This window comes from Methylobacterium sp. Leaf91 (genome assembly GCF_001422815.1).
In the GTDB taxonomy this organism is placed as follows: Bacteria; Pseudomonadota; Alphaproteobacteria; order Rhizobiales; family Beijerinckiaceae; genus Methylobacterium.
The window spans coordinates 1-56737 of the sequence record NZ_LMMP01000012.1 but is presented as its reverse complement, the minus strand read 5'-3'; the positions used below and the strand labels follow the sequence as shown (position 1 = coordinate 56737).

The 56737-nt window shown below is 67.7% G+C and carries 50 protein-coding genes and 1 pseudogene (1 of these 51 cut by a window edge); 21 read left to right on the top strand and 30 right to left on the bottom strand.

All coding sequences use genetic code 11. The features are described from left to right. The 3 genes from ASF32_RS11155 to ASF32_RS11145 form a co-directional block, all read right to left on the bottom strand. Window positions 1-257, bottom strand: the 5' portion of a protein-coding gene (locus ASF32_RS11155; RefSeq protein ID WP_018041828.1) for a Na+/H+ antiporter subunit C. The gene continues 112 nt to the left of window position 1, outside the view; 257 of the gene's 369 nt are visible here — the first part of the coding sequence; its start codon is at window positions 255-257; its stop codon lies off the left edge, out of view. Next, window positions 257-3187 (bottom strand): monovalent cation/H+ antiporter subunit A, encoded by a 2931-nt coding sequence (locus ASF32_RS11150; protein ID WP_056427885.1) that lies wholly within the window; start codon window positions 3185-3187, stop codon window positions 257-259. The genes ASF32_RS11155 and ASF32_RS11150 overlap by 1 nt, the downstream gene beginning before the upstream one ends. 241 nt (window positions 3188-3428) lie before the next feature. Further along, window positions 3429-4382 carry a LysR substrate-binding domain-containing protein gene (locus ASF32_RS11145; protein WP_200919096.1) on the bottom strand — a complete coding sequence of 318 codons (954 nt, stop codon included), beginning with the start codon at window positions 4380-4382 and terminating at the stop codon, window positions 3429-3431. 120 nt (window positions 4383-4502) lie between these two features. Between ASF32_RS11145 and ASF32_RS11140 the strand changes: the two genes are divergently transcribed. Then, window positions 4503-4895 carry a RidA family protein gene (locus ASF32_RS11140; protein WP_056427882.1) on the top strand — a complete coding sequence of 131 codons (393 nt, stop codon included), beginning with the start codon at window positions 4503-4505 and terminating at the stop codon, window positions 4893-4895. 1 nt (window position 4896) lies between these two features. Further along, window positions 4897-6042: an NADH:flavin oxidoreductase gene (locus ASF32_RS11135; protein WP_244478111.1), complete on the top strand. Its 1146-nt coding sequence runs from the start codon at window positions 4897-4899 to the stop codon at window positions 6040-6042. A gap of 42 nt (window positions 6043-6084) precedes the next feature. Here ASF32_RS11135 and ASF32_RS11130 read toward each other — a convergent pair whose 3' ends face one another. The 5 genes from ASF32_RS11130 to ASF32_RS11110 form a co-directional block, all read right to left on the bottom strand. After that, a complete protein-coding gene (locus ASF32_RS11130; protein ID WP_082470441.1) occupies window positions 6085-6648 on the bottom strand; it encodes a DNA-3-methyladenine glycosylase in 564 nt (187 codons plus the stop codon). Window positions 6649-6662: 14 nt separating this feature from the next. Continuing rightward, entirely contained in the window at window positions 6663-7379 is a 717-nt protein-coding gene (rnhA, locus tag ASF32_RS11125; RefSeq protein WP_056427876.1) for a ribonuclease HI, read from the bottom strand. A 51-nt stretch (window positions 7380-7430) separates the two neighbouring features. Next, complete coding sequence (locus ASF32_RS11120; protein ID WP_200919094.1) at window positions 7431-8078, bottom strand: urea carboxylase-associated family protein; 648 nt, start codon at window positions 8076-8078, stop codon at window positions 7431-7433. Next, on the bottom strand, window positions 8059-8787 hold the full coding sequence (gene gntA / locus ASF32_RS11115) for a guanitoxin biosynthesis heme-dependent pre-guanitoxin N-hydroxylase GntA (protein ID WP_056427872.1): 729 nt from the start codon (window positions 8785-8787) through the stop codon (window positions 8059-8061). Before gntA ends, ASF32_RS11120 begins: the two co-directional genes overlap by 20 nt. A 287-nt stretch (window positions 8788-9074) precedes the next feature. Next, complete coding sequence (locus ASF32_RS11110) at window positions 9075-10526, bottom strand: PLP-dependent aminotransferase family protein (RefSeq protein ID WP_082470443.1); 1452 nt, start codon at window positions 10524-10526, stop codon at window positions 9075-9077. A 354-nt stretch (window positions 10527-10880) separates the two neighbouring features. On the opposite strand from ASF32_RS11110, the gene ASF32_RS11105 reads away from it, so the two are divergent. From ASF32_RS11105 to ASF32_RS11070, 8 genes are all read left to right on the top strand, one after another. Continuing rightward, window positions 10881-11363 carry an MSMEG_0572/Sll0783 family nitrogen starvation response protein gene (locus tag ASF32_RS11105; RefSeq protein WP_056427869.1) on the top strand — a complete coding sequence of 161 codons (483 nt, stop codon included), beginning with the start codon at window positions 10881-10883 and terminating at the stop codon, window positions 11361-11363. Between the two features lie 154 nt (window positions 11364-11517). Continuing rightward, entirely contained in the window at window positions 11518-12609 is a 1092-nt protein-coding gene (locus ASF32_RS11100) for a Nit6803 family nitrilase (protein WP_056427865.1), read from the top strand. Further along, on the top strand, window positions 12554-13642 hold the full coding sequence (locus ASF32_RS11095; RefSeq protein ID WP_056427861.1) for an MSMEG_0568 family radical SAM protein: 1089 nt from the start codon (window positions 12554-12556) through the stop codon (window positions 13640-13642). Before ASF32_RS11100 ends, ASF32_RS11095 begins: the two co-directional genes overlap by 56 nt. Window positions 13643-13651: 9 nt before the next feature. Beyond that, window positions 13652-14197, top strand: a complete 546-nt coding sequence (locus ASF32_RS11090; protein WP_056427857.1) for an MSMEG_0567/Sll0786 family nitrogen starvation N-acetyltransferase — start codon at window positions 13652-13654, stop codon at window positions 14195-14197. 2 nt (window positions 14198-14199) lie between these two features. Next, window positions 14200-15174, top strand: coding sequence for a sll0787 family AIR synthase-like protein (locus tag ASF32_RS11085; RefSeq protein ID WP_056427854.1), 975 nt, complete (start codon window positions 14200-14202; stop codon window positions 15172-15174). 5 nt (window positions 15175-15179) lie between these two features. After that, window positions 15180-16358 (top strand): MSMEG_0565 family glycosyltransferase, encoded by a 1179-nt coding sequence (locus tag ASF32_RS11080; RefSeq protein ID WP_056427850.1) that lies wholly within the window; start codon window positions 15180-15182, stop codon window positions 16356-16358. Further along, window positions 16351-16638: an MSMEG_0570 family nitrogen starvation response protein gene (locus tag ASF32_RS11075; protein WP_056427847.1), complete on the top strand. Its 288-nt coding sequence runs from the start codon at window positions 16351-16353 to the stop codon at window positions 16636-16638. The genes ASF32_RS11080 and ASF32_RS11075 overlap by 8 nt, the downstream gene beginning before the upstream one ends. Window positions 16639-16662: 24 nt before the next feature. Further along, on the top strand, window positions 16663-17946 hold the full coding sequence (locus ASF32_RS11070; protein ID WP_056427844.1) for an MSMEG_0569 family flavin-dependent oxidoreductase: 1284 nt from the start codon (window positions 16663-16665) through the stop codon (window positions 17944-17946). 87 nt (window positions 17947-18033) lie between these two features. Here the strand turns inward: ASF32_RS11070 and ASF32_RS11065 are convergent, their stop codons facing one another. The 4 genes from ASF32_RS11065 to ASF32_RS11050 all read right to left on the bottom strand — a co-directional run bounded on the left by ASF32_RS11065 (window position 18034) and on the right by ASF32_RS11050 (window position 23064). Then, entirely contained in the window at window positions 18034-20289 is a 2256-nt protein-coding gene (locus tag ASF32_RS11065; protein ID WP_056427841.1) for a xanthine dehydrogenase family protein molybdopterin-binding subunit, read from the bottom strand. A gap of 14 nt (window positions 20290-20303) precedes the next feature. Beyond that, on the bottom strand, window positions 20304-21317 hold the full coding sequence (locus ASF32_RS11060) for a xanthine dehydrogenase family protein subunit M (protein WP_056427837.1): 1014 nt from the start codon (window positions 21315-21317) through the stop codon (window positions 20304-20306). Next, entirely contained in the window at window positions 21314-21832 is a 519-nt protein-coding gene (locus tag ASF32_RS11055; protein ID WP_056428587.1) for a (2Fe-2S)-binding protein, read from the bottom strand. Before ASF32_RS11055 ends, ASF32_RS11060 begins: the two co-directional genes overlap by 4 nt. A 266-nt stretch (window positions 21833-22098) precedes the next feature. Continuing rightward, the gene (locus ASF32_RS11050) at window positions 22099-23064 is read right to left on the bottom strand and encodes a helix-turn-helix domain-containing protein (protein WP_056427834.1); all 966 of its coding nucleotides are present in this window, start codon (window positions 23062-23064) and stop codon (window positions 22099-22101) included. Window positions 23065-23182: 118 nt separating this feature from the next. On the opposite strand from ASF32_RS11050, the gene ASF32_RS11045 reads away from it, so the two are divergent. Together ASF32_RS11045 and ASF32_RS11040 are read left to right on the top strand one after the other, a co-directional pair. Next, the gene (locus ASF32_RS11045; RefSeq protein WP_056427831.1) at window positions 23183-23860 is read left to right on the top strand and encodes an HD domain-containing protein; all 678 of its coding nucleotides are present in this window, start codon (window positions 23183-23185) and stop codon (window positions 23858-23860) included. 337 nt (window positions 23861-24197) lie between these two features. Then, entirely contained in the window at window positions 24198-25589 is a 1392-nt protein-coding gene (locus tag ASF32_RS11040; protein WP_056427828.1) for a M20/M25/M40 family metallo-hydrolase, read from the top strand. 71 nt (window positions 25590-25660) lie between these two features. Here the strand turns inward: ASF32_RS11040 and ASF32_RS11035 are convergent, their stop codons facing one another. The 6 genes from ASF32_RS11035 to ASF32_RS11010 form a co-directional block, all read right to left on the bottom strand. Beyond that, window positions 25661-26293, bottom strand: coding sequence for an AAA family ATPase (locus tag ASF32_RS11035; protein ID WP_056427825.1), 633 nt, complete (start codon window positions 26291-26293; stop codon window positions 25661-25663). Between the two features lie 151 nt (window positions 26294-26444). Then, on the bottom strand, window positions 26445-26852 hold the full coding sequence (locus ASF32_RS11030) for a DoxX family protein (protein ID WP_056427822.1): 408 nt from the start codon (window positions 26850-26852) through the stop codon (window positions 26445-26447). 156 nt (window positions 26853-27008) lie between these two features. Then, window positions 27009-27497 carry a cyanase gene (cynS, locus tag ASF32_RS11025; RefSeq protein WP_056427819.1) on the bottom strand — a complete coding sequence of 163 codons (489 nt, stop codon included), beginning with the start codon at window positions 27495-27497 and terminating at the stop codon, window positions 27009-27011. 65 nt (window positions 27498-27562) lie between these two features. Beyond that, window positions 27563-28525, bottom strand: a complete 963-nt coding sequence (locus ASF32_RS11020; RefSeq protein ID WP_056427816.1) for an ABC transporter ATP-binding protein — start codon at window positions 28523-28525, stop codon at window positions 27563-27565. A 10-nt stretch (window positions 28526-28535) separates the two neighbouring features. Then, complete coding sequence (gene ntrB / locus ASF32_RS11015) at window positions 28536-29375, bottom strand: nitrate ABC transporter permease (RefSeq protein WP_056147646.1); 840 nt, start codon at window positions 29373-29375, stop codon at window positions 28536-28538. Window positions 29376-29378: 3 nt separating this feature from the next. Then, window positions 29379-30740: a CmpA/NrtA family ABC transporter substrate-binding protein gene (locus ASF32_RS11010; protein ID WP_056427813.1), complete on the bottom strand. Its 1362-nt coding sequence runs from the start codon at window positions 30738-30740 to the stop codon at window positions 29379-29381. A 160-nt stretch (window positions 30741-30900) separates the two neighbouring features. Here ASF32_RS11010 and ASF32_RS11005 point away from each other — a divergent pair, with 160 nt between their 5' ends. Together ASF32_RS11005 and ASF32_RS11000 are read left to right on the top strand one after the other, a co-directional pair. Then, a complete protein-coding gene (locus tag ASF32_RS11005) occupies window positions 30901-32823 on the top strand; it encodes a sigma 54-interacting transcriptional regulator (protein WP_056427809.1) in 1923 nt (640 codons plus the stop codon). A 135-nt stretch (window positions 32824-32958) separates the two neighbouring features. Then, window positions 32959-33534 (top strand): PilZ domain-containing protein, encoded by a 576-nt coding sequence (locus ASF32_RS11000; protein ID WP_056427806.1) that lies wholly within the window; start codon window positions 32959-32961, stop codon window positions 33532-33534. An 8-nt stretch (window positions 33535-33542) separates the two neighbouring features. Here the strand turns inward: ASF32_RS11000 and ASF32_RS10995 are convergent, their stop codons facing one another. Continuing rightward, window positions 33543-34469: a LysR family transcriptional regulator gene (locus tag ASF32_RS10995; RefSeq protein ID WP_056427803.1), complete on the bottom strand. Its 927-nt coding sequence runs from the start codon at window positions 34467-34469 to the stop codon at window positions 33543-33545. Window positions 34470-34598: 129 nt separating this feature from the next. On the opposite strand from ASF32_RS10995, the gene ASF32_RS10990 reads away from it, so the two are divergent. Together ASF32_RS10990 and ASF32_RS10985 are read left to right on the top strand one after the other, a co-directional pair. Continuing rightward, complete coding sequence (locus ASF32_RS10990; RefSeq protein ID WP_056427800.1) at window positions 34599-35531, top strand: ring-cleaving dioxygenase; 933 nt, start codon at window positions 34599-34601, stop codon at window positions 35529-35531. Between the two features lie 56 nt (window positions 35532-35587). Further along, a complete protein-coding gene (locus tag ASF32_RS10985; RefSeq protein ID WP_056427796.1) occupies window positions 35588-36235 on the top strand; it encodes an alpha/beta hydrolase in 648 nt (215 codons plus the stop codon). Here ASF32_RS10985 and ASF32_RS10980 read toward each other — a convergent pair. Continuing rightward, window positions 36175-37422, bottom strand: a complete 1248-nt coding sequence (locus ASF32_RS10980) for a glycosyltransferase family 4 protein (protein WP_056428584.1) — start codon at window positions 37420-37422, stop codon at window positions 36175-36177. The genes ASF32_RS10985 and ASF32_RS10980 overlap by 61 nt on opposite strands. A gap of 23 nt (window positions 37423-37445) precedes the next feature. After that, window positions 37446-38261 carry a methyltransferase domain-containing protein gene (locus ASF32_RS10975; RefSeq protein WP_056427794.1) on the bottom strand — a complete coding sequence of 272 codons (816 nt, stop codon included), beginning with the start codon at window positions 38259-38261 and terminating at the stop codon, window positions 37446-37448. 312 nt (window positions 38262-38573) lie between these two features. On the opposite strand from ASF32_RS10975, the gene ASF32_RS10970 reads away from it, so the two are divergent. Together ASF32_RS10970 and ASF32_RS10965 are read left to right on the top strand one after the other, a co-directional pair. Beyond that, on the top strand, window positions 38574-39665 hold the full coding sequence (locus ASF32_RS10970) for an adenylate/guanylate cyclase domain-containing protein (RefSeq protein ID WP_056427791.1): 1092 nt from the start codon (window positions 38574-38576) through the stop codon (window positions 39663-39665). Next, entirely contained in the window at window positions 39662-40144 is a 483-nt protein-coding gene (locus ASF32_RS10965; RefSeq protein WP_056427788.1) for a YaiI/YqxD family protein, read from the top strand. The genes ASF32_RS10970 and ASF32_RS10965 overlap by 4 nt, the downstream gene beginning before the upstream one ends. Window positions 40145-40189: 45 nt before the next feature. On the opposite strand, the gene ASF32_RS10960 is transcribed toward ASF32_RS10965, so the two are convergent. Both ASF32_RS10960 and ASF32_RS10955 read right to left on the bottom strand, forming a co-directional pair. Beyond that, entirely contained in the window at window positions 40190-41194 is a 1005-nt protein-coding gene (locus ASF32_RS10960; RefSeq protein WP_244483624.1) for an HD domain-containing phosphohydrolase, read from the bottom strand. Between the two features lie 179 nt (window positions 41195-41373). Then, window positions 41374-42705, bottom strand: a complete 1332-nt coding sequence (locus tag ASF32_RS10955; RefSeq protein WP_056427783.1) for an NAD(P)/FAD-dependent oxidoreductase — start codon at window positions 42703-42705, stop codon at window positions 41374-41376. Between the two features lie 266 nt (window positions 42706-42971). On the opposite strand from ASF32_RS10955, the gene ASF32_RS10950 reads away from it, so the two are divergent. Continuing rightward, entirely contained in the window at window positions 42972-43688 is a 717-nt protein-coding gene (locus ASF32_RS10950; RefSeq protein WP_056427781.1) for a sulfate transporter family protein, read from the top strand. A gap of 399 nt (window positions 43689-44087) precedes the next feature. Here ASF32_RS10950 and ASF32_RS26460 read toward each other — a convergent pair. From ASF32_RS26460 to ASF32_RS10920, 7 genes and pseudogenes are all read right to left on the bottom strand, one after another. Next, window positions 44088-44362 (bottom strand): annotated as a pseudogene (locus tag ASF32_RS26460) (transposase); the annotation flags it as partial. A 1-nt stretch (window position 44363) separates the two neighbouring features. After that, window positions 44364-45164: an amino acid ABC transporter ATP-binding protein gene (locus tag ASF32_RS10945; RefSeq protein ID WP_056427772.1), complete on the bottom strand. Its 801-nt coding sequence runs from the start codon at window positions 45162-45164 to the stop codon at window positions 44364-44366. Next, window positions 45161-45802: an amino acid ABC transporter permease gene (locus ASF32_RS10940; protein WP_056427769.1), complete on the bottom strand. Its 642-nt coding sequence runs from the start codon at window positions 45800-45802 to the stop codon at window positions 45161-45163. Before ASF32_RS10940 ends, ASF32_RS10945 begins: the two co-directional genes overlap by 4 nt. 10 nt (window positions 45803-45812) lie before the next feature. Then, window positions 45813-46475, bottom strand: a complete 663-nt coding sequence (locus ASF32_RS10935) for an amino acid ABC transporter permease (RefSeq protein WP_056427766.1) — start codon at window positions 46473-46475, stop codon at window positions 45813-45815. 105 nt (window positions 46476-46580) lie between these two features. Further along, entirely contained in the window at window positions 46581-47375 is a 795-nt protein-coding gene (locus ASF32_RS10930) for a transporter substrate-binding domain-containing protein (protein ID WP_056427763.1), read from the bottom strand. A gap of 161 nt (window positions 47376-47536) precedes the next feature. Continuing rightward, window positions 47537-48811, bottom strand: a complete 1275-nt coding sequence (locus tag ASF32_RS10925) for a hydantoinase/carbamoylase family amidase (RefSeq protein ID WP_056427760.1) — start codon at window positions 48809-48811, stop codon at window positions 47537-47539. Next, window positions 48808-49488 carry a phosphoribosyltransferase family protein gene (locus ASF32_RS10920; protein ID WP_056427757.1) on the bottom strand — a complete coding sequence of 227 codons (681 nt, stop codon included), beginning with the start codon at window positions 49486-49488 and terminating at the stop codon, window positions 48808-48810. The genes ASF32_RS10925 and ASF32_RS10920 overlap by 4 nt, the downstream gene beginning before the upstream one ends. Window positions 49489-49617: 129 nt before the next feature. On the opposite strand from ASF32_RS10920, the gene ASF32_RS10915 reads away from it, so the two are divergent. Then, window positions 49618-50607, top strand: a complete 990-nt coding sequence (locus ASF32_RS10915) for a LysR substrate-binding domain-containing protein (RefSeq protein WP_056427754.1) — start codon at window positions 49618-49620, stop codon at window positions 50605-50607. 447 nt (window positions 50608-51054) lie between these two features. Then, the coding region (locus tag ASF32_RS10910) for an FG-GAP-like repeat-containing protein (protein WP_056427751.1) at window positions 51055-56737 on the top strand (5683 nt) is incomplete at its 3' end.

The window sequence follows — 56737 nt, the reverse complement described above, 5'->3', positions numbered from 1 at the left end:
GTGAGCGCGAAGCCGATCACCAGGGCGGTGAGGACCAGGGCCTGCGGCACCGGGTCGTCCACGGAGACGATGTCGGCCCCAGCCCCGAGCACCGGCGGCGCGCCCACCGTCAGCCGGCCCATGGCGAAGATGAACAGGTTGACGGCGTAGCTCAGCAGCGAGATGCCCAGCACGACCTGGAAGGTGCGGGGACGCAGCATCAGCCAGATGCCCGAGGCGGCGAAGACGCCGATCCCCAGGGACAGCACGATCTCCATCAGGCGGGCTCCTTCTCGACGACCCGCTCCACCCCCGCCTCGGCGGGGCGGGTGCGCCGCAGGGATTGGTGAGCCAGGGCGACGAGCATCAGCGCGCTCGCGCCCACCACCAGCACCATGATCCCGAGATCGAACAGCAGCGCGCTCGCCATCGGGACCTTGCCGAGCAGAGGCGGCTTCCAATAGGCGAAATAGGCGGTGAGGAACGGACGCCCGAACAGCCAGGAACCGGCGCCGACCGAGACGGAGACCAGCAGGCCGATGCCGATCCACGAGATCGGCTGGATCCGCAGCCGTTCCTCCACCCACTGCGCGCCCTGAGCCATGTATTGCAGCATGAAGGCGATGGTGAGCGCGATGCCCGCCGCGAAGCCGCCGCCCGGCAGGTCGTGGCCGCGCAGGAACAGATGCAGCGCGAGGAGGACGATGAAGGGGAACAGCCACGTCATCACCACGCGGGGGACGAGGAGCGCATCGGCGGTGGTGTCGCCGAGCTCGCGGCCCTCGCGGGCATCGTCATAGGCGTCGTGGTTCACCTGCTGCTTGGGAGGCCCCAGACTGTCGGAGGCGGGGCGGAAGCGGCGAAGGAGCGCGAACACCGTCAGGCCGACGATGCCCAGCACGCAGATTTCGCCCAACGTGTCGAAGGCCCGGAAATCCACCAGCAATACGTTGACGACGTTGCGTCCGCCCGCCTGCGGGTAGGCCTCCTCGATGAACCAGCGGGCGATCCCGTCGACGGCGGGCCGGGTCATCACCGCGTAGGCCAACCCGGCGAGCCCGAGGCCGGCAAAGGCGGCGATGCCGAGATCGATCATCCGTCGACGGCGGGACCGCGTCTTCTCCCAAGCCGGCGCCGGAATTGCCGCGTCGCGCTTGGGCAGCCAGCGCAGGCCCAGCAGCAGCAGCACGGTGGTGACGATCTCCACCAGGATCTGCGTCACCGCGAGATCCGGGGCGGAGAGCCAGAGGAAGGTGAGGCTGCTCACGAGGCCCGCCCCGCCGACGAAGATGGCGGCGGAGAGCCGGTGGTACTTCGCCCGCTCCGCCGCGCCGATGGCGCAGGCCGCACCCACGAGCCACATCAGCGCGAAGGCCGGGTCGAATTCCGTGGTCTTGCCCGGCGCGAACAGGTCGAGCCCCCGTGCGGCTCCCGTCACCAATGCGGCCAGGAGCACGGTGAGGAAAAGAATGCGCAACTGCGCCTGGAGGCGCTCGGCACCGAGCCCGGCTTCCAGGCGGCGCGCGCCGTTCACGAGGCCGGTCATGGTCCGCTCGAACAGCCAGCCGCCGTCGATCCGGTCCATCAGCCAGGGGCCGCCGCGGGGATTGGTGTTGATTCGCCGCCCGAACGCAACATAGAGCGCGATGCCGCCCAGCAGCGCCACCATGCTGAGTGCAAGCGGCGCGTTGAAGCCGTGCCAGATGGCGAGGTCGTAATCGGGGGTCCGCTCGCCGAGGACCGCCCGGACGGCGCCTGCGAGGAGGGGACCGATCGTCAGGTTCGGCACGAGGCCGATGGCGACGCAGACGAGGACGAGCAGCTCGATCGGGATGCGCATCCAGCGGACCGGCTCGTGGGGCGCGTGCGGCAGGTCGTGCGGGGCGGGTCCGAAGAAGGCCTGCCGGATGAAGCGCACGGAATACAGCATGGTGAAGGCGCTCGCCAACGTCGCCAGCACCGGCAAGGCGAAATTGAGCAGGTGGCCGTCCGCGTTGTCGACCGCCTCAGCCAGGAACATCTCCTTCGACAGGAAGCCGTTGAGGAGCGGCACACCCGCCATCGCGGCGGCGGCGACCATCGCCAGCGTCGCCGTATAGGGCATGGCCTGCCACAGGCCGCTGAGGCGGCGCATGTCGCGCGTCCCGGTCTCGTGGTCGATGATGCCCACCGCCATGAACAGCGAGGCCTTGAACGTTGCGTGGTTCACCGTGTGGAAGATCGCCGCCACGACGGCCAGCGGCGAATCGAGGCCGAGGAGCAGGGTGATCAGCCCGAGATGGCTGATGGTGGAATAGGCGAGCAGACCCTTGAGGTCGTGCTGGAAGATCGCGCTCCACGCGCCCACCAGCATCGTGATCATGCCGGCGGTGCCGACGATCCAGTACCAGGCCTCGGTGTTCGCCAGCACCGGCCAGAACCGGATCATCAGGAAGATGCCGGCCTTCACCATGGTGGCTGAATGCAGGTAGGCGCTGATCGGCGTCGGTGCCGCCATGGCGCGCGGCAGCCAGATGTGGAACGGGAACTGCGCCGACTTGGTGAGCGCGCCGGCCAGCACCAGAACCAGGGCCGGCACGTAGAGCGGATTGTTGCGGATCGCGTCGCCCGAGGCGAGCACCGCCGAGAGGTCGTAGCTGCCGACGATCTGCCCGATGAGCACCAGACCGACGAACAGGCAGAGGCCGCCGGCCGCCGTGATGGTCAGCGCCATCCGCGCGCCGTCCCGTGCGGAGGCGTTGTCGGACCAGTAGCCGATGAGCAGGAACGAGACGATGCTCGTCAATTCCCAGAAGACGAAGAGTTGGATCAGGTTGCCCGAGAGCACGATGCCCAGCATCGCACCGACGAAGGCGAGGAAATACGAGAACAGACGCGGCACCGGGTCCGCTTCCGCCATGTAGTAGCGCGCATAGAGGACCACGAGCGCGCCGATCCCGAGCACCAGGACGGCGAACAGCCAGGATAGCCCGTCGAGCCGCAGCACGAGGCGGACGCCCAACGTCGGCAGCCAGTCGACCGCCCAGATGACGGGGTCCGGGCCTGCGATGGCGGGGTAAAGGAGCCCGATGCAGGCGAGGCAGGTCACCATCACGACACCCGCAACGATCGCGGCGGCGTTGCGTGCGTGGCCCGGCAGGCAGATCGCCACGACGCTGCCGAGGAAGGGCAGGATGGCGGCGATGGCGAGGAGCAGGTGGGGCGGCATCGGCTCGGGCAATACCCTCGTTGGGCGGGAGCGCCCTCCATGGGGTGCGGGGGCGTCCGGCGAAACCAGGAGCGGGGCGCTCGCGCGGGTCGAGTGCGGTATAGGACGCAACATCAGACGTGGCGAGGGCGGAGAGCGCCAAGATTCCGTAGAATCCCCGCGACATCTCTCCGGTCATGGTCTGGCCCTGCCGAGATAGAGCCTTGCTCGTTCAATGCCCGATATCGCGAGGACAGGTATGTCAGGTCGAAGGATGGCCTTCCATCCGCGCCCGGAACGTGGCGGCCTCCGCGCGCAGCCATTCGGTCGTGGCTTGTACGCTGGGTTTCGAGAGGCCTGCCTCGCTGGTGATGAGATGGTAGATATGGCCGTCCAGAACCGGCCCGAACGGCTGGACGAGTTGGCCCGCCGCCAGTTCCGCTTCCACGAGGGCGAGGCTCATCAGGGCGACCCCCTGGCCCGCGACCGCGGCCTGGATCGCGTGCCCCTCGTCGGAGAAGCGGATCTGGCCGGGCCGGGATGGACAAGGCAATCCCGCGCGATCGAACCAGGTTTCCCAGGTCGGGTTCAGCGGATGCTTCCTTCGCCAACGGAAATGGATGAGCGGCGCGGCTTCAGGATCGTCGCCCGTTAGGTCGTCGAAGGCGATCTTGCGGAGGAGAGGGTTGACCACAGGCGCGAAACGATCGGCGAACATCGCCTCGGCGGAGAGGCCCGGATAGGGGCCGCGCCCGTAGCGAATGGCGAGGTCCGAGCCGGCGGCATCGAGATCGATGGCGTCATCCGAGGCCAGCAGATGCAGGTCGATATCCGGATGGAGAGCCCGGAAGCCGGACACCCTCGGGACCAGCCATTTCGCCGTGAACGCGCTCGTGGCGGTGATGGTGATCTGTACGCGGCTCCGCACTCGCGTCAGGCGGGCAATGGCGGCTTCGAAGGCATCGAACCCCTCGCGCAGGACAGGGTATAGCTGGAGACCGGCCTCGGTCAGCATCACCTGGCGGACCCGTCTCTCGAAGAGGCTCAGTCCGATATTCTCTTCGAGGCCGCGGATCTGGTGACTGATCGCGGTTGGCGTCACCGCGAGCTCGGCCGCCGCAAGCTTGAAACTCCCGTGTCGTGCCGCGGCTTCGAAAGCACGCAGAGCGCCGAGCGGCGGTAGGCGGCGTCGCAGACCGAGATGAGATCCGCTCATCCATCACCCGAGGATTTGGAGTTTGTCGCGCTCCGGATTCGAGCCCACCTCTCCGCCATCGGAGCGGCTGGGGCAAGATGGGTTCATGCCGCTTTCCCGTCCATCGAAAGCGAGACGACCATGCTGGAACGCATCATCACGCAGCCCGACAATTATGAGCCTTTCCTGCTGTCGCAGGGCATTCGGTATGGCGGCCTTCTCTTCGTCTCCGGCCAGGCCGGGGCGGATGATGACGGGCGGATCGTCGACGGTGGCTTCATGGCGCAGGGCGAGCAGGCCTTCTCCAACCTCCGCAGGGTGTTGGAGGCTGGCGGATCGAGCCTGAAGGACGTGGTGAAGGTGACGATCTTCGTCACCGACATGGACCACTTCCGGGACGTCGTGGCATTGCGCGGCCGGTACTTCACCGCGCCCTATCCCGCCGACACCATCGCCGAGGTCAAGGCGCTCTACGATCCCCGGGCCATGATCGAGATCGAGGCCATCGCGGCCGTCAGCGTCAGGAGTGCTTGAGGTGGATGCGCTGGCGACGATGCCGGATCCCGACGCCCTGCGCCGTCTCCTGACGCCGTCGGCCATCGGACCGATGGCGCTTCGGAACAGAATGGCGGTCGCCCCGATGACGCGGGTCAGCGCCGGGTCGGATGGCCGTGCGACGCAACGCATGGCGGATTACTATGCCGCCTTCGCGACCGGTGGCTTCGGCCTCGTCATCACCGAGGGCCTCTACACCGACACGGCGCATTCTCAGGGTTACCTGTTCCAGCCGGGTCTTACCGACACCGGACAGTGCGATGCCTGGAAGCCGATCGTCGAGGGCGTGCATGGGCACGGTGCGAGGATCATCGCACAGCTGATGCATGCCGGGGCCCTCTCACAGGGGAACGCGTTCCGGACCGGGACCAGGGGACCTTCGGCGGTGAGGCCCAAGGGCCGGCAGATGATCTTCTATCGCGGAAGCGGTGAGTATCCGATCCCCGATGCCATGTCGGAACCGGACGTCAGGGCCGTCGTGATCGGCTTTGCCGAGGCGGCGGTTCGGGCACGGGATACGGGCTTCGACGGTGTCGAGATCCACGCGGCGAACGGCTACCTCCTGGACCAGTTCCTCAGCGAGGGAACCAACCTGCGCCAGGATCGCTACGGCGGCGACGTCGTCCGGCGGATGCGCCTCATCGTCGAAGTCGTGGATGCCGTCCGGAAGGCTGTCGGGCTCGATTTCGTGGTGGGCCTCCGCATCTCCCAGGGCAAGGTCAACGACCTCACGCATAAATGGAGCGGGGGCGAGGACGAGGCCGCTGCCATCTTCGGTACGCTCGGCGGCCTGGCCATCGATTATCTGCACACGACAGAGCATGAGGCGTGGCAGCCCGCCTTCGAGGCGACGGCAAGTCTGGCGGCTCTGGCCAAGCGCCACGGCCGTCGACCCGTGATTGCCAATGGTGGTCTTCATCGGCCATCGCGGGCGGCCGGTCTCATGGCTGCTGGCGAAGCGGACTTCGTGTCTCTCGGACGCGGAGCTCTCGCCAATCCGGACTGGCCGCGCCGCGTAGCGGGAGGACTTTCCCTCGATGAGTTCGACGGCGCGCTCCTATCCCCCATCGCCGATCTCGAGAATGCCGAGGCCTATCGGCGGCGCTCCGCCGCCACCCCCGACTGAGACCGAAACGACCCTGGGCACCGGTGTCCCTCGATGGTCGGCCTATTCCCGTCGGCGCGATACCGGCTTGCTGAGATAGGCGGAGCCCGCGAGGAGGAAGCGCCACGGGGTATCCGCCCCGCGCGTGATGCCGATGCGACGGTCGGCCAGGATCTCCGGCGTCGCGTCCCGTCGCTCCAGCTCGAAGGGCGGCCGGTCGAGGGGAAGGCCGTCCTGCAGGTTCGTCACCGCCAGGGCCTGACACAGGCGGCCCGGTCCCGCGCAGAGAAGGCGGAGGGCGTCGAGCCCGCGCCGCTCCCGCATGGTCTCGATCCCCTCCTTCGGCTCGATTGCGCGGATCAGTACCGCGCTCCCCGGTTCGCAGACGAGGTTGAGGCACCAATGCATGCCGTAGGAGCGGTAGACATAGGCATGGCCCGGCGGCCCGAACATGCTGGCATTGCGCCGGGTCGGCCCGTTGAAACTATGGGAGGCGGGGTCGCTCCGGTCATAGGCCTCGGTCTCGACGACGAGCCCGCCGATCCCGGAGACGAGGAGACGGCATCCGATCAGGTCGGAGGCCACCGCCGCCGCCGGCCTCGCATAGAAATCCGCCCCGAAGCTCACGGCTTGCCCGAGGCTCACGGTTTGGCGGAACCGCCATCCAGCACGCGGGCGATGCCGTCCGGCCCGAGTTTCAGGGCCACGCGGATTGCGCGTTCGACGAAGGCCTGAGGCGTCAGCCCGCCGAGTTTGGCCGCTCGCGACACGTCGAGGCCGAGGCCGAGATCGATCGCCACCGGCGTCGTGCGGGGGGCAGGGGCCGGCGCTTCCGCCGCCACGCCCGGAGGAGGCACCACCGCCGGGACGGCGGGGGACGGAACCGGTTCGCCGGCCGGAGCGAGACCGAGGGCCTGCCGCCGGCCCTGCGCCGCCAGCCTGTCGGCGCGCTCGTTGCCGACATTGCCGGTATGGCCCCGCACCCAGGTCCATTTCACGTCGCGGGCGGCGTTGAGGGCGTCGAGCTCCTGCATCAACTCGACGTTCTTCACCGGCCCGGTGCTGGTGCGCCAGCCCTTCGCCTTCCAGCCGCGCATCCATTCGGTCACCGACTTGATGACGTACTGGCTGTCGCAGCGCATCTCGATCGCCGACCCGGCGGGGAAATGCGACAGGGCCTTGATCGCCGCTGTCAGTTCCATCCGGTTGTTGGTGGTAGCGCGGTCGCCGCCGCAGAGCTCGATCTTGCCCTCCGGCCCCTCGATCACGACGCCCCAGCCCCCCGGGCCCGGGTTCGGATCACAGCCGCCATCGGCATAGGCGACGGCGCGGGCGAGGGCGGGCTTCGTGGTCGTCATGACGCTGATCTCATGTCCGGGGCAGCGGGGCCCCTAGCACGAGGCGCAGGGTCAGGGCGATTGCGGGGGCGCACCTGCGGGCCGGATCTCGTAATGGATCGGCTTGAAAGCATTGTTGTTCGATTGCAGAGCCGAGCAGGCGGTGAGCCCGATAATGAGGTCGGTCTCGGCCTCGAAGGTCACACGGTCGCCGGCCCGGCTCAGGGGCGGCTCGACCTTTAATTCCCCGGTCTCGCCGTTCACCACGACGTTCATGAACACGTTGAAGGCCACCGGGATCCGGTCCGGCTCGATGCCATAGGGCGCGAGCGCGGCGGCGAGGTTGCCGAAACAGCCGCGGTGCGGATGCGTGTCGCCGTAAATGATGCGGAAGGTGTCCGCAGAGCAGGGGGTCAGCAGGAAATCGTGCCGCCCCACCGTATCCTCGACAATGCGCAGCAGAACGTTGGAGCGGTTCGAGTAGATCGGGTCGCCCGTCGTCAGGTAGATGCGGCTGGCGTAATCGAGGGTCCGGCCCGACGAGATCACCTCCTCGCGGTCGGCCGCGGAGAAGGCCAGAAGATCGGCGACCTGCTCGCCGTTCGGGTCGATCACGGTGAGGCGGTCGCCCTTGGCGAGCACGAAGGCGACGCCACTGCGGGGCGCGATCTCGTGGCGTCGGACCGGGGGGAGGGCGATGTCAGGCGGCATCGCGGCCATCCCGAAGAGCGGAGTCGCCGGCCCTGGTCCCAGTCTCGCGCCCCCTGAACGGGCAGACCCAATCTCCTTCGACGGCGCGGCCGCTGTATTGGCGCGCTTCCGATGTCTCGCCATGCCGCGCCAGCATCGGGTTGATCGAGCCGGCAAGGGCTTCATCGCGGGCGAGAATGGCCGAGCGCAGACCCTCGTAACGGCCCTCCGCCCGCAACTGCTCGAACTGAGCGCGGACGTTGAAGACGAGGACGGGGTGGGAAAAGCGGCGGGCCGGACGGCTCGCGCCCGGATGCATGCCGACGAGGAAGAACGCCTCCCCGCCGAAGGACAGGGAGAAATGCGGGTCGTCCGGGTCGGCCTGCACCCGCTTGTCGTAGCGCTGGCCGAGAAAGACGTCCTTGTCGGAGAGGGATTGCACACGCGCCCACAGGTGCCGCTCGAACTCCTCTTCGCTCTGGCGCTGAGACGCTTCGAAGACGACGGCGAAGCTCTGGAACAGTTTCGGGTCGGCCCGGTAGCGGCAGATGAAGGCCAGAAGCGCCGGATAGATCCGCGTATCGTCCCAGCCGGAGGCGATGTCGCGGGCCACGAGAACCTTCAGTTGCCCCTTGGCGAGAGCCGATTTCGCACCGACGCAGGGGAAAGGCTGACTCTTGATGAAGGCGTGAAATTCCTGAGCGAGCGGATGCCCGGCATCGTCGGTGGGAAACAGCATGGTGCTCCGGATCGTCTCTGGTCTGAGCTCCGCAAGCGGACCCGGAGGCCCGCGCTGCGAGGACATGGCCAACCAATCGCGGCAGGGGAGGTTCCGACTCTCGTTAAGCTAGAACGTCGCTGTCCACAGAGTTTCCGGAATCACCAACAGATGAGACCCAGGATCTCGATAAATTAGGATAATCTAGGTCGGTCTTCTTTCGTACATTGTCATGGAGATAAAGGGGGCGTTGTCATGGGACACCTTGACGCTCTCTTGCTACCGCTCCGGCCGTTTGTCGCGCGCTGCTAAATATAGGCGGAAGCCAGCTCCGGTGAATGCGACAGGGCATGGGCAAGCACCTCCAGCGATTGCGTGATCTCGGCGCGGCCGGCGAGTCCTCCAAGGCAGATCCGCACCGCTTCAGGCGCTTCTCCTGCGGCGAGGAAGGCGTCGCTCGCCACAGCGCCGATTCCGGCTGCGCGCGCCTGGCTCGCGAAGGCCGAACGGGTCCAGCCTTCGGGCAGGGACAGCCAGAGGTGGAAGCCGGCGGGGTCGGCGGTCACGCCGTGCCGCCCCAGCATCCCGGCGGCGATGCCCTGGCGAACCCGGGATTCCGAGCGGACGAAGGCCAGGATCGCCTCTGCGGTGCCGTCATTGATCCAGCGCGTCGCGAGAGCCGTGGTGATGGGGGAGGCCATCACCGTCGATGCGCGCAGGGCGGACGTCAGTTGGAGTGCCGCGCGGGCACTGGGGGCCAGCATGTAGGCGAGCCGCAGGCCGGCACCGAGGCACTTGGCGAGGCCGGCCACGTGATAGGTGATCTCCGGCGCAAGGCGGTAGAAACTCGCCAGCGGAATCATCGGCACGAAACCGTAGGCGTCGTCTTCGATGATCGCCACGTTGTAGCGTCGCGCCACGGTGACGATGGCCTCGCGTCGCTCCGGCGAGATCGTGATCGTGGTCGGGTTCTGCAGGGTCGGGTTGAGGTAGAGCGCCTTCGGCGCATGACGGGTGCAGGTGGCCGCGAAGGCCGCGGCGTCGATCCCTTCGCCATCCATGGGCAGGCCGACGAGGCGCAGGTTGAGATGAGCGGCGAGCGCCCGCGCGCCGGGATAGGTCAGCGCCTCGCAGCAGATCGTGTCGCCGGGTTGCGCCACGAGACTCATCACGGCGCCGATGGCAGCATGGGCGCCGGGGCAGATCAGGAGTCGGTCGCGGGGCGCGTCGAGGCCGCGGCGGCGCAGCCATTCCACCGCCGCGTCCTTGTCGTCGGGCGTCCCGCCGAAACCCTGGTAGCGCAGCAGATTGGCGAGATTCTCCGAGACCGAGGCGAGGCCGCCCCTCATCCGCTCGAGCAAAGCGGGGTCGTCGGGTTCCGGCGGCAGGTTCATGGTGAAATCGACGGGGCCGTGCCGGCGCTCCGGTGCCGCCCTCGGCTGCGTGACGCGGAGCGCCGGTTCGGCGACGAAGGTCCCCTGGCCGACCCTCGCCTCAACGAGCCCCCGGCGCTGCGCCTCCACATAGCCGCGCGCCACGGTGGTGAAGTTCAGGTCCAGCCGCTCGGCGAGGACGCGCTGGGGCGGGAGACGCTCCGCGACGGCGAGACGCCCGGTCCGAATATCGTCGGCAATGGCCTCGACGATGGCGAGGTAATGCGGCTTGCCCCAGCGCCGGAGGTCCGGCGTCCATCCCTCCGGCGAGACGAGGAGAGGCAAGGTTGGCCGGGCGGACTTGGCCGATCGCTGGCTGTTGGTCATCGCGAAACCGATCAATATCCATTCAATTCGACATTGTATGGAAAGCAACCGCCATGCCGTGATATACCGCGAGGTCCTGGGTTTGAATTTCCGGTCAATGCATTCAAATAGATCGTGAGTATAGTGTCCATTGTGTCGAGTATGTATGCATCCAATGCTCGCTTTTTAAGCGATCGGCACGCTGGTCGGAGCCTTCGCATTCGGCGGATATTGACCGCATGATTGACTGTATCCGTCAGCGCGGATTTGGCTGGATCGAACTCCACCGGGCGCTGGCATGCGGTTTGCCATCTCCTCATCAGCCGTCGCTGCTCGTGATCGCGGCGGATATCGAGATGACGGGGAGTATTTGCGATGCCAGCCGTGACCGCCGAGCACCATAAGAAGGGCGATTACTTCGTGGATTACGAAGAGAAGGTCTTCGAGGACGTGAAGGCCGAGCCGGGCCAGAAGGCCCTCGTCACCTTCCACACCGTGGCCTTCGAGGGCTCCATCGGCTTCGTGAACCTGCTCCAGGCGACGCGGTTGCTGCGCAAGGGCTTCGAGACCTCCGTCCTGCTCTACGGGCCGGGCGTGACGCTCGGCGTCCAGCGCGGCTTCCCGACGCTCGGCGACGAGGCCTTTCCCGGCCACATGAACATGAACAACCAGATCGTGAAGTTCCTCTCCGAGGGCGGTAAGGTCTATGCCTGCCGGTTCGCGCTGCAGGCGCTCTACGGCCATGGCGAGCCCTCGCTGATCGAGGGCATCCGCCCCATCGCCCCCACCGACGTCCTCGACCTGGTGCTGCTGCACAAGCGCGACAACGCTGTGGTCATCGACACCTGGACGGTCTGAGGCCGTTCTGACCCTCCCCCTCTGTGGTGGAGGCGGGAGAGGGGCGACCTCTCCAGAGATGGCGCTCCCCTCTCCCGACCCACTTCGTGGGCCACCCTCTCCCGCAGAGGGGAGAGGGAATGCTCGCGGACCATGGCGAACAGGGAACAGGCCGATGTCCGAGTCACGCATCGTGCGCGCCGCCGCCGTCCAGGTTTCCCCGGATCTGGAGCGGCCGGGCGGGACGCTGGAGAAAGTGCTCGCCGCGACAGACGAAGCGGCGGGCAGGGGCGCGCGGTTCATCGTATTCCCCGAGACCTTCGTGCCGTACTACCCGTACTTCTCCTTCATCGCCCCGCCGGCGGCGCAGGGGCCCGAACATTTGCGCCTCTACGAGGGCGCGGTGACCGTGCCGGGGCCGGTGACGCAGGCGGTCTCGGCCGCCGCGCGCCGGCATGGCGCGGTGATCGTGCTCGGCATCAACGAGCGCGACCACGGCTCGCTCTACAACGCGCAGCTCATCTTCGACGCCGATGGGACGCTGCTGCTCAAGCGCCGCAAGATCACGCCGACCTACCACGAGCGCATGATCTGGGGTCAGGGGGACGGTGCCGGCCTCACCGTGGTCGAGACGGCGGTGGGCCGGGTCGGGGCGCTCGCCTGCTGGGAGCATTACAACCCGCTCGCCCGCTACGCCCTGATGGCGCAGCACGAGGAGATCCACGCGGCCCAGTTCCCGGGCTCCATGGTCGGGCAGATCTTCGCCGACCAGATGGAGGTGACGATCCGGCACCACGCCCTGGAGGCGGCCGCCTTCGTCGTCAACGCCACCGGCTGGCTCACCGAGGCGCAGATCGTCAAGATCTCTCCCGACGAGCGGATGCGCGGGGCCCTGCGCGGCGGCAATTGCACCGCCATCGTCTCGCCGGAAGGCAAGCACCTCGTTCCGCCGATGACGGAGGGCGAGGGCATCCTCGTCGCCGACATGGACATGGCGCTGGTCACCAAGCGCAAGCGGATGATGGATTCGGTCGGCCATTACGCCCGCCCCGAACTCCTCAGCCTCAACCATGACGCGCGTCCCGCCCGCACGGTGGTGACCAAACCCGCATCGGACATCCCGCATCCCCGGAGCACCGACCATGAGCGACTCTCCGCTGCTGACCTCCCAGGCCGCTTCCTCGCCGGTGCCGTCCCCGGTCTACCAGGGGATGCCGACGGAGCACCTGATCAACGCCCTCCAATCCTACGGAGTCAGGTTGGCTGACACCCGCGCCGGGGTCGCCAGCCGCCGGGGCGGGGCCGGGCCCTCCGACCACAAGGCGATGACCATCGCCGGCCGCACCGTGATGGTGCCGGTCCATACGGCGGGCGCCTTCGATTCGCCCTATCTTGTGCGCCGCCCCGATGCCGACGGGTCGAGCCTCATCGAGCATGACGGCACGGTGATCGGTCGGGTGACGTTTCCGGGCAAGCCCCGGTTCTACGGGCTCCAGACCCTCGACGGGGTGCCCTATTCGAAGATCGCCGTGCTGCACGGGCGCGACGTGCTCGCCACCACGGTGCTGCAGACCTGCATCCGCTACCAGAGCCGCACCAAGACCTGCCGGTTCTGCTCCATCGGACAGTCGCTCGCGGCCGGGCGAACCGTCGCCCACAAGACGCCGCAGCAACTCGCGGAGGTCGCCCGCGCCGCCGTGCTCCTCGACGGCGTCAAGCACATGGTGATGACCACGGGCACGCCCAACGCCACCGACCGGGGGGCGGCGGTGCTCTGCGAGAGCGCCTTCGCGGTGAAAGCGGCGGTGGACCTGCCGATCCAGGCCCAATGCGAGCCTCCCGATGACGACCGCTGGTTCGCCCGGCTGAAGGCGTCGGGCGTCGATGCGCTCGGCCTGCATCTCGAGGCGGTGACCCCGGAGGTCCGGGCGCGAATCATGCCCGGCAAGGCGAGCGTGTCGCTGGACCGCTATTTCGACGCTTTCGCCGCCGCCGTTCCGGTCTTCGGCAAGGGCCAGGTCTCGACCTATATCCTCGCCGGGCTCGGAGACACGGCGGAGGCGATCCTCGCCATGTCCGAGCGCCTGATCGGCATGGGAGTCTACCCGTTCGTGGTGCCGTTCGTACCGATTTCCGGCACGCCGCTGGAGGACCATCCCGCCCCCTCGCCGGATTTCATGCATTCCGTGCTCAAGCCGCTCGCGGCGATGCTGGCGGGGGCGGGGTTGCGTTCCACCGACATCAAGGCCGGGTGCGGCCGCTGCGGCGCCTGCTCGGCGCTGTCCACCTACGAGCGGTGAGGCGGGGCGATGTTCGAGCCCGTCCCCGCCTACCGGTCCAGCCATTTCCGGATCAAGTTCGCCACCGCGCCCTGGGAGCGGGACGGAACGGCCGCCCTGCGTCGCCAGGTCTTCTGCGTCGAGCAGAGGATCTTCGAGGGCGACGACCGCGATGCCGTCGACGCGGCGGCGATCCCGATCTGTGCCCTCTCGACCCTGGGCGGCACTCCGGACGCGGTGGTCGGCACCGTGCGCATCCACGAGACTCCCGACCGGCCCGGCGAATGGTGGGGCTCGCGCCTCGCGGTGGCGCGGGATCACCGCCGAATCGGTGCCCTCGGCGCCGGCCTGATCCACGTGGCGGTGGCCTCCGCCCATGCGCGCGGATGCACGCGCTTTCTCGCCCATGTGCAGAGTGCCAACGCGATCCTGTTCGAGGCTTTGCACTGGACGAGTCTCGCCGAGATCGAGCTTCATGGACGGCCGCATCACCTGATGCAGGCCGATCTTGCCCATTACCCAGCCATGGCGGACCCGGAGCGCGGCCTCGTCACGCTCCTGAAACAGGCGGCGTGAGCATGGGCCAGATACAGTCCCTTGCCGAGATCGCGCGACATCTCCGAGACGGGCGCGGCCTCGCCCATAAACGCGACATCGACGCGGTGATCGGGCGGCTCGGCCTAGGCGACCGTGCGCTCGCCGTGCCCCTGGGCGACGATTGCGCCGCGATTCCCGATGGCGACGGCTACCTCCTCCTCGCCATCGAAGGGTTCATGGACGGGTTCGTGGCCGCCGATCCGTATTTCGCCGGCTTCTGCGGGGTGATGGTCAATGTCAGCGACATCGCGGCCATGGGCGGACGCCCGATCGCCGTGGTCGACGCCCTGTGGAGCCGCGACCAGGCCCATGCAGACCCCATGCTCAGGGGCTTGCGGGCGGGGGCGGAGACCTTCGGCGTGCCCATCGTCGGCGGCCACAGCAACACCCGCAACGCGGGCGAGCATCTCGCCGTGGCCATCCTGGGCCGTGCGAAGACATTGCTCACCAGCTTCGACGCCCGGCCCGGCGACAGCCTCGTGGCGGCGATCGACCTGCGCGGCGCCTTTCGCGGTCCGCACCCCTATTGGGACGCGGCCAGTGCCGCGCCGGCCCTTCGCCTGCGCGGCGATCTCGAACTGTTGAGTAGCATCGCCCAGGACGGGCTCGCCAAGGCTGCCAAGGACATCAGCATGGCCGGCCTCGTCGGCACGGCGCTGATGCTGCTCGAATGCTCCCGCGTCGGCGCGTCGATCTGCCTGGACCGCATCCCGCGCCCCGAGGGGATCGACCTCGTTCGCTGGCTCACCGCCTTCCCGAGCTTCGGCTACCTGCTCAGCGTTCCGCCCGGGAATATCGAGGCGGTGCTGGAGCGCTTTACGCAGCGGGGGATCGCGGCCGCCGCCATCGGCGGCATCGATTCGAGCCGTGTCGCCACCCTTGCCGACGGTGAGGACGAGGCCGTCATCTGGGATTTCGCGGCCGGTCCCCTCATCGGCTGCGGGCAAGGGGAGTGACGCGAATGGGTGAGCCGCTTCGCATCGCCATCCTGGCGCATTCCACCAATCCGCGCGGCGGGGTGGTCCATGCCCTGGCCCTCGGCGAGGCGCTCGTCGCCCTCGGCCACGAGGCCGTGGTCCATGCGCCGGACCCTTCGGGCAGCGGCTTCTTCCGCCGGGCCGCCTGCCCGGTGACCTCGGTCGCCGCGCGGCCGGTCTCGGGCTCCACGGTGGAGCTCGTGCGCATCCGCATCGAGGATTACCTGCGCCATTTCGCATCGCCGGCGGCCTGCGACTACGATGTCTTCCATGCGCAGGACGCCATCAGCGGCAATGCGCTTGCCACCCTCGCGCGCCGCCGCCTGATCCCCGGCTTCGTGCGGACGGTCCATCATGTCGACCTCTTCTCCGACCCCCAGCTCGCCTATTGGCACGACCGGGCGATCTTCGACGCCACCGCCCTCCTGTGTGTGAGCAGCCTCTGGCAGGGCGCACTGACGCGGGATTACGGTCTCGACGCGCTCAATGTCGGCAACGGTGTCGATACCGGCGCCTTCGGTCCCGCGCCGGGGGAGGGGGATGCGGCGCTCCGTGCGCACTGGGGCCTCGGTGACGGTCCCGTGCTCCTTAGCGTCGGTGGGTTCGAGGAGCGCAAGAACACCCTCGCCATCATCGAGGCCTTCGCGCGTTTGAGGGGTGAGCGACCGGACGCGCAGCTTCTCGTCGTCGGCGGTGCCTCGCTCCTCGACCATTCCGGCTACCAGGCCCGGTGCCGGGCCGCGCTCGACCGGAACGGCCTCACCCTCGGCCCCGGCCGGGCGGTGGTGGAGACGGGACCGGTGCCTCAGGCGGCGATGCCGGCCTTCTATCGCCTGGCCGACGCACTGGTCTTCCCCTCGCTGAGGGAAGGCTTCGGCCTCTGCGTGCTGGAGGCGATGGCGAGCGGAACGCCCACCCTCGTGTCCGACCGGCCACCCTTCACGGAATATCTGACGACCGGAGACACCGTGTTCGTCGATCCCGAGGACGAGGGTGCGATCCTCGAGGGCCTGCGCGCAATCCTCGAACCGTCCCTCCGCGGCCGGTTGGCGAGAGCAGGGATCGCTGTCGCCGAGGCCCATTCCTGGCGCGCCTGCGCCGAGAAGCACGAGTCCGCCTATGCGGCGCTCGCCGCCCGCAAGCAGGAGATGTCGGATGCCTGAAATGCATTTCCACGTGCGCTGGCCGGATGGCCGGCGCGAGGCCTGCTACTCGCCCTCCCTCGTCATCAAGGAGCATTTCGGAGTCGGCGAGACCTACGCCCTCGACGAGTTCGTCGCCCGCAGTCGGACGGCGCTGACCATCGCCAGCCAGCGGGTGGAGGCGCGCTACGGGTTTCCCTGCAGCCTCGCCCTCGGGCAGCTCGCGCGGATCGAGGCCGGTGCCAGGGCGCTCGCCGCGTTGCCCGATGCCCGCGTGCGGGTCGAGGCCTTCGAGGAATAGCGGACCGAGCCTGAAGGACGCCCCATGGACCAGATCCTGACGCCCCCCTCGCACCATTCCGTCATCGTCGTCGGCGGTGGCCAAGCCGGATTGTCGATGAGCTATCAGCTCCGGCAGCACGGCATCGACCACATCGTGTTCGAGAAGAACACCATCGCGCATGCCTGGAAGACGCAGCGCTGGGACAGTTTCTGCCTCGTCACGCCGAACTGGCAATGCCAGCTGCCGGGCTTCCCCTATCCGGGTGCCGAGCCGCATGGATTCATGCCGAAGGACGAGATCGTCCGGTACATCGAGGCCTATGCCCGGGCGATCGAAGCCCCCGTGGCAGAGGGGGTGACCGTCACGTCGATCCGCCGCCGCGCGGACGGCGGGTTCGCCGTGGCCACGAGCGGTGGCGATCACACGGCCGACCAGGTGGTGATGGCGATCAGCGGCTATCACGTGCCGTCGATCCCGGCCTTCTCCGCGCGGCTGCCCGCCGGATTGCGGCAGATCCACTCCTCGACCTATCGCAATCCGTGTCAGATGCCGGACGGTGCGGTGCTGGTGGTGGGCTCCGGCCAGTCCGGCTGCCAGATCGCAGAGGATCTTCATCTGACGGGCCGCAAGGTCCATCTCGTGGTCGGCAGTGCGCCGCGCTGCCCGCGCGTCTATCGTGGGCGCGACGCCGTCGATTGGCTCGCCGATATGGGCCAGTACGACCTCTCCGTGGAGAACCACCCGCTGAAGGAGGAGGTCCGGCGCAAGGCCAACCACTACCTCACCGGCCGCGACGGCGGCCGCGACATCGACCTGCGCCGCTTCGCCCTGGAAGGCATGAGCCTGCATGGCCGCCTCGACGCCATCGACGGGCCGGTGCTGCGCTTCGCCGACGATTTGAGCCGGAACCTCGACAACGCGGATGCGGTCTATACCGGCATCCAGGGCGCCATCGACAGGCACATCACCGCCAAGGGGATCGCCGCTCCCGAACAGGCGCACTACACCCCGCTCTGGGTGCCGGGACCTCACGCGCCGAGCCTCGATGCCGAGGCGGCCGGCATCGGCAGCGTGATCTGGGCGACGGGCTTCCGCGCCGATTACAGCTTCATCGACGCCCCCGCCTTCGACGGGCGCGGCCTGCCGATCCATACGCGCGGCGTGACCCCGGTGGATGGGCTCTACTTCATCGGCCTGCCCTGGCTCCACACCTGGGGCTCCGGCCGCTTCTCCGGCATCGCGCGGGATACGGAGTATTTGGCGGAGCGGGTGGTGGAGAGGGGGGCGAAACGCTCTGTCGGGGAGCCCCTTTCGATGGCGAGTTGAGGCAACAAAAACCGCCTCCGTCGAGTCACCCGGACCATTGCGTACGGTCCGGGTGACTCAGTATCTACTTACAGTTCGACTGTTGGATCACCCGATGATCTTATCGATGGTGATCGGCAGATCGCGGATACGCTTGCCGGTGGCGTGGTAGACCGCGTTGGCAATCGCGGCGGCGGTGCCGACGATGCCGATTTCGCCGAGGCCCTTCACGCCCATCGGGTTGGCTTTGTCTTCCTCCTCCACGAAAATCACGTCGATATCGTGGATGTCGGCATTCACCGGCACGTGATACTCGCCGAGATTGTGGTTCATGAACCGGCCGACCGCGTGGTCGAGCATCGATTCTTCCTCCAGGGCTGATCCGATCCCCATCACCACGCCACCGAGGATTTGGCTGCGCGCGGTCTTGGGGTTGATGATCTTGCCCGCCGCGATGGCGGACACGATCCGCGTGAGCCGGACCTGGCCGAGTTCCTCGTCGATCTTCACCTCGGCGAAGATGGCCGAATGCGTGTAGGAGGCGAACTCCTTCGCGTGCCCGGCATCGGGCCCCGCGCTCTCCGTGGCCTCGACCTTGTCGACGCCCGCAGCCGCCATGGCCTCCACCAGCGAGACGCTGCGCGACGGATCGCCCGCCACTTCGATCCGCCCGCCGGTGAAGACGACGCGTTCGAGATCGACATTGGCAAGGGGTGAATCGTCCATGGCGCGGGCCATGGCGAAGACATCCGCCGCGATCTTTCGGCAGGCCTTCATCACCGCCGTGCCGGACGAGGCCGCCGTCCACGAACCGCCTGCGACGGGGGCTTCCGCCAGATCCGTGTCGCCGAGCTTCGTCGTCACGTCCTCCATGGGCAGGCCGAGGGCATCGGCCGCGATCTGGGTGAGGATCGTGTAGGTGCCGGTGCCGATATCCCCGGTGGAATTGCCGACCACGAGCTTGCCATCGGCGGTGAGCGTCGCCTGTGCCGAGGATTTCTGCATCAGGGCTTCCCACACGCCCGTGGCCATGCCCCAGCCGACGAGTTCCTTGCCGTCGCGCATGGAGCGCGGCTCGGGATTGCGCTCCGACCAGCCAAACAGCTCTGCGCCCTGCTCGTAGCAGGCGCGCAGAGATTTCGAACCGAAGGGCTTGCCCTCGGTCGGGTCCCTATCGGTGTAGTTCTTCAGGCGCAGGGCGATCGGGTCCTGCTTCGTCGCGTAGGCGAGTTCGTCCATGGCGATTTCGAGGGCGAAGACCCCGGTCACCGCCCCAGGCGCGCGCATGTCGGACGGCGTGAACGTGTCGATCTGCGTCAGTCTGTAGTCGAGGGCGACATTTTCGCAGCCGCCGTAGAGGATCGCCGACCAGTTGACGACGACCTCCTGGTAATCCTCGAACCGCGAGGTGCCGGACAGGGCTTCGTGACGGAGCGAGAGCAGCTTGCCCTCTTCGTCGGAGCCCAGCGAGATCGTCTGGCGCACGTCGGGGCGATAGCTCATCGTGAACATCTGGTCGCGGGTCAGCACCACGCGCACCGAGCGCTCCAGTTCGCGCGCGGCCATCACCGCGAGGAAGAGCTGGTATTGCGGGCGCAGGCCGAGGCCGAAGCCACCCCCGAGATACGGGTTGAGCACCCGCACCTTGTCCTTGTCCATGCCGAACACGCCGGCGATGTAGCCCTGGCTGTTCGAGACGCCCTGGATCTTGTCGTAGACGGTGATCCGGCCATCGCCCTCCCACACCACCGTGGACGCGTGCGGCTCCATCGGGTTGTGATGCTCGACGGCGAGCGTGTAGTCGTTTCGCAGCTGCACCGGCGCGGACGCGAAGGCGCCCTCGGCATCACCCCAGGGCTCCGGCGGCGGCTTGATTCCCGCGCGCTTCATCGGCGGTACGTAGCCGAACTCGCGCTGGCGCTCGACATCGGTGAGGGGCTCCTCGACCTCGTAGGCGACCTTGATCAGCGACGCGGCATAGCGGGCAGTGTCGAAATCCTCTGCGACGACCAGCGCGACGGGCTGCCCGCTGTAGAGGATCTTGTCATCGTAGAGGGCGCGGAACGGCGAGCCGGGGGGCGCCACGGCGTCCTGATAATTGTAGTCGAGCCACGCCGTGCGTGGCCGGTTCTCGTGCGTGAAGACTTTGACCACACCGGGGACGGCTTCCGCCGCCGCTGTGTCGATGGCGGTGATGCGGCCCTTGGCGATGCCGCCGGAGACGACGTAGCCATGGGCGAGGTCGGCCGCGGTGAATTCGCCCGCGTATTTCGCGAGGCCAGTGACCTTGGCAGGGCCGTCGACGCGGCTGCGTGCGGTGCCGACGAAGCTGTCCGTGCCGGTGGAGGAAATGCTGTTTGCCATGTCTGGACGGGTCCTCAGGCGATGCGCTTGTCGGATTGCGACTGCGGCGTGCCGGCCGCGGCCTGGCTCAGGCCGCGGATGATGGCGCGCCGGGCGAGTTCGACTTTGAAGCCGTTCTCGGATTGCGGCTGAGCCTGACGGATGACGATGTCGGCGGCGGCCTCGAACGTCTCACGGGTGGCGGGCTTGCCCTTCAGGGAGCTTTCCGCCTCCGCATTGCGCCAGGGCTTGTGCGCGACGCCGCCGAGGGCGAAGCGCGCCTCGGTGATCGTGTCGCCATCGCGCTTCATCACGGCGGCCACCGAGACCAGGGCGAAGGCGTAGGAGAGCCTGTCGCGCAGCTTCAGGTAGGTGTGGTGGGCGCCGAAATCCTCGTCCGGCAGATCGACGGACAGCACGATCTCGTCGGCCGCGAGGGTGGTGTCCCGCTGCGGTTCGTCCCCCGGCAGACGGTGAAACTCGCCGAGGGGAATGATCCGCTCGCCAGCTGGCCCGGTGACCCGTACCGTCGCGTTGAGCGCCGACAGGGCCACGCACATGTCGGACGGGTGGGTGGCGATGCACGTGTCACTCGTACCGAAGATGGCGTGGATGCGGTTGACCCCGCCGATCGCCTGGCAGCCGGTGCCGGGATCGCGTTTGTTGCAGGGCATCGCGTCGTCATAGAAGTAATAGCAGCGGGTACGCTGGAGCAGGTTGCCGCCGGTGGTGGCGGCATTGCGCAACTGGCCCGAGGCACCGGCCAGAATCGCGCTCGACAGGAGCGGATAGCGGCTCTTGATCCGATCGTCATAGGCCACGGTCGCGTTGGTCACCAGGGCGCCGATGCCGAGACCGCCGTCGCGCTCCTCAATGGCCTCCAAGGGCAGGCGGGTGATGTCGACGAGGCGCTCCGGCCGCTCGACATTGTATTTCATCAGGTCGACGAGGTTGGTGCCGCCGGCGATGAAGCGCGCATTGGCGGCCGAGCCGATGGCCCTCACCGCCTCCTCGACCGTGGTCGGGCGGACGTAATCGAAGCGGTTCATCGGGCGGCTCCCGCGTGCATCACGTCTTCGATGGCGTCGACGATGTTGGTGTAGGCTCCGCAGCGGCAGATGTTGCCGCTCATGGCCTCGCGGATCTCCTCACGCGACGTGGCGTGACCTTCCGAGATCATGCCGGCGGCCGAGCAGAGCTGACCGGGGGTGCAGTATCCGCACTGGAAGGCGTCGCGCTCCACGAAGGCGGCCTGGAGCGGATGCATCGCGCCGTCCTGGCCGGCGTGTCTGGCCAGCCCCTCGACGGTGACGATCTCGGCGCCGTCCTTCATCACGGCGAGCGCGAGGCAGGAATTAATGCGCGTGCCGTTCACCAGCACGGTGCAGGCGCCGCACTGGCCGTGGTCGCAGCCCTTCTTGGTGCCGGTGAGGTCGAGCTCCTCGCGCAGCAGATCGAGGAGTGTGGTCCAAGGAGCCACCTGGAGCTCACGCACCTCGCCGTTGATGGTCAGGCTGATGCCGATGGCGGCTGGCGCCCCGGGTGATCCGCTGTCGATGAGCATGGGCATGTCCTGAGGGATCGGGACCGGTGAGATGCCGGCCGGGTTTCTCGAATGGCGATGCTGCCGCGGGGGGAAGATCTTCCGCGCCCCACGCCCGCCCACTCAATAACCGTTCCAAATTGAGCCTGTTCCCCGGTAGGGTGTTTCCGCTGGTGAGATGGATGTCGGGCGCCACCGGGCTGGTTCGAGGCGCCGCCGCCGGATGAGCACCGATTCGCCGGATCTGATAGTTCGAACGGGCGTGCAGGCTCAGATGCGCCGTCGGCTCAGCGATGCAGATGCCGTCGTCGATATTCCGCAGGCGTTGTCCCGACGCGCCGCATGAAGGCCCGCCGGAGGGTGTCGGCGTCGAGGAAACCGCAGGCGCTCGCGACCTGCTTGAGAACGATGTCGTCCGTTTCCAGAAGACGCCGGACAGCCTCGATCCGGACGTTCTCCACGTAGGCGGCGGGTGTCAGTCCCGTCTCGGTCCGGAACAGGCGCGCGAAATGGCGCGGACTCATCCCTGCACGCGCCGCGAGCTTCTCGACCGCGTGATCCTCCGCGGGATACGCAGCCACCCAGCGCTGCACCTCCTGCAAGGCCGATCGGCCGGCCGGTGCACTGAGCCCGCGTCGGCTGAACTGCATCTGCCCGCCGCCGCGTCGAAAAAACATCACGAGTTGGCTGGCGACCCGGCGCGCGATCTCCGCGCCAAGATCTTCTTCAACGAGCGCCAGCGCGAGGTCCAGTCCCGCGGTGACCCCGGCCGCCGTCCTCAGCGGACCGTCGAAGAGGCAGATCGCATCGGGCTCGACCGACGCCTCGGGGTAGCGCGCCGCCAGCACTTCCGCCACGGCCCAATGCGTCGTCACTCTCCGACGGTCCAGCAGGCCGGCCTGACCGAGGAGGAACGCCCCGCTGCAGACCGAACCGTAGCGCCGGCACTGCGTCGCGACTTTCGCGAGCCAGTCCAAGAGGCCGTTGTCGACGCCCGCCTCGTGCATGCGAGGCGCTCCCGCGACCAGCAAGGTGTCGAAGCGAGCCGGGTCAGTGCCGGGAGCGACGAGATCCGCCACGAGACGCCGTCCCGACGACGTCAGAATCGTATCTGCGGCCGTTCCGACGATGGCGAGATCGTAGACATCCTCGCCGCTCTGGACGTTCGCCTCGGCAAAGACGTCGAGCGGGCCGGCCACGTCGAGCAATTGGACCCCGGGAAGGGCGAGGATGGCGACGAGTCGGGGCACCATTGGGGCTCCGTGGCTGAGGATGCATGAATGATGGCAGGAAATGCCGCTACACGATGATTGATGCCATCAAGGATGTCTCGTAGCTCGTTGGGAGGCTCAGCACAAAGGAAACCCGCTCATGAGCATTCCCACCTTGGCCACCATTCCGGACAGCAAATTGGCCCGTGCCGTCACTGAGTTCGTCCGGGACACGGAAACCGAACTCCTCTTCAATCATTCGAGCCGGGTCTACCAATTCGGCGCCTTGGCAGGCATCCGCCGCGATCTGAGCTTCGACCGCGAACTTCTCTACGCGGGAGCGATGTTCCACGACGTTGGCCTGATGCCGGACCACAGCAGCGCGGAGGAGCGCTTCGAGGTCGACGGCGCCAATGCGGCGCGCGACTTCCTGGCAGCGCACGGAGTACCGGAGGCGGATGTCTATACGGTCTGGACCGCCATCGCGCTGCATACGACGCCGGGCATTCCGGTCCACATGCATCCGGTGGTGGCACTCGTCACGGCCGGCGTCGAGATGGATGTGCTCGGTCTGACCTACGAAGAGTATTCGGACGCCGAGCGTGAGGCGGTTGTGTCGGCTTTCCCTCGGACGCCCGACTTCAAAGAGGATATCATCCAAGCCTTCTACGACGGCATCCGACACAAGCCGGGTACGACGTTCGGCAATGTTAAGGCGGACGTCATCGCCGACAAGGAGCCCGGCTTCCACAAGGGCAACTTCTGCGAATTGATCCGTCGCTCGCGCTGGCCCACCGGCGCCCATGCCCCGGGATGCGGCTGCGCTGATCGTGGCTGAAGCGTGGACCCTCGCGGCGAGCGGGTACGTTCTCTTCCCGTGTCGCACCTGAAGGTCCGATAGTCGCGTCGTTCGGTGAGGGATCGGGTGGGGCGCCGCAAACCGCATCCCGACGAGCGGGGTCCCGGCATATCATTCGTCAGATGCCGATCATGCGAGCCCAAACGCTCCTCGATGACCGGAACACGGTTCCGGAATCGTGGGCCCCCTGAACCTTCCTGCATGTCGAAAGTCGTCCAGCCCGGTTTGCAGCCCTGAGCGGCAATGTCGGTGGTTTGCGCCCACCCATCCCCTCGGCTAACCCTGTCGCCATCCCCGCTTGCCACAAGGACGCGCGATGGCCGCCCTCGACCCGGTTCTCAACGATATCGACCGCGACCTCGACAATGCCTTGGAGCGGCTGTTTGCCTTCCTGCGGATCCCTTCGATCTCCACCGATCCAGCCTATGCCGGGCATTGCCGCGATGCGGCGCAGTGGCTCGAGGGCAATCTGACGGCGCTCGGGTTCGAGACGGCCATCCACGAGACATCACTGCATCCGGTGGTGCTGGCGCATGCGCCGAAACCGGGCAAGCCGCACGTGCTGTTCTACGGCCATTACGACGTGCAGCCGGTGGACCCGCTGAACCTCTGGGCGACGCCGCCCTTCGAGCCGCGCATCTCGGTGAACGCCAACGGCGAGAAACAGATCGTGGCGCGCGGCGCCTCGGACGACAAGGGTCAGGTCATGACCTTCGTCGAAGCCTGCCGCGCCTTCATCGCCATGGAGGGCGAGCTACCCTGTGGCGTCACTCTGCTGATCGAGGGCGCCGAGGAGAACGGCTCTCAAGGATTGCCGGAATGGGTCGCGGCCAACCGGGAGAGGCTCGCGGCGGATATTGTCCTCGTCTGTGACACGAGCATGTGGAACCCGACCACGCCGGCCATCACCACGTCGCTGCGGGGCCTCGCCTATTTCGAGGTGAAGGTCACCTGCGCCGACCGTGACCTGCATTCGGGCTTCTTCGGCGGCGCGGCGCGCAACCCGATCCACGTCCTGTCGAAGATCATCGCCGACCTGCACGACGCGGATGGAAGGGTGGCCCTGCCGGGCTTCTACGACGGCGTGCGCGAGACGCCCGCGGACATCCTGGAGCAATGGCGCGGGCTCGACTTTACAGCTGGCAAGTTCCTCGGCCCCATCGGCCTGTCGGAGCCGGCGGGTGAGCGCGGCCGCATGCTGATCGAGCTGATCCAGTCGCGCCCGGCCTGCGACGTCAACGGCATCATCGGCGGCTATACCGGCGAGGGCACCAAGACGGTCATCGCGGGAGAGGCCAGCGCCAAGGTCTCGTTCCGCCTCGTGGACGACCAGGACCCGGAACAGCTCGCCCGGACCTTCGAGGCCTTCGTGCGCGAAAGAATCCCGTCGGACTGCTCGGTGGAGGTGATCTGCTACAAGGGCAGCCGCGCCATCAGCCTGCCCTTCGACATGCCCGAACTGGACATCGCGAGGGGGGCACTCGCCGAGGAATGGGGCGTTCCCGCTGTCACCATCGGAGCGGGCGGCTCGATCCCCATCGTCGGCGACTTCAAGCGGCTGCTCGATCGCAACACGCTCCTCATCGGCTTCGGCCTGGATGACGACCGCATCCATTCGCCCAACGAGAAGTACGATCTCAGGAGCTTCCACAAAGGCACGCGCTCCTGGGCGCGCATCCTGGCGGCATTCGGGGCGAAGGAAGCGTAGGCGAGAGACTGCCCCATCTACTTCGCGAAGCGGGGCGAGACAGCGCCCCGCTCTCCGCGCGACGCGAGGCGTCAGCCTCGCATCTTGGCGTCGATCCAGCCCCAGAGTGCGCGGATCTCCCCGGCGGCCTGTCCCTGGGGCGCGTATTCGGTGACGCCAAGCCCCGCCGCCACGGCGTCCTGGTGGTCGACGCGCTGGACGATCCCCGGTTCTGCCAGGACGCCGAGGCCGCGCAGCTGCGCCGCATAGGCGTCGGTGCGCGCCGAGGGCGGAGGCGGGCATTGATTTAGTACGAGCGCCAGACGGCTCCGCATGCCGAGGCCGACGAGGGCCTGCAAGGTCGGCCGGGCGGCCACGAGGTCGAGCCGCGACGGGCGGACCGGCACCAGGACGAGGTCGGCGGCGCGGAGCGCGGGGGTGGCGCCGGTTGCGGCGCCGGCGGTATCGATCAAGACCAGCGTCGTCCCGTTCTCTGACGTCTGGTCGAGGATGTCGGGCAATTGCCCGATCTCCCAGGCCTGTATGCGGTCGACCGTGATGCCGTTCTGGCGGCGCAGGGCGCCCCATGCCATCAGCGAGCCCTGCGGATCGAGGTCGTAGGCAACGACGCGCTCGCCGGATTCCGCGGCCGCGACGGCGAGCGACGCCGCCAGGGTCGTCTTGCCGGTCCCGCCCTTCTGAACGGCCACGGCCATGACGCGCATCCGCCGGTCTTCGGCGGAGGAGACGGTCGTCACGCCGGGAAGCCGGACGACCTGGGGTGACGATGGGCAAGCATCCGCATTCTCTCCCTCGTTCCGGAGCGACCCGCTCCCACCCGAAGCGGGAAGCGCGGCCGACCGCTTTCTCCGGGTCTCAGAACCGTCCGCGGCGCTGCGCGTCGAGGCTCCACGGACCGGCGCCCGCGGCGGCGAGGTAGAGGAAGAGGAAGCAGAACAGAATGGACGCGTCGCCGCCATTGAGGGCCGGGAACGGGCTCTTTGGCGCATGGGCGATGAAATAGGCGAAGGCCATCTGGCCGGAGAGGATGAACGCCACCGGCCGCGTGAACAGGCCGAGGATGATCATCGCACCGCCGACGATTTCGAGGATCGCCGCGAACCAGAAGAGCGTGAACAGGGCCGGTGCGCTGCCGCCGCCCATGCGCACGGGGAACCCGAACAGCTTCTGCGTGCCGTGTTCCAGGAACAGCACCCCGGCGACGATGCGCAGGATGCTGAGGAGCCGGGGGGCCCAGGTGGCCGAGATCGCGTTGAGGTTCATGCGGGCGACAGTCTCCGACGGGGCGGCCGCTTTTACGGCCAAGCCTGCGCAATCAGCACGAAACCGGGGCCTGCGTCGACTCGTCCTGCGCGAAAAAAGGCAACCCGGCCCGATGAGCCGCGATGCCTTTACCAGTTCGCGTCGATGCTGCGCCGGCTACGGCTCCTTGAAGCCGTAATCAGGCACGCCTTCCTCGTTGCCGTAATACTTGTAGGGCAGGAACTTGCCCGAGAGGTTCATCTTCACCCGGTCGCCTTTGTTGTTGGGCTCGCGCTCCATCGTCATGTTGAAGTCGATGGCCGACATGATGCCGTCGCCGAACTCCTCCTGGATCAGCTCCTTCCAGGTGGTGCCGTAGACCATCACCAACTCATAGAACCGGTAGATCAGCGGGTCGGTGGGCGGCATCTGCGCGATGGACCCGCGATAGGGCGCCTCGTTGAGCATCCGCTCCTCCGATTCCGTGAGGCCGAACAGCTCCGCCGCCTTCTTCGCCTGGGCTTTCGGCAGCTTCATCTGCCCCATGCAGGCGGCGGTGATGAGGATCGGCGAGATTCCACCGATCTCGTCCTGGATATGCTTCCAGGTCCAGCCCTTCTCGCGCTTGATGTCGAGGAGCTTTTCGGTGAGGTCTTCGCGCTTCATATGAGTTCTCCGATGGATCGAGACACGGGGGTGAGGGGCGGCGCGTGAGTCTGCGAGGCGCGGATCTACGACGCGGCAGGGACAGCAATCGGCTTCGGCTCGGCCGCACCAGGCCGCACCACGGGCGGGTGGCGCTGGTCGTAGCCGGCGGGCATGGCGTCCCGCAGGCTCTTCGAGCGGCTGACGAGGAAGTCCATCAGGTGGTTGCGCAGGGCGTAGTAGCCCGGCGCGTGATGGAGGTTCGCGCGCTCGCGGCGCTTGGGCAGCGGGTTCTCGACGATCTCCGCCACCTTGGCCTCGGGACCGTTGGTCATCAGCACGATGCGGTCGGCGAGGTAGATCGACTCGTCGACATCGTGGGTGATCATGAAGACGGTCTGGCCGGTCTCGATGCAGATGCGGCGCACCTCGTCCTGCAGCGTGCCCCGCGTGAGCGCGTCCAGCGCCGAGAACGGCTCATCCATGAGCAGGATCTTGGGCTCGATGGCGAGTGCCCTGGCGATGCCGACACGCTGCTTCATGCCGCCGGAGAGTTCCGAGGGGCGCTTATGCTCGGAGCCGGCGAGGCCCACCGTAGCGATGGCCTTGCGGGCACGCTCTTCCACCTCGGCGCGGGACGCCTTGCGCCAGCGCGAGGAGACCGCGTAGGCGACGTTCCCGAGCACCGTTCGCCAGGGCAGCAGGGCGTGGCCCTGGAAGATCACGGCCCGGTCGAGGCTGGTTCCCTCGATCGCCTGCCCGTCGACGATGACGACGCCCTCGCTCGGCGCCTCCAGCCCGGCCAGGATGTTGAGCACCGTGGTTTTGCCGCAGCCGGAATGGCCGATCATGCAGACGAACTCGCCCCGCCGCATGGGCAGCCACAGGTTCTCGAACACGGTGTTCTGCTTGCCGCCGGGCGCGGGATAGCGCCGGGCGATCCCCTCGATGGAGATGAATTTTTCGGAGGACGACATGCGGCTGGTCCCGGCGGCGGGGTCGGGAGCGGCACTTGCGAAGCGCCGCGCGAAGGGAATGAGCTTGCTCATGGGCGCGACCTCACTCGGGGAAGGTGACGAGACGCTGAGCGCGCGCCAGCAACTGGTCGAGGATCATGCCCACGAGGCCGATGACCAGGATCGAGACGATCACATTGGTGATCGAGAGGTTGTTCCACTCGTTCCAGACGAAGTAGCCGATGCCGGTTCCACCCACGAGCATCTCGGCCGCCACGATGACGAGCCAGGCGATGCCGATGGAGATGCGCATGCCGGTGAGGATGGTGGGCGCGGCCGCCGGCAGGATCACCGTGAAGGCGCGCCGGATCGGCCCGACCTCCAGGGTCCGGGCGACGTTCAGCCATTCCTTGCGCGTCCCGGCGACGCCGAAGGCGGTGTTGATCAGCATCGGCCAGAGCGAGCAGATGAAGATCACGAAGATCGCCGACAGGCTCGAATCCTTGATCGTGTAGAGGGCGAGGGGCATCCAGGCGAGGGGCGAGACCGGCTTCAGCAGCTGGATGAAGGGGTCGAGCGCCCGTCCCATCAGCGGCGACATGCCGATGAGGAAGCCGATCGGGATGGCCACCAGCACCGCGAGTCCGTAGCCCAGCGCCACCCGGCCGATGGAATAGGCGAGCTGGATGCCGAGCCCCTTGTCGTTCGGGCCACGGTCGTAGAACGGGTCTCTGAGGTGCTTCCAGGCGGTGGCGGCGACGTCGAGCGGACCCGGCATCGCGGATTTGCCGGTGGTGGCGCTCGCACCCATAAGGGCTGCATATTCCGGGTCCATGGCCTCGGTCTTGGCGACCCCGCCCACCGCGATCTGCCAGAGCAGCAGGAAGGCGGCGAGGACGGCCAGGGAAACGATGCCGGCGCGGAGCGAGAGGGAGGCCTTCATGGCTCAGCCCGCCCGCTTGATCGCGAAGGAGTTCAGATACTCCTCGGGCTTGGCCGGATCGAAGGCCTTGCCCATCACCGAGAAGGATTTCGACGTGGCGGTCGGCGGGGTGAGGCCGGCCTCCTTCATCAATCTCGCGGCGTCGGTGGCGAGATAGACCTTCTCGGCCACTGCTTTGTAATCGACATCGCCCTTGATCTGACCCCAGCGCTTCATCTGTGTCATGATCCAGACCGCGAAGGACGACCACGGGAAGGCGTCGAAATCGACGCGGTCCGGCACCTTGCGAACATTGCCGAGGCCGTCGGCGAAGGTTCCGGTGAGCACCTGCTCCACCACCGTCACCGGCTGGTTGAGGTAGTTGGCCGGCGCGATCTGCGCGGCGATCTCCTTGCGGTTCTCGATCTTCGAGGCATAGGCCGTCGCCTCGATCACCGCGCGGAGCAGGGCGGCGTAGGTGTTCGGGGTCTGGGTGACGAAATCCTGCGAGGCCGCGAAGGCGCAGCACGGGTGCCGGTCCCAGATCTCCTTCGACAGGATGTGGATGAAGCCGACGCCGTCATAGACTGCGCGCTGGTTGACCGGGTCGGGGGCGAGGAACCCGTCGATGTTGTCGGCCCGCAGGTTGGCGACCATGTCCGGCGGCGGGACGGCGCGGATCTGCACATCGGTATCGGGGTCGATCCCGGCTTCCGCGAGGTAGTAGCGCAGCAGGTAATTGTGCATCGAATAGTCGAAGGGCACCGCGAGCTTGAAGCCCTTCCAGCTCTTCGGGTCGCGCCTGTCCTTGTGCTTCATCGCCAGGGTGATCGCCTGGCCGTTGACGTTCTCCACCGCCGGCATCGTGTAGGGGACGGGGTTCGATCCGACGCCGAGGGAGATGGCGATGGGCATCGGCGCCAGCATGTGGGCGGCGTCGTATTCCTTGTTTAGGGTCTTGTCGCGGATCACCGCCCAGCCGGCGGTCTTCACCACCTCCACGTTCAGCCCCTGCTTCTCGTAGAAACCCATGGGTTTCGCCATGATGATCGGCGTGGCGCAGGTGATCGGGATGAAACCGACCTTGAGGTCGGTCTTCTCGGGCTTCGCCCCTTGCGCGAAGGCCTCGGCCACGAATTTCGTGGGCAAGAACTGGCTCACGGCGGCCAGCGCCGTCGCCGAGCCGACGCTCCTTAGGAAGGCGCGCCGCTGGGCATCCTCGGGGAACAGGGCCCGCATCACCGCGCCTTCGATGGCCCGGGTGATCGCGGCGTCGCCGGACGGAGCTTCGGCATCGTGCGCGGCTTGATCGCGATGGTTTCCGCAGGAGCAGCCCCCGCGCTTCAAGGTCAGCCGGGCGTTGAACGGATCGTCGAAGAGCGCCATGACGCGGACCTTTCTGCGGAGACTGTCTCTTCATGGCAAACGCTGTGCCATCCATGGTTCCATTAAAAATCACAACCGGAACAATGGTTTGAGAGATAGACGAGTATTACGAAATATCGTCGATTACGGTTTTTCGTGACGCATGCTACGAGATATCGTGATGGAAAACTCAGTCGCGCCGCCTGCTTCGGCCTATGGCCCCGCCTTCGACAGGGCGGCGGAGGCGATGCTGGTGCTCGATCCGGTGGCCGACGAGATCCGGGACGCCAACCCAGCCGCCGCGCGGCTGCTCGGCTACGATCTCGATGTCCTGCGGGGCATGCGCGTCACCGGCCTTCATCCCGACCAGGTGCCGACGCTGATCGTCTTCACCCAGGCCGTGCAGGCGCGGGGGCGCGACTGGACTCACGCCCTCTCGCCGAGGCACGCGGAGGGGCACGGCCTCCATGTGGAATATAGCGGGACGATCCTGCCGGGCGAGCCGGCGCTCCTCCTCGTCAGCCTTTTCGACCTCGACGAGCGACGCCGCCGCCTCGTGGATACGGAGGCCGATGCGCATATGCGCGCCGGCCTGACCGAGTGGCAGCGGATGGAGCGGATCTTTCGCGATATCGAGCGCGAGAACCAGCTGATCCTGCGCGCGGCCGGCGAGGGCATCTACGGGGTCAATGCCGAAGGCATCACCACCTTCATCAACCCGGCGGCGGAGCGCATGCTGGGCTGGGACGCGGCCGACCTCGTCGGGCGCGACATGCATGCCACCGTCCATCACAGCCACCCGGATGGCTGCCATTACCCGCATGAGGATTGCCCGATCTATGCCGCCTTCCGCGATGGGGCCGTGCATCAGGTGGATACCGAGGTGTTCTGGCGCCGGGACGGCACCCCGATCTTCGTGGAATACACGTCGACGCCGATCCGCGACCGGGGCCGGCTCCTCGGCGCGGTCATCGTGTTCCGCGACATCAGCCAGCGGCGGGAGGCCGACGAGCGCCTGCGCCAGGCCCTGGCGGAGGTTGATTCCCTGCGCCAGCGCCTGGAACTCGAGAACGCCTATCTGCGCGAGGAAATCCGCGAGGGCGGGCACCACCAGGGCATCATCGGCCGTTCGCCGGCCATCGAGGCGACCCTCCGGCAGATCGACCTCGTGGCCGGCACCGACGCCACCGTCCTCGTCACCGGCGAATCCGGCACCGGCAAGGAGCTCATCGCCCGCGCCATCCACGAGGCGAGCCGCCGCCGGGACCGGCCGCTGATCCGGGTGAATTGCGCGGCGATCCCGCGTGAACTGTTCGAAAGCGAGTTCTTCGGCCACGCAAGGGGTGCCTTCACCGGGGCTCTGCGCGACCGGGTCGGGCGCTTCGAACTCGCCGATGGCGGCACCCTGTTCCTCGACGAGGTCGGCGAAATTCCCATCGACCTGCAGGGCAAGCTCCTGCGCGTGCTGCAGGAGCGCCAATTCGAGCGGATCGGCGAGGAACGGACCCGCCTCGTCGACGTCCGTCTCGTGGCCGCCACCAACCGCGACCTCAAGGCCGAGGTGAAGCGGGGGCGCTTTCGCGAGGATCTCTATTTCCGCCTCAACGTGTTTCCCATCGCGGCCGTGCCCCTGCGCGAGCGGCCGGAGGATATTCCCCTCATCGCCCAGCACTTCCTGAAGGGCGTGGCCCGGCGGCTCGCCATGCCCGACCTGCGTCTCACGGAAGGCGATGTCCGCCGCCTCGCGCGCTACGACTGGCCCGGAAATGTCCGCGAGCTGGAGAACATCGTCGAGCGGGCAGCGATCCTGGCCGTGCGCGGGCGGTTGCGGTTCGACCTGCCCGAGGCCGAGAGCCCTGGTCCCCTCGAGGGCAGGCGCCCGCAGGGCGAGGTCTCACCTGGCCTCACCCCCGCCACCGAGGCCGAGCGAAGGGCGCGCGACCGGGCCGATATCTCCGCCGCCCTGGTCTTGAGCAAGGGCCGCGTCTTTGGGGCCGGAGGGGCGGCCGAACTGCTCGGCGTCAAGCCGACGACGCTCGCCTCCCGCATCAAAGTGCATGGCCTGACGGGTGTAGGCCGCTCTAACGACAAAGCTCGGTTCTAGTCGATCAACTCGTCCTGCGTGTATCTCGGATGGTTCGAGTTGTTGATGTAGGATATTGAATCGAATTTTCTCGATTGTGAAAGCTTCGCTTGAAGAGTCGCCAGCATAAAAGTGCTCAACACAAAAAGGGATGTGATGAGCGAGAGGCGGTCGGAGGCGCGATACAAGGTCATCCTGCCAGCTCTTTGCTGGGGGCGGCATCGGCAGAATTTTTATGCGGTCACCGACGATCTCTCCTCGGACGGCATTCGTTTCAAGTCATCGGTCGTGCCCGCCGTCGATGAGCGACTGACCTGCAGTATCCGCCATGCCGGATCCCTCGAAGCCATCGTCGTTCGAGCGGAGGCCGCTTCCTTCGCCATCCGCGTTCTCAGCGCCGACCATCCCCTCGGGCTCGTGGTGCAGAGCCTCCTCAGCGTCGCCAAATCGCAGAATCCACAGCCTCTGGTGACACGCATCCATCCGCGTATCGTGCCGGAGATCCAGGACGTGCTGGTCACGACCGAGGCCGGATCGATGCTTCCCGGCCGTGTCATCAACATCTCGGCATCGGGTGTGGCCGTTTCCATGGAGGAGCCCCTCGACGTCGGCACGCTGATCGTCATCGGAAACACCAGAGCCAAGGTCGCCCGTCGGTTCGACAACGGCATCGGCGCGTCCTTTCTCTCGCCGCTCCACGAAGACGCGGTCGGCCCGCATGTCGTGCTCTGATCGCGGTCTCAGGGCTGTGCGGCGGCGCCGTTCGACCAGGGTGCTGCCGCGAACCGGCTTGTCAGGAAGGCGATGAGCGCAAGCACGCGGGCCGGGCGCGGGTCTCCCGGCGGCGTGACCAGATGCAGGGCGATGGGCGGAAGCTCCCATCCATGCAGCACCCGTTCGAGTCGCCCGGCCCGAAGATCCTCCCAGACCATGAAATCCGGTTGGACTGCGAGGCCGAGCCCGGCGCGAAGGGCGGGAGTCAGGGCGTCGGCATTGTTGGCCCGCAGCGGCCCGGCGGGAAGGATGACCGCCTCCTCGCCCTCGCGGCTCGTGAAGATCCAGCGGTCCGGGCTCGGCAGATAGGCGTAGCCGAGGCAGGCGTGGCGGGCGAGATCGCGCGGATGCTCCGGCCTGCCATGCCGGTCGAGATAATCCGGCGACGCAACGAGGGCGCGGTTCACAAGGCAGAGGCGCCGCGCCCGCAGGGAGGAATCCGCCAGCGCGGCGATGCGCAGGCCGATATCGAAGCCCCCGCCCACGAGATCCACGAGGGCATCGCTGAAATGGAGGTCCACCGAGACCTCCGGATACTGACTCAGGAAATCCGGAAGGATCGGGGCCACGTGGAGGATCCCGAACGACATGGGGGCGGCCAGCCTCACCATGCCGCGCGGAACCGATGACGAGGCCGTGGCCTGGGCTTCCGCCGCTTCGCCCTCCGCGAGGATGCGCGCGGCGCCGTCCCGCGCCGCATGGCCCATCTCCGTCAGGGCGATCTTGCGCGAGGTCCGGTGGAACAGGCGGCCGCCGATCCGGGCTTCCAGGCGGGTGACCGCCTTGGAGACCGTGGCCTTCGACAGCCCGAGTTCATCCGCCGCCCGCCCGAAGGACCCTCTCTCGGCGACCTTCGCGAAGATCGCCCAGGCTTCGAAATCCGGCAGTTTCATATGCGCATTTCCAGAAACGATAGGTTTCCATCGTTTCTGTTTTCATGCGGCATGCCAAGCCCCAGATTGTCGTCATCACAAAGCGGCGCGGTGGCCATCCACCGGCCAGCGCGTCCGGGAGACACGATCATGTCCGATAACGGCCTGCACCACGTCACCGCCTATGCCGGCGACATCCAGCGCAACCTCGATTTCTATCGCCGCGTTCTTGGCCTGCGCCTGGTGAAGAAGACCGTCAATTTCGACGATCCCTCGACCTATCACCTCTATTACGGCGACGATGCCGGCCGCCCCGGCACGATCCTGACGTTCTTTCCCGTCGCCCATGCCGCGCGGGGACGGGTCGGGATCGGCGAGACGCAGGAGACCGCCTTCCGCGTTCCCCGCGCCTCCATCGGCTGGTGGACCCACCGGCTGATCGAGAAGGGCGTCGACCACGACGCGCTGGTCCAGCTCTTCGGCGAGCCGGTCCTTCGCCTGCGCGATCCCGACGGGATGGTGCTGGCCCTGGTCGGGGTCGACGAGGCCACCGAGGGGGCGCCTTCCTGGACCGGTGCCGAGGTTCCGGCCGAGCACGCCATCCGAGGCTTCCACGGCGTCACCCTGCTCCTCAACGAGGCGGAGCCGACGGCGCGGATCCTCACCGGGGTGTTCGGCTTCGCCGAGGCCGGGCGCGACGGGGCGATGACCCGCTACGCCAATGGCAACGGCGTCGGTGGGTTCGTCACCCTCCGGGCAGTGGGCGAGTTCCTGCGCGGCCGGCCCGGTGCCGGCTCGGTACATCACATCGCCTTCCGGGCGAAGGACGATGCCGAGCAGGCCGCCATGGTGGCCGATCTCACCGGCACCCATGGCCTGCAGGTGACCGAGCAGCGGGACCGCGCCTATTTCCGCTCAGTTTACTTCCGCGAGCCCGGCGGCGTGCTGTTCGAGATCGCCACCGACATCCCGGGCTTTGCCGTCGACGAGCCGGCCGAGACGCTGGGCGAGGCGCTCAAGCTCCCCGCCTTCCTCGAAGCGCACCGCGCGCGGATCGAGGAGGTTCTCCCCGTCATCGCCTGACACGGCCGCCCCTCCGCGAGGAGGGGCGGTTCCCACGCACTTTTCGCGAGGCCGTCATGACCAAGCTGTCCTTCACTCACCGTTTCGAGCCCGCGACCGTGGCCGGCTCGCCTCCGCTCCTGCTGCTCCACGGCACCGGCGGCGACGAGAGCGACCTGCTGCCCCTGGGTCGCGCCGTCTCGCCGGGCTCCGCCCTGCTGTCGCCGCGCGGAGCCGTCCTGGAGAACGGCATGCCGCGCTTCTTCCGCCGACTCGCCGAGGGTGTCTTCGACGAGGCCGACCTCCGGCGTCGTGCGCGGGAGCTCGCGGATTTCATCGCGGAGGCCCGTGAGGCCTACGGAATCGCCGCTCCGGTGGCGCTTGGCTTCTCCAACGGCGCCAACATCGCCGCCGCCCTTCTCCTGCTTCATCCGGGCGTGCTGGCAGGAGCGGCGCTGCTCCGGCCGATGATGCCGCTGGCGGAGCCGCCCGTTCCCGACCTGACCGGCACGCCCGTGCTGATGCTGTCGGGCATGGCCGATCCGATCGTGCCGGCCGAGAACGCCGCGCGTCTCGCCGGAATCCTCGGCCGGGCCGGGGCGGATGTGACGCACGACATCCAGCCGGCCGGGCACGGGCTCGGCCAGGCCGACGTCACGGCGGTTCAGGCGTGGATGGCCCGGATGGTCGAGGGAGAGCGCGCGGAAGCGAGGCTGCTTCGGTAGACCGCCTCGATCCCGTCGAGATGCCGGTCGAGGGTCAGCGGATCGGCCCAGAACAGGTCGTAGGCCGCATCCGACATCCGGCGCGCCTCCGCGTCGTCGGAAAGACGCATGAGGGCGGCGGCGAGGGAATCCGGTTTGCCGGACGCGAACCAGAGACCGTTGACGCCGTCCTCCACCGCTTCCCGTCCGGCGCAGATGTCGCTGACGATCACCGGCGTCCCCGCCGCCAGGGATTCGAGCACGGTGAGGGGCTGGCCCTCGTACCAGACCGAGGGGAAGACGAGGGCGCGGGCCGCGCGCATCAGCGCCTTGACCTCGGCCGGGTTCTTCCAGCCGAGGAAGCTGGCCTCCGGATAGTCCGCCTCGAGCTGCGCCCGCTGCGGGCCGTCGCCGATGAACACGGCCGTCTGCCCGGCGAGGCGGGCGGCCTCGGCGAAGACGTTCGCGCCCTTCTCGGGCGAGACCCGCCCGACGAAGACGATATCGCCCAGCGGCCGCTCTGCCTTCCGCCCGAGGGGCTCCGCATCCACGGGGTTCGAGACCTCGAAATAGCGTGTCCGTTTCGGCAGGTAGGGGGCGAGAACGGTCTTCTGCAGCCGACTGATGGTGATGACGGTGGCCGCGCTGCCCACCAGCCCCGACCCCCGCATCAAGGCATGGCGGCCGACCCGCATCAGTTTGCGGGCATAGCTCCGGGAATCGCAATTGTAGGCGATGCAGGCGGGCGAGAGCGGGGTCCGGTGGCAGGCGGCCGAGATCGGGTAATCGTAGAAGCCGCCATTGGGGCAGGCGAGATAGTATTCGTGCATGGTGAACACCACCGGCACCCTCGTCGCCTTGAGCACCGGCCCGATGGAGGGCGACAGGGCCTTGGCCCAGCCATGGACGTGGACGACGCTGTCTTCCGGATCGTAACCGGAGAGGAGCGCTTGGAGGCGGAGAGCCGCTGGCCGGTTCCAGAGCCATTGCACGCCGAAACTGGCGAGCGAAGTCGTGAGCGCCACGTCGGTCTGGCCAAGCACGATCACCTCGATCCCGGCGGCCGCCAGACGCGGATCGGCCGGGCCGACGGCTGCGAAGAACACGACGCGGTGGCCGCGCCTCGCGAGGCCGAGGGCGCTCTCGATGGCGACTTTCGCCTGCCCACCGTTGATGAAGGCGTGATCGGCGACGATGATGACATTCATGACCGCATCGGACCGGGTGATGGTCATTTACGCGCGATGACGAAAGCGAAGCTCGTGAAGGTCCGCCAGTCGCGGCTCCGGGCGAGGCGGGTGAATGCGTCGTCGATCTGGCGCAGGCCGGGCAGCTTCTGGAAGTAGCTGTAGCCGTAGAACGGCAGCACGACGATCTCGCGAAAGCCGATCTCCTTCAGGAGCGGCACGATCACCGCCTCGCTGCCCCGGCAGTAATTGTAATGCGCCGGGAATTTCGGGTTGCCGCCATCGTCCCTGCGGTCCGGGAACAGGGTGTGGAGCACGGCGCGCGACAGGGCCTCCGGCATGAGCTGGTTGGCGACGAAGGGCGGGGCGAACAGGGTGGGAAAGAAGCTGAGCGCTGCGCCGCCCGGGGTTAGAAGGCCATGGATGTTGCGCCACATCTGCGCCACGTCCGGCACATGCTCCATCACCATCGAGCAATAGGCGAAGTCGAACCGGTTTCGGCCGATGGTGTCGAGGGTGGAAGGCGAGGCGATGTCGCAGCAGAGTTTCGAGAATTCGGGAGGAGCGAGATCGAGCTCCTTCTGCGAGATGTCGTTGATCGTCACCTTGATCCCGTGACGCAGCAGTTCGGGCGGCTGGAAGACCGGGTCGCGCCCGCCGCCGATCTCGAAATGGTCGCGAAGGTCGTACTCGTTTGTGAGGGCGACGATCGTGTTCTTGTAGTTCTCCCAGCTCCAGTTCCAGTCGGGCGAATAGCCGAGGTCGTGCGCGATGGCGCGAATGTCGCGCGGGGCCACCAGCGTGCGTGTCGCCGACGCCTTGGGGGTGGTCGGATCCGGGTTCGCACTCGTCATGCTCATCGCGATGCGCGCCTTCTGAAGCGGTCGAGCCGCGTTGCAGCAGTGAGGGCTGCCTGTCTGACAACGAGCCTAAAGCGTACCCGGTTACGGAGATCTCACGGTCTTCCGGGCGGTCAATGAATTTCGAAGGCAGCCTTAACGGCCCATGGCCTTAATCGCGCCATCATGGACCGTTGTTCAGGGTGGGCCGGTCGTCTCGGCGCGGTAACTCACCCGCGTCTTCCGACGATGGCCTTCCGAAGGATGCCACGCCTTGCTTCTCCCCGCGCGACGCCATCGTCTTCGTGACGAGCCAGACCGGGGTGACGCCTGATGCTACCGCCGCACCGCTGGTTCTGGATGCTCATTCTCGTCGCCTGCAGCGGCGCCGGGCTCCTCTACGACCTTCTGTTCGCCAACGGCGCCTCGCCGCTGGCCGGGGTGATCTATGGCCTCGCGGTGGGGGCGACCACCCTCGCCTTCGACCGTGGCCTGATCTTCGGCGGCCTTCAGGCGCGCCTGCGCCAGTTGCCGGCGAAGATCTACGTGCTCACGGCCGAGCTCGCCTATGTCCTGATGATCGCCAGCGGCATCGCGCTCGGGGGCCTCGTCGTCTGGGCCCTGGGCCTGACCGGGGACGCGCTCAAGGACGCCGTCAAGATCACGCCTCGGGTCCTCGCCTACTCGCTGGCGGTGTCGGCGATGCTCGTCTTCGTCATCCGCATGCGCGATCTCATCGGCGGCGAGGTGTTCGTGAACTTTCTCGTCGGCCGCTATCACAAGCCGGTGCGCGAGGACCGCATCTTCCTCTTCCTCGACGTCGTCGGCTCCACCGCCTTCGCCGAGACCCATGGCGACCTGAAGGCCCAGGCCTATCTCGGCGCGGTCTTCGCCGCCCTCGCCGAGCCCGTGCGCCGCAACCACGGCTCCACCGACGATTACATCGGCGACATGGCCATGATCACCTGGCCGATGGAGCGGGGCCTCAAGGACGGGCGCTGCGTCGCCTGCGTGTTCGACGTCCTCGACAGGATCGAGGCCGAGGCGTCGATCTGGCAGGCCCGATTCGGCGTCGTACCCCGTTTGCGGGCGGCGCTGCATGGCGGATCCATCGTCACGGCCGAAGTCGGGGTCGACCGGCACAAGATCGCGTATTTCGGCGACACGGTGAACGTGACTTCGCGGATCGAGGCCCTGTGCCGGCCCCTGGGCACCGAGATCCTGATTTCGGACGATCTCCTCGCCCGCCTTCCGCGCCTGCCCGAGGGCATCCACGCCCGCTCGCTCGGCGCCCACGCCCTGCGTGGCCGGGGCCAGCCCCTGGCCGTCTCGACTCTGGAGCGGGTGGTTCCGGCGCTCGAGGAGACCGAGGGCGGACGGAGCGTGGCCGCGCCCTTGTCCGCGCCCTTGGCGGCGTCCGCGTGAGCGAGCCGGCCGCCGACCGTTCGATCGTCGTCTACATCGACGCCGATGCCTGCCCGGTGAAGGACGAGACCTACCGGGTCGCCGGCCGCTACGGCCTGCATGTCTACGTGGTGGCGAACAGCTTCATCACCCTGCCGCGGGAACCCTGGATCGAGCGCGTCGTCGTGAGCGATCGTTTCGACGCCGCCGACGATTGGATCGCGGAGCGCGCCCGGCCGGGGGCCGTCGTCGTCACCTCGGACGTGCCTCTGGCGAGCCGATGCGTGAAGGCGGGTGCCGAGGTGCTCGCGCCGACCGGGAAGCCCTTCAGCGAGAGCGGGATCGGCCTCGCCCTCGCCACCCGCAACCTGATGCAGGACCTGCGCGAGGCGGGCACGGTCACGGGCGGTCCGCGACCGTTCTCGGCCCGGGACCGCTCCGCCTATCTCGGCGCGCTGGATCGGACCGTGATGCGGCTCAAGCGGGGCGGCTTCGGCTGAGGTTCGCCCTGTCCCGAGCCGCGTCCGGGATTCGTTTCGGCTTCGTCACGAGCCGTTCCCCATGGCCTCGCCGAAGGACTGGACCAGCCTATCCTCCAGCCGACCCTTCATGTCCGAGAGGATCGCCATGGCGACGGCGTTCGGCATGGCCGGCTTGTAGGCGCGTTTCTCGGTCAGCGCCGAGTAGATGTCGCAGATCGTCATCAGCCGCACGGTATCGCCGATGGAATCCCCGCTGAGGCGGTCGGGATAGCCCGAACCGTCGAGCATCTCGTGATGATGCCGCACGGCGCCGAGGGTGAGGGCATCGCAGCCGGCCGCTTTCAGCTTCTCGTAGCCGATGACCGGGTGCGTGCGCATGACCGTCATCTCTCCCTCGTCGAGCCGGCCCGGCTTGTTGAGGATCGCCAGCGGAATCCGGGCTTTCCCCAGATCGTGGAGCAAAGCGGCGCGGACGAAGTGATTGCGGTCGCTGGCCGAGAAGCCGAGGTGAAGCGAAAACTTGGCGGCAACGCCTGCCACCAGCAGGCAATGCTGGTAGGTGGCGTCATCATGCGTCCAGACCCGGTCGAGCCAACGGGTCAATCCGCCGTCGCGAACCGCTTCGATGATCGGTTCGAGGCTGGCATCGACCTGTGCCAGAGCGACCGGGCCGTTCGACCGGGCGCCATCGAACAGGCGGGTCAGGACTTCGGTGGCCCGTGCCACGCCGCGCTCGATGCTCCGCACCGGCCTGTCCGCACGGTCTTGGATCACCTGCGTCATCATCGTGCGGGCGACCATGGCGGGGGGCGTGTGCGCCGAGAGGCAGCACGTCGCGCCGAGGTTCTTGGCGTCGCGTAGGCCGTTCTCGCTCGTGTTGCGCAAGAGGCAGATGATGGGAACGTCCGCGCCGTTGAGCTTCGCGAAGGCCCGGCGCATGGCGGTCACGGCGTCGCGCCGAGCGAGGGTCACATCGGATATCGCACCAATCGTCTCACGCGTGATGTCGAAGGCCGCATCGAACCGGACGACCTTGCAATCCGCTACGAGGCTCAGTTCGCCGCGCAAGATTTCGCTGCTGTCCGGCCGGTCTGTGATTAATAGGACTGTCCCATCCAGCATTCGCACTAAGCCCGAGATCCGGCGATACCCGCGGGTTCGTGATAATTTGCAAACATGGAAAGAAGCTTAATCCAGTCATGATGCATAATGATAAAAGTACAAAGTGACATTCGACAGGGCGTGACCTACTGAGCGTGCAACTTGAGATGTGTCGAAATGGAGGTTGCAGCTTCATTCGCCGCTCTCATACCTTCTTCATAGGCTCCACCGGCGGTTCCCCATTGCAGACGGGACAGCGCCTCACCGGCGAACCAGATCTTGTTGCCCAGCGATGCCTGAAGTTGCGTCCGTGCCGGAGCATGTCCGGGCGGGACCACGGCCCATGAACCGAGCGACCAGGGGTCGTGGCGCCATTCGCTGATGGCCGGAATGGAAAGATCATGCTGGGCGCGATGGCCGACATGGTCCGCCAGGACAGCGCGCACGAGGCGCCGGACGGAATCCGGGTTCCGGCCCCGGGCATCCAGGGCCTGGGTCATCGGCGTGTCGAGTTCGAACAGATGAAACGGCGTCCCATCCACACGTGTGAGCAGTCCGGGAGGCTTGTGGCGTCCGCCCGTCAAGGCGGCGAGCCGGTCGCGCCCTAGGAAGGGTGCGGACGGCCAGTGCAGCACGGCGTGTTCGTAGATCCCGCTGGAGAACCCGTCGATGGCCGCGCGAGTCTTGGGCGGCAGGGACGGGGTGAAGAGCGGTGCTGCGCGCAGCACCATCATCGGGATCGTCACGATCACCGCCGCGGCCCGCCGCACCGATCCGTCCGCCACCTCCACGGTGACACCGGTTCCCGACCAGTCGATGCGCACGACCGGCGTGTTCAGGGCGATGGGAAGCCCCTGCGCCAGACGGGCGAGATAGCCGCCGAAGCCGCCGGCGATGAAGTAATTGTCGCCGTATTCCATGCTGGGGAAGTCGTGGAGGGAGATCTCCGTGAGGGGGCGCCCGGAGACGAGGCCGTGGACGAGGGCGATGCGTTCCGCCCAAGGGCCCAGACCGGGCGGGAGGGCACTGGACGCCGGGCGGTCGGGGCCTTCGAGGCCGGCCTGGCTGGTCAGGGCGCGATCGGCTACCGAGAAGGCACGGGCATGGGCCGCGACTTCCGCCCGGCGTCCTTTCCGGCCCGATACGAGCAGGTGTCCCTCCTGCGCGGCGACCCGCAGGGGCTCGCCACGCGCCTTGCCCAGGCGAACCAGCGGATTGATCGGTCCGGCATGGAGCCAATGCCCGCCCAGATCCACCGGGTGGCCGCGCAGCATCGTGGTGATCAGCCGACCGCCGATCCGATCGCGCGCCTCCAGCACCGCCACCGAGATGCCCCGCTCCGTAAGGGTCCGCGCCGCGGCGATGCCGGCGGCGCCCGCGCCGACCACGATCACATCCGCGTGGTCGGGCAGCGGTGCCAGGCGCGGCGCGATGCTCTGCCGCAAATGGCTATGGGCGGGACGGGGTGTGGGGACCATGCGGAGGGTTGTTTCCGGGAAATGTCCGTGATCGGCGAAGCGGGGGAGAGTGCGTGGTGATTCTCTACCAGCCGTTACGGTGGGAGAACATTGCACGGACTCGTGTGAGGCTCGTCCTTCATGTCGCATCGTTGGAGAGGCCATGCCGCACCGCGAAAGACCGGCCGGGGTTGCGCCGCAGCGCGGGCGACGCCAGAACCCGGCGCTGACGGCCGGGCCTGTCCGGGCACCCGTCTTCCCTCGTGCGGAACAAGGATTCGGCCGCCATGCTCATTCAGGCTGCCTACGCTGCCCTCAGGCAGGTGCTTTCGCCGCCTCTGCGCGCCATCCTGTGGAAGTCGCTCGCCCTGACGATCGGGCTTCTCATCCTGATCTGGGCCGGCCTCACCAAGGCGATCGACTGGTTCCTGGCGAACCATCATCTCTCGGCAAGTTATCCGTTCCTGGATACCCTGGCGGTCTTCTTCGCCGGCGCCGGCCTGTTCATCGGCCTCGCCTATGTCATGCCGGCGGTCTCGATCCTGGTCGCGGGCTACTTCCTCGACGATGCGGCGGCCATCGTGGAGCGCACCGATTTTCCGGGTGACGCCCCGGGCACGGCACTGCCGATCGGCTCGGCGATGCTCTACGCCTTGCGCTTCGCGGGGCTCGCCCTGCTGGTCAACCTCGTGGCGCTGATCCTGTTCTTCGTGCCGGGCGTGAACCTCGTGGCGTTCTTCCTCGCCAACACCTACCTGCTCGGACGCGAGTATTTCGAACTCGCCGCCGGGCGCTTCCGGCCCATGGCGGAAGCGGGGGAGATGCGCCGGCATTTCGGCATGACCACCATGACAGCCGGCGCCATGCTGGCGGGGCTGATGGTGGTGCCCGTCCTCAACCTGCTGACGCCGCTCTTCGGCATCGCCCTCATGGTGCATGTCCATAAGGGATTGAGCCGGAAGGCTGCCTTGACCGGACCGGATCCGCGCAAGCGGCTCGGATAATGCCCCGTTCAGGGCAGGTCGTCGCCAAAATCCGAGGTCGAGATCGGAGTTGTAGGGCCTGCCCTTGGCCGAAGGCTCTCGGCTACTCAATGTTCCGACCTGCCTCGTCGACCACACAGATGGCGGTCTCTTCAAGGGGGATGTAAAATCCGGGAAGGGTGCGTCATGGGTGATCCGTCCTGATGTTGTGGCGATGCAACCACGCCCACGATCCCACATCTCGATAGGAGCAGCCGCCTTCAGCGGACCCGCGGCCGGACCCCAATCACCGCGTCTGTCTAAGTATTGGCTTCGGGCCTCGGGATTGGCATGGAAATTTTGACGGTCATGTCACTTGCTTTGGGTTCACTTCCCGGCCTTCGCCAGCTTGAGGAAGTTGCCGATGGTGCAGATCATCGCTCATGCGTCCCAGATCTTGTCGAGGCCTCGGAGTAGGAACCGGCGCGAGCCTCGGGTCTGCTTGATCTGCCCAAACACGCGCTCGACTACCTGCTTGCTGCGGCCGCCCGCCGCTTAAACCGTGCTGTCATCGCACGCATCGGGGACGTCTTCGTCAGCTTCCGGCGACCGGCCCCATCCGTCTCGCCGTGACACCCCCGCCCCGGAGCCAGATGGGCTGTGATCCGCGGCTCCTGCAGCCCGACGAGGTTCGCCTCCTTGGCATCGCCAGCATCCTCAATCGTGCAGCGACGACAGGAACTGACGCAGCTCGGGCGTCTTCGGAGCGCCGAACACCTCCGCGGGCGGGCCGATCTCGTGGACCAGCCCTTGATGCATGAAGATCACCCGGTCGGCGACCTTGCGGGCGAAGTTCATCTCGTGGGTGACCATCAGGAGGGTCATGCCCTCCTCGGCCAGCGATTCCACCACCCGAAGGACCTCGCCGACGAGTTCAGGGTCCAGCGCGCTGGTGATCTCGTCGCAGAGCATGATCGCCGGGTCCATGGCCAGCGCCCGGGCGATGGCCACGCGCTGCTGCTGGCCTCCGGAGAGTTTGTCCGGCATTGCGTCGAACTTCTCCGCCAGACCCACGCGGGCGAGGAGCTGGCGGGCGCGGGCCTCGTTCTCGGGGCCCCCGCGCTTCTTCACGAGGTGCGGCGCCAGCATGACGTTGCGCCCCACCGAGAGGTGCGGGAACAGGTTGAAGTTCTGGAAGATCATGCCGACGCCCTGGCGAAGCTCACGCATGGCCTTGGCGTTGTCGTAGAGCAGGTGCTTTCCGTCGACGATCAGCGAGCCGTGCTGGAACACCTCCAGGCCGTTGATGCAGCGCAGGAGCGTGCTCTTGCCGGAGCCGCTCTTGCCGATGATCGCCAGCACCTCGCCGCGCGCCACGTCGAGGTCGATGCCGCGCAGGACCTCGTGGGTGCCGTAGGATTTGCGCAATGCCGTGATCCGCAGGATCGGGGCGCCGACCCGGGTGTGGGGCGTACCGGCGAGGCCGCCCGTCGGCAGCGGCTCGGGAACGGCATTCATGCGAGTTTCCTTTCGAGGACACGGGCATAGAGGCTGATGGGGAAGCACAGGGCGAAGTACATCGCCGCCACGCAGGCATAGGTCAGCATCGGCTCGTAAGTGACGTTGGCGATCATGCCGCCGGCCTTCGTGAGTTCCACGAAGCCGATCACCGAGGCGAGCGCCGTGCCCTTCACCACCTGGACCAGGAAGCCCACCGTGGGCGCTACCGCGATCCGCAAGGCCTGGGGCAGGATGATGTGGCGGAACTGCTGGCCGAAGCTCAGCGCCAGACTGGCGGAGGCTTCCCACTGCCCGCGCGGGATCGCGGCGACGCAGCCGCGCCAGATCTCGGTCAGGTAGGCGGAGGCGTAGAGGGTCAGCGCCACGCAGGCCGCGAGCCAGGCGGAGGTGTTCACCCCCACCATCGCAAGGCCGAAATACAGAAGGAACAGCTGCATCAGCAGGGGCGTGCCCTGGAAGAGCTGCACAAAGGCGCCCACGCCGCGCTCAAGGACGCGTCGTCCCGAGAGCCGCAGGAGCAGGAGGCCAAGGCCGACGATCGTGCCCCCGAGGAAGGCGATCAGGGAGAGCGCCACGGTCCAGCGCGCGGCGAGGAGCAGGTTACGGACGATGTCCCAGAGGGTGAATTCCGGCATGGCGACCTCCCTAACGGCCGAACAGGAAGCGCGGCCCGGCCCAGTTGAGCAGGTTGCGTACGAGGATCGCGAGGGCGAGGTAGATCAGGGTGCCGACGATGTAGGCTTCGAAGGCCCGGAAGTTCCGGCTCTGAATCAGGTTGGTGGCGTAGCTCAGTTCCTCCGTCGAGATCTGGCCGCAGACGGCCGATCCCAGCATGACGATGACGATCTGGCTCACCAGGGCAGGCCAGACCTTCTTGAGGGCCGGGGGCAGCACTACCCGGGTGAAGACCTGCGCCCGGGTCAAAGCGAGGCTCTCTGCGGCCTCGATCTGCCCGCGCGGCGTCGCCTCGATGCCGGAGCGCAGGATCTCGGTGGCGTAGGCCCCGAGGTTGATGGTCATGGCGAGGATCGAGGCCAGGGCTGGCGACAGCCGGATGCCGAGTTCCGGCAGGCCGAAGAAGATGAAGAACAGCTGTACGATGAAGGGCGTGTTGCGGATCAGCTCGACATAGGCGCCGGCGAGCCAGCGCAGCGGACGCGGCCCGCTGGCCCGCGCCCAGGCGCAGAGAATGCCGATCATTCCCCCCAGCAGGGTGGCGACCGCCGTCAGGCCGATGGTCCAGGCCGCCCCCCGCACGAGCAGGGGCCACTGGGCGAGAATGCTCGCGAAGTCGAGTTGCAGCGGCATGGACGGTCGGGGACCCTGGCAGGCGGCGTGAGCGAGAGCCGGCCCAGCGGGACGGCCCTCGGCGGACGGGCGAGTTTCAGAGCGGCAGGTTCTCTAGGGCGGGTTCTACAGGGGGAGGTCGCCGGTCCCGCGCTTCAGCCATTTCTGCGAGAGGGCTTCGAGGGTGCCGTCCGCCTTGGCGGCCAGGACGATCTCGTTGACCTTCTTCAAGAGGGCGTCCTCGCCCTTGGCGATGCCGACGAAGCAGGGGCTGTCACGTAGCAGCAGCTTGTACTCGATGCCGAGATTAGGGCTCTTGCGGCTGAGCACGCCGATATTCGAGACGCTGGTGGCGATGACCTGGGTCTGCCCGGCCGCGAAGGCGGCGGTGGTGGCGGCCTGATCCTCGAAGCGCTGGATCTGGGTGGAGGCGGGGGCGACCTTGCCCAGCATCTCGTCCTCCATGGCGCCGCGCGTCACCGCCACGGACTTGCCCGCGAGGTCGTCGAAGCTCTTGATGGGAAGGGATTTCAGCGCGAACACGCCCTGGTAGAAGGGCGCATAGGCGGCGCTGAAATCGATGATCTTCACCCGCTCCTCGTTCTTGCCGAGCGTCGAGACGATGAGGTCGATCTTCTTCGTCTGGAGGTAGGGGATGCGGTTGGCGCTCACCACCGGCACCAGTTCCACCGTGGCGCCGAGCTTGGCCCCGATGAGGTTGGCGACATCGATGTCGAGGCCGATCGGCTTCAGGTCGAGGCCGACGAAGCCGTAGGGCGGGTAATCGGCCGGCACGCCGATCTTCACGACCTTGGACTTCTCGATCTGCCCGAGCGCCTCCTGGGCCTGAACGCTCCCCATCGACAGCAGGGCGGAACTCAGGCCGAGGGCGAGGAGGAGGCTGCGTTTGGTCAGGGACATCGGCAAATCAAACTCTCTTGGGGAAACGAGCTTTCTTGCAGAGACCGCCGCTGCGAAGACCGCCGCGGGGCATCGGCGATTGCGGGGGCCTCTGCATTCGCGAGGCCTGTGCAATTCTTGTGCACTTGGCAGCGCGGTCGGGGGACAGGGCGTGACGACCGTCAAGCCGCGAGCCCGGACACGTCCTTCGCCGCCGCCCCGGTCAGCGCCGTGAGGAGCAGGTCGACGCCGTCGAGGAGGTCGGCGGTGTCCATGGCCTCGTGCGGGTTGTGCGATCCGTTGGCGTTGCGCACGAACACCATCGCGGCGGGCACGCCGGATCCGGCGAAGACTGCGGCGTCGTGACCCGCCCCGCTCGGGACGCGCTCCACCGGCGCGCCCCGCGCCGCGCCGGCCGCCTCCAGCCGTGCGATCCAGCCCGCATCCATGGCGGCCGGGGCCGACGTGAGGGCCGCGTCGAAGTCGAAGCTGACGCCCCGGCTCGCGGCGATGCCCCGGCAGGCCTCCTGGAACAGCTGGTCGAACCGCGCCAGCGTGTCCGAATCCTGGCTTCGGATCTCGAAGCTGAACGTGACTTCGCCGGGTATGACCGAGACGGCGTGCGATTGTACGGATGTCGTGCAGATGCCCGCCGTCATCACGAGGTCGACGCCCATCTGGAGCAGCACGCGCCAATGCTCGTCCATGCTCGACAGGAGTTCGGCCACCGCGAGGAGCGCGTCCTTGCGCAGCCAGCGCGGCACCGCCCCGGAATGCCCGGCCTCGCCGACGCAGCGAATGCGGTGGCGGCGGATGTTGCCGCGAATGCCCGTGACCACCGCCGAGGGCCAGCCCCGCGCGATCATCACCGGCCCCTGCTCGATATGGAGTTCGAGATAGGCGGCGATCTCGTGCGGCCGCAGCAATGCTTCGCCCCGCGAGACCGCATCGACATCGACGCCGCTGCGGGCCATGGCCTCGCCGAGGGTGCCTCGGCCGGCGCGATGGGGCAGGGCCAGGGCCGAGGCGGGCAGCCGGCCGAGGAGGGCCAGCGAGCCCGTATAGGCCTTGCCGTACCAGGCGCTCTCCTCCCCGCGCAGGGCCAGGACTCGCAGGGGCGGCGCCAGTCCGGCCCGGCCGCGCAGGCGGTCGAGCACCAGCAGGCCGGCGACGACCCCGGCGAGACCGTCGAAATTGCCGCCCTGCGGCACCGAATCGAGGTGCGAGCCGATCACGACCGGGGGCTCCGAGCGCGCATCCTCGGGCAGTCGCAGCCAGAGGTTCTGGAAGCGATCGCGCTCCGCCGCGAGGCCGAGTTCGGCGGCGAAGCCCTCGATGGCCCGCATCGCCGCCTCTTCGCCCGGGCCGTAGGCCTCGCGGGTGACGCCGAGCCCGTCGCGCGAGAGATCCGCCACCGCGTCGAGGATGCGGTTCGCCAGGTGTAGGGGCCGGCTCACGCGCCGACTCCGCCATGGGCGAGGGACCACGCGACCGGGTCCACCGTGAAGGCGTCGAGCATCGCTCCGGCCTCCGGACTGAGCTCCCCGGCCTCCCGCAGGGCGGCGAGGAGGTCGCGCCACGTCGTGAGGGCGTGGAGGGCCAGGGCATGCTCGGCCCAGCGCGCGGCGGAATCGGGATAGATCCCGTAATCGACCACGACGAGGACGTCGGCGATCGCGGTTCCGGCCTCGCGCAGAGTCCGGGCCGCCGCGATCTTGGAGCGGCCGTCCGTGGTGACATCGTCGACGAGGAGAAGGCGGGCCTCGTGGGGCAGGCGTCCTTCCAGGCGGGCTTCCTGGCCCCAGCCCATCGGCTTCTTGCGCAGGTAGAGAAGCGGCAGGCGCAGGCGCTCGGCGATCCAGGCCGCGAAGGCGATGCCGGAACTCTCTGCCCCAATGATCGCGTTGACGCCGCTCTCGGCGACAGTCCCGGCGAGGCGCGCGGCCGCGTGATCCATCGCCAGAGTCCGCAGGGCCACATCCGACATCAGCAGGCGGGTGTCGACATAGACCGGGCTCGCCCAGCTGGAGGTGTAGATGAAGGGCTGGCCGGTGGTGAGGCGCACGGCACCGACCTGCACCTGCGCCTGGGCCACCCGCGCGGAGGACGCGGCCGGCTGGAAGGTTGAGGACATCGCGACGTTTTCCGGGAGTGTCGGGGGAAGCGAGGCCGCAACCTAGGCAGGGGCTCGGGGCCCGAGAAGTTCAATCTCCGGCGTCGAGGCATCGCATTCCGCGACGGCTCGGCCGACCGTCGGCCCGCGATGGCGCCGGTTTTGCCTGCCGACACGGCGAACTTCGTCAAGCCGGAAAGCCCCTTCGTGCCGTCGCCGCGCCACTTCCTTCGCCAGCTCGATCTCGGGACGCTGGAGCTGTTCGTGCTGATCTGCGAGACCGGCAGCATCGCGCGGGCGGCCGAGCGCGGGCAGATCGCGGCCTCCGCCCTGAGCCGCCGCGTCGCCGAACTCGAAGCGGTGATCGGCCATCCGCTGCTGGCCCGCCATGCCCGCGGCGTCCGGCCGACCTTCCTCGGCGATCAGCTGCGCCAGCACGCCCTGACGATCCTGCTGAACGTAGAGCAGTTGCGCAGCGACCTCTCCGAATTCGCCGGCGGGGTGCGTGGGCGCGTCCGCCTCAGCGCCAGCGCCTCGGCGGTGGAGCAGTTCCTGCCCGGCGACATGGCCCGCTTCGCGCGGACGCATCCCGACATCCGTATCGACCTGCGCCAGCGCAGCAGCCGCAGCGTGGCGCAGGACGTGATCGAGGGCGAGGCCGATCTCGGCATCTGCGGCGCCTGCGAGCCCGGCCTTCCCTTGTCGGCGCGGCCCTACCGCACCGAGCGCCTCGTCCTGGTGATGCCGCAAGGGCATGCGCTGGGTGTCCGCAGCCACGTGGCCTACGCCGAATCCCTGGATTTCGAGCAGGTCGGCATGCGCGGCAGCAGCACGGTGCAGATCCACCTCAACCGGGTCGCCCGCGAGGCCCGGCGCGCACTGCGTCAGCGGGTCGAGGTCGACAGCCTCTCGGCCATGTGCCGGATGATCGAGTGCGGCATGGGCATCGGCGTGATGGCCGAAGGTGCCTTCCAGGCCCTGGGCGAGCGCCACCTGCACGCGGCCGAGCTCACCGATGCCTGGGCGGTGAGCTCCCTCAACCTCTATGCCGTCGATTTCGCAGCCCTGTCGGGGCCGGCAATGCGGTTCGTCGAGGGGCTTCTCGCGCCGGAAGCCGTCGCCGATACCAAGCTTCAGTGAGCCATGATCCATGAGTCAGGCTCGCTGAGGCCCTGCGGACGAAAGCCCCTGCGCGGCCGCGTGGGTAAATCTCGATAATTCAAGCTAACGGAATGGGTGTTATTGTAAATCAGCTCGCTCTTGCTTCCGAGTTTTGCTCGTTACGACTGCATGCTGCGATATGATTTACAATATGATGGCTATAATTTGTAATCTGTAAAACATTAATTAACATTTGGCTGATAAGGGCGCCTTTTATAAGTACAGATACGATAATTAGTGCGTATATCAGTTTTTTGACTAGAACAGTCCAATAATTCGCAGTAGGGAGGGGCGCCCCAGAAGGCATGGTGCCGACGACCCCATGCCCCCCCAGGGCCTCGCATTGCATTGGCTCCCGATGTGGAGCCTTCCACGAACCTGAACGAAGGGCGGCCTCGCGATGCGGCGGAGCCGTGGGGATGAGTCATGACGCTGCCGAACTCGACGACCGACGTGACCGACCTGAACAAGGCGACTGGCATCGTCACGACGGSGAGCCGTGCCGGCACGTTGAAGACGGGCGACACCGTCACCTTCACGCTGGAAACGGAAACGACCGTCACTGTCACGGGCGCGCCGCGGCTGACCCTGAGCAACGGCGCAACCGCCACCTATGCCGGCCTCGACGGGCAAGGGCGCGCGACCTTCACCTATACGATCGCGGCCGGGGAGGACGACGCGAGCCTCACCGTCACCGGCCTCGATCTCGACGGCGGATCGCTGGACAGGCCCGGCCAACTCGGCTTCGTGGCGGCACAGAATGTAGCGGTCGGCTCTGACCCTATGAGTGTGGCGGTCGCCGACGTGAACGAGGATGGCAAGCTCGACATCCTCACCGCGAATATCGGCAGCAGCACGGTTTCGGTGCGGCTGGGCGACGGGGCCGGCGGCTTCAGCGGCGCGACCAACGTAGCCGTCGGCTTCGCACCTATCGGCATGACGGTCGCCGACGTGAACGGAGATGGCAAGCTCGACATCCTTACCGCGAATATGGCCGAGAATAGCGTCTCGGTGCGACTGGGCGACGGGGCCGGCGGGTTCAGCGGCACGACCGACGTAGCCGTCGGCTCCGAGCCTATGAGCGTGACTGTCGCCGACGTGGACGGCGACGGCGATCTCGACATCCTCACCGCGAACAGCGGCAACAGAACGGTTTCGGTGCGGCTGGGTGACGGGGACGGTGGCTTCAGCGGCACGACCGAAATAGCCGTCGGCGCCGACCCCTTCAGCGTGACGGTTGCCGACGTGAACGGCGACGGCAAGCTCGACATCCTCACCGCGAACGGCGGCAACGGTACCGTCTCGGTGCGTCTGGGCGACGGGGCTGGCGGCTTCAGCGGCACGACCAACGTAGCCGTCGGCTCCGACCCCTTCAGCGTGACGGTCGCCGACGTGGACGGCGACGGCGATCTCGACATCCTCACCGCGAACAACGCCAGCGGCACCGTCTCGGTGCGTCTGGGCGACGGGGTCGGCGGCTTCAGCGGCACGACCGACATAGCCGTCGGCGCCACCCCATTCAGCGTGACGGTCGCCGACGTGAGCGGCGACGGCCATCTCGACATCCTCACCGCGAACGGCGACAGCGGCACCGTCTCGGTGCGGTTGGGCGACGGGGCCGGCGGCTTCAGCGGCACGACCGACATAACCGTCGGCGGCCAGCCTCGCAGCGCGACGGTGGCCGACGTGAACGGCGACGGCCGGCTCGACATCCTCACCGCGAACACCGGCGGCAGCAACTCAGCCTCCGTGCTGCTCAACACCTCGATCACCGCGCTGTCCTTCGACCCGGCCAGCGTCTCCAGCGCAACCACGGGCGCCGATACCGACCTGGCCATAGACACCACCGCCCCGGACCTGACCGGCACGCAGACCGTGCTCGCCGACGGCACGGAGGACGTCGCCTACACGGTGACCGAGGCGCAGTTGCTCGAAGGCTGGGCCGATGCGGGCACCGCGATGCTGACCGTGTCGGGCCTGACCTCGTCCAGCGGCACGGTCACGGCGAACCCGGACGGCTCCTTCACCATCACGCCGGTAGCGAACGCCACGGGTCCGGTGACGCTGACCTACGGCGTCAGCGACGGCACCAACGCCCCGGCCCCCGCGACCCGCAGCTTCTCGCTCACGGCGGTGACCGACGCGCCGCTGCTCACCGGCAGCCAAGCGACGCTCCTGGCCGGCACGGAAGACACCGCCTTCACCGTGACGGCGGACGACCTGCTGCAGGGCTTCAGCGATGCCGACGGCACGACGCCCGTCCTCTCCGACCTCAGTGTCGATCACGGCACCATCGTGAGCGACGGGGCGGACGGCTACACCGTCACCCCGGCCGCCGACTACAGCGGCCCGATCGTCATCAGCTACAACGTCGGAGACGGCACAACCTCGATCCCCGCCACCCTGAGCACCACCCTCGCGGCCGTGAACGACGCGCCGTCGTTCACCGGCGTCGGGACGGGCACGGTTCTCACCCCGGTCGGCGCCGGCGAGTCGCAAGACATCGGCCGAAGCGTCACGGTGCAGGCGGACGGCAAGATCGTCGTCGCTGGCTATGGCACCGGCAACGGGACCGGCACCGACATTGCGGTGGTGCGCTACAACACGGACGGCAGCCTCGACACCAGCTTTGGCACGGGCGGCAAGATCCTGACCCCGGTCGGCACCGGCACGTCGAGCGACGCCGGCTACAGCGTCACAGTGCAGGCTGACGGCAAGATCGTCGTCGCGGGCTATGGCGACGGCAGCGGTGGCACCGACTTCGCGGTGGTGCGCTACAACGCGGACGGCAGCCTCGACACCACCTTCGGCGCGGGCGGCAAGATCCTGACCCCGGTCGGCACCGGCACGTCGTTTGACTTTGGCCAGAGCGTCACGCTCCAGGCTGACGGCAAGATCGTCGTCGCGGGCCAAGCTGTCGGCAGCGGTACCGGCCCCGACTTCGCGGTGGTGCGCTACAACGCGGACGGCAGCCTCGACACCACCTTCGGCACGGGCGGCAAGATCGTCACCCCGGTCGGCAACGGCACGGCGACCGACGCCGGCCACAGCGTCACGGTCCAGGCGGACGGTAAGATCGTCGTCGCGGGCTACAGTCCCAGCGGGACCGGCGAAGACTTCGCGGTGGTGCGCTACAATGCCAATGGCAGCCTCGACACCGGCTTCGGCACGGGCGGCAAGATCGTCACTCCGGTCGGCACCGGGACGTCGTCAGACATCGGCTACAGCGTCAAAGTTCAGGCGGACGGAAAGATCGTCGTGGCGGGCTACAGTTCCGGCGGCGGGATTGACTACGACTTTGCGGTGGTGCGCTACAACGCCAATGGCACCCTCGACACCGGCTTCGGCACGGGCGGCAAGATCGTCACTCCGGTCGGCACTGGGACGTCGACCGACCTTGCCTACAGCATCACGGTCCAGGCGGATGGCAGGATCGTCGTCGCGGGCACCGGCATTGATAGCGGCAGCGGGACCGGCAACGACATCGCGGTTGTGCGCTACAACGCCAATGGCACCCTCGACACCGGCTTCGGCACGGGCGGCAAGATACTCACCCCGGTCGGCCCCGGCAGTTCGGGCGACAGCGGCTTTAGCGTCACGGTCCAGGCGGACGGCAAGATCGTCGTCACGGGCTATGGCCAGGGTAGCGGCACCGGCTACGACGTCGCGGTGGTGCGCTACAACGCGGATGGCAGCCTCGACACCACGTTCGGCCTGCAAAGCACGCTCGGCGGCACGGCGGCGTTCACCGAGAACGGCAGCAGCGTTCGCCTCGACAGCGACGTCAACCTCTCCGATACCGAACTCGACGCGCTGCAGGACGGTCTGGGCGATTATGCCGGCGCCACGCTGACGCTGGCCCGTCAGGGCGGGGCGGACGCGAGCGACACGTTCGGCTTCGATGCCTCGGCCTTCACGGTCTCGGGCAACGACCTGCTCGACACGAACGGGACGGTCTTCGCCACCTTCACCGACACGGAGGGCACGCTCACCGTCACCTTCACCGGCACGGAGGTGGCCACCTCGGATCTCGCCGAGGCGGTGGCGCGCGCCGTCACCTATGCCAACACCTCCGAGGCGCCCGCCTCTTCGGTCACGCTCGCCTGGACCTTCTCGGACGGCAATACCGGCGCCCAGGGCCCCAATGGGGTCGCCACCACCACCACCACCGGCACCACCACCGGCACCACCACCGTCACGATCACAGCGGTGAACGACGCGCCGCTGCTCACCGACAGCCCGGCCTTCCTCGCGGGCGGCAGGGAAGACACCGCCTTCACGGTGACGGCGGCCGACCTGCTGCAGGGCTTCGCCGATCCCGAGGGCACCACCCTCGTCCTGTCCAACCTCAGCGTCGATCACGGAACCATCGTGAGCGACGGGGCGGGCGGCTACACCGTCACCCCGGCCGCGAACTACAGCGGCCAGATCACGATCAGCTACAGCGTCGGCGATGGTGTGGCCAGCACGCCCGCGACCCTGAGCACGGTGATCGCGCCGATGAACGACGCACCGTCGTTCAGCGGCGTCGGGACCGGCGTGGTTCTCACCCCGGTCGGCGCCGGCACGTCGAACGACTTCGGTAACAGCGTCACGCTCCAGGCGGACGGCAAGATCGTCGTCGCCGGCTATGGCGCCGGCAGCGAGACCGGCCGCGACTTCGCGGTGGTGCGCTACAACACGGACGGCAGCCTCGACACCACCTTCGGCACGGGCGGCAAGATCCTCACGCCGATCGGCACCGGCACGTTGGCCGACATTGCCTACAGCGTCACGGTGCAGGCGGACGGCAAGATCGTCGTCGCGGGCCAAGGAGGGGGCAGCGGTAGCACCCCCGACTTCGCGGTGGTGCGCTACAATGCGGACGGTAGCCTCGACACCACCTTCGGCACGGGCGGTAAGATCCTCACCCCGACCAGCGCCGGCTCGCTGAACGATTACGGTAACAGCGTCACGGTGCAGGCGGACGGCAAGATCGTCGTCGCGGGCCAAGGAGAGACCAGCGGGGCCGGTGACGACGTCGTGGTGGTGCGCTACAACGTGGACGGTACCCTCGACACCGGCTTCGGCACGGGCGGCAAGATCGTCACCCCGGTCGGCACCGGCACGTCGGGCGACGTCGGCAACAGCGTCAAGGTTCAAGCGGACGGCAAGATCGTCGTCGCCGGCTATGGCACCGGCAGCGGGACCGGAATCGACTTCGCGGTGGTGCGCTACAACGCGGACGGCACCCTCGACACCACCTTCGGCACGGGCGGGACCGGCAAGATCCTCACCCCGGTCGGCACCGGCACGTCGGGCGACACCGGCACCAGCGTCATGATCCAGGCGGACGGCAAGATCGTCGTCGCCGGCTATGGCACCGGCAGTGGGACCGGAATCGACGTCGCGGTGGTGCGCTACAACGCCAACGGCAGCCTCGACACCACCTTCGGCACAGGAGGAAAGATCCTCACCCCGGTCGGCGCCGGCACGTCGGCCGACCTTGCCTACAGCGTCACGGTTCAGGCGGACGGCAAGATCGTCGTCGCGGGCTTAGGCACCGGCAACGGGACTGGTAACGACGTCGCGGTGGTGCGCTACAACGCCAATGGAAGCCTCGACACGACTTTCGGCCCGAACGGGACCGGCACGATCCTCACCCCGGTCGTTCCCGGCTCGGATGCTGGTAAAAGCGTCATCGTCCAAGCGGACGGGAAGATCGTCCTCGCGGGCTATGGCGAGGGTAATGGCACCGCATACGACTTCGCGGTGGTGCGCTACAACGCGGATGGCAGTCTCGACACCACGTTCAACGCCCCGAGCTCGCTCGGCGGCACGGTGGCGTTCTTCGAGAACGGCGCCGCCGTCATCCTCGACAGCGACGTCACCCTCTCCGATACCGAACTCGACGCGCTGCAAAGCGGCGTCGGCGACTATGCCGGCGCCACGCTGACCCTTGCCCGCCAGGGCGGGGCGAATGCGCAGGACACGTTCGGCTTCGGCGCCTCGACCTTCACGGTCTCGGGCAACGACCTGCTCGACACGAACGGGGCGACCTTCGCCACCTTCACCGACACGGCCGGCACCCTCACCGTCACCTTCACCGGCACGAACGTGGCCACCTCGG

Coding starts and splice junctions, on each gene's coding strand:
- ASF32_RS11150 (WP_056427885.1), bottom strand. CDS start 3,187: ATGCCGCCCCACCTGCTCCTCGCCATCGCCGCCATCCTGCCCTTCCTC.
- ASF32_RS11145 (WP_200919096.1), bottom strand. CDS start 4,382: ATGAGCGGATCTCATCTCGGTCTGCGACGCCGCCTACCGCCGCTCGGC.
- ASF32_RS11140 (WP_056427882.1), top strand. CDS start 4,503: ATGCTGGAACGCATCATCACGCAGCCCGACAATTATGAGCCTTTCCTG.
- rnhA (WP_056427876.1), bottom strand. CDS start 7,379: ATGACGACCACGAAGCCCGCCCTCGCCCGCGCCGTCGCCTATGCCGAT.
- ASF32_RS11120 (WP_200919094.1), bottom strand. CDS start 8,078: ATGGCCGCGATGCCGCCTGACATCGCCCTCCCCCCGGTCCGACGCCAC.
- gntA (WP_056427872.1), bottom strand. CDS start 8,787: ATGCTGTTTCCCACCGACGATGCCGGGCATCCGCTCGCTCAGGAATTT.
- ASF32_RS11110 (WP_082470443.1), bottom strand. CDS start 10,526: ATGACCAACAGCCAGCGATCGGCCAAGTCCGCCCGGCCAACCTTGCCT.
- ASF32_RS11105 (WP_056427869.1), top strand. CDS start 10,881: ATGCCAGCCGTGACCGCCGAGCACCATAAGAAGGGCGATTACTTCGTG.
- ASF32_RS11100 (WP_056427865.1), top strand. CDS start 11,518: ATGTCCGAGTCACGCATCGTGCGCGCCGCCGCCGTCCAGGTTTCCCCG.
- ASF32_RS11095 (WP_056427861.1), top strand. CDS start 12,554: ATGCCGACGGAGCACCTGATCAACGCCCTCCAATCCTACGGAGTCAGG.
- ASF32_RS11090 (WP_056427857.1), top strand. CDS start 13,652: ATGTTCGAGCCCGTCCCCGCCTACCGGTCCAGCCATTTCCGGATCAAG.
- ASF32_RS11085 (WP_056427854.1), top strand. CDS start 14,200: ATGGGCCAGATACAGTCCCTTGCCGAGATCGCGCGACATCTCCGAGAC.
- ASF32_RS11080 (WP_056427850.1), top strand. CDS start 15,180: ATGGGTGAGCCGCTTCGCATCGCCATCCTGGCGCATTCCACCAATCCG.
- ASF32_RS11075 (WP_056427847.1), top strand. CDS start 16,351: ATGCCTGAAATGCATTTCCACGTGCGCTGGCCGGATGGCCGGCGCGAG.
- ASF32_RS11070 (WP_056427844.1), top strand. CDS start 16,663: ATGGACCAGATCCTGACGCCCCCCTCGCACCATTCCGTCATCGTCGTC.
- ASF32_RS11065 (WP_056427841.1), bottom strand. CDS start 20,289: ATGGCAAACAGCATTTCCTCCACCGGCACGGACAGCTTCGTCGGCACC.
- ASF32_RS11060 (WP_056427837.1), bottom strand. CDS start 21,317: ATGAACCGCTTCGATTACGTCCGCCCGACCACGGTCGAGGAGGCGGTG.
- ASF32_RS11055 (WP_056428587.1), bottom strand. CDS start 21,832: ATGCTCATCGACAGCGGATCACCCGGGGCGCCAGCCGCCATCGGCATC.
- ASF32_RS11050 (WP_056427834.1), bottom strand. CDS start 23,064: ATGGTGCCCCGACTCGTCGCCATCCTCGCCCTTCCCGGGGTCCAATTG.
- ASF32_RS11045 (WP_056427831.1), top strand. CDS start 23,183: ATGAGCATTCCCACCTTGGCCACCATTCCGGACAGCAAATTGGCCCGT.
- ASF32_RS11040 (WP_056427828.1), top strand. CDS start 24,198: ATGGCCGCCCTCGACCCGGTTCTCAACGATATCGACCGCGACCTCGAC.
- ASF32_RS11035 (WP_056427825.1), bottom strand. CDS start 26,293: ATGCGCGTCATGGCCGTGGCCGTTCAGAAGGGCGGGACCGGCAAGACG.
- ASF32_RS11030 (WP_056427822.1), bottom strand. CDS start 26,852: ATGAACCTCAACGCGATCTCGGCCACCTGGGCCCCCCGGCTCCTCAGC.
- cynS (WP_056427819.1), bottom strand. CDS start 27,497: ATGAAGCGCGAAGACCTCACCGAAAAGCTCCTCGACATCAAGCGCGAG.
- ASF32_RS11020 (WP_056427816.1), bottom strand. CDS start 28,525: ATGAGCAAGCTCATTCCCTTCGCGCGGCGCTTCGCAAGTGCCGCTCCC.
- ntrB (WP_056147646.1), bottom strand. CDS start 29,375: ATGAAGGCCTCCCTCTCGCTCCGCGCCGGCATCGTTTCCCTGGCCGTC.
- ASF32_RS11010 (WP_056427813.1), bottom strand. CDS start 30,740: ATGGCGCTCTTCGACGATCCGTTCAACGCCCGGCTGACCTTGAAGCGC.
- ASF32_RS11005 (WP_056427809.1), top strand. CDS start 30,901: ATGGAAAACTCAGTCGCGCCGCCTGCTTCGGCCTATGGCCCCGCCTTC.
- ASF32_RS11000 (WP_056427806.1), top strand. CDS start 32,959: ATGAGCGAGAGGCGGTCGGAGGCGCGATACAAGGTCATCCTGCCAGCT.
- ASF32_RS10995 (WP_056427803.1), bottom strand. CDS start 34,469: ATGAAACTGCCGGATTTCGAAGCCTGGGCGATCTTCGCGAAGGTCGCC.
- ASF32_RS10990 (WP_056427800.1), top strand. CDS start 34,599: ATGTCCGATAACGGCCTGCACCACGTCACCGCCTATGCCGGCGACATC.
- ASF32_RS10985 (WP_056427796.1), top strand. CDS start 35,588: ATGACCAAGCTGTCCTTCACTCACCGTTTCGAGCCCGCGACCGTGGCC.
- ASF32_RS10980 (WP_056428584.1), bottom strand. CDS start 37,422: ATGAATGTCATCATCGTCGCCGATCACGCCTTCATCAACGGTGGGCAG.
- ASF32_RS10975 (WP_056427794.1), bottom strand. CDS start 38,261: ATGAGCATGACGAGTGCGAACCCGGATCCGACCACCCCCAAGGCGTCG.
- ASF32_RS10970 (WP_056427791.1), top strand. CDS start 38,574: ATGCTACCGCCGCACCGCTGGTTCTGGATGCTCATTCTCGTCGCCTGC.
- ASF32_RS10955 (WP_056427783.1), bottom strand. CDS start 42,705: ATGGTCCCCACACCCCGTCCCGCCCATAGCCATTTGCGGCAGAGCATC.
- ASF32_RS10950 (WP_056427781.1), top strand. CDS start 42,972: ATGCTCATTCAGGCTGCCTACGCTGCCCTCAGGCAGGTGCTTTCGCCG.
- ASF32_RS10945 (WP_056427772.1), bottom strand. CDS start 45,164: ATGAATGCCGTTCCCGAGCCGCTGCCGACGGGCGGCCTCGCCGGTACG.
- ASF32_RS10940 (WP_056427769.1), bottom strand. CDS start 45,802: ATGCCGGAATTCACCCTCTGGGACATCGTCCGTAACCTGCTCCTCGCC.
- ASF32_RS10935 (WP_056427766.1), bottom strand. CDS start 46,475: ATGCCGCTGCAACTCGACTTCGCGAGCATTCTCGCCCAGTGGCCCCTG.
- ASF32_RS10930 (WP_056427763.1), bottom strand. CDS start 47,375: ATGTCCCTGACCAAACGCAGCCTCCTCCTCGCCCTCGGCCTGAGTTCC.
- ASF32_RS10920 (WP_056427757.1), bottom strand. CDS start 49,488: ATGTCCTCAACCTTCCAGCCGGCCGCGTCCTCCGCGCGGGTGGCCCAG.
- ASF32_RS10915 (WP_056427754.1), top strand. CDS start 49,618: ATGGCGCCGGTTTTGCCTGCCGACACGGCGAACTTCGTCAAGCCGGAA.